We start from the raw sequence: 55,464 nt of genomic DNA on the forward strand, positions 1-55,464 counted from the left end.
CGACGGCAGACGCCGGTAGGACTGCCTCACCAGCCGGCGAATTCTGAAAGCACCGCGTCTGAAACCCGGCCGGCTACGACATCGCCAAAGGCGCGGTCGAGAATGTCGAGCGCCTGGTCGATGTCCGCGTCCGAGATCGTCAGCGGCGGGGTCATCTCCAAAACGTTCGAATTCATGCCGACATAATAGACGACGAGGCCGAGCTCATAGGCGCGGTAGATCAGCTTGGCCGTTTCTCTTGCTGCCGGTGAACGGCTGTCGCGGTCGGCAATCAGCTCCACGCCGCAGGCAAGGCCGCGTCCGCGCACATCGCCGATCAGCGTGTGACGCCCGGAAAGCTGCCGCAGGCCCTGGCGCAAACGTTCGCCCTTTCGGTGGGCAGCTTCGGCCAGTCCCTCGCGCTCGATGGTTTCGAGCACGGCAAGGCCGGCAGCTGTCGACACCGGGTTGCCATGTAGCGTCTGCATCGCAAAGGCCGTGGCGCAATCCATGATCTCGGCCGGGCCGATCGCTGCCGAAAGCGGCAGGCCGCCGCCGAGCCCTTTGCCGACCGTCAGGATATCGGGCACAAAATCCTCATGCTCGAAGCAGTGCATCCTGCCGCTGCGGCCGAGCCCGACCTTGACTTCGTCGCAGACGACGAGGATGCCGTGCCGTTGGCAGAGATCGGCAAATTTTTCGAAGAACCCCATCGGCGGCACGATCAGCCCGCCGTCGGACTGGATCGGCTCGATGAAGGCGCAGCCGATCCGCTCCGGCGGTGCCGAGGTCGCAAACTGCTGTTTCAGGAGGTCGAGGATTGCCTCGCCTGTAACGTCGCCTTGATAAGGCCGGTAGGGATCGGGGTAGGGCAGCAGGATCAGCCCCTCCGCCTTGGTCGCACCCGCCTGGACGCTGTGGCCGGAAAAGGCCATCGAGCCGGTGGTGCAGCCGTGATAGGCGCCAATGAAAGAGATGACGCCGGTGCGGCCGGTGGTTTTGGCGATCGCCCGGAAGACTGCTTCGTTGGCGTCGGAGCCGGAATGGCCGAACCACACCTTGTTGCGTCCCTTGCCGGGGAAAAGGCCGAGCAGTTTTTCCGCAAGGGCGGTCGCCGGTGCGTTGGCGGCGGAGAGAACGCTTGCGCCCGCCGGGTTGGCAACAGCCCGCGACACGGCCTCGACCAGGGCGGGATGGCCATAACCAAGGCTTGCAGCTCCCCAGGCGCCGGAAAGGTCGATCAGCTCGCGGCCGTTCTCCTCGACGAGACGTACACCCTTGCCGCCGGCGATGGCGAGCGGAAAGAAGCGCAGCTTCTGCAGGTTGGCAATCGCGTGTCCGTCCCTGGCGTAAAGGCCTTCGGTCACGGGCGGCACTCCCTGAGGCTCGTCTGGAGACAACGGGTCAGCCGCTCACCCCACGCCTTTACGCCCGCGTCGGTATCGATCAGGTCATGCCTGACTTCGATCAGCACGCCCGGCAGCTGGCGCGCGTCGGCATGCACCGGCACCGTATAATCCTCGTCCGGGTGGATGTTGTAGGGCTCGTTGTCGCCGATCGTCAGTTGCTCTTCCGAACTCAGGTCCCGGATCAGCGACTGCGCGAAAGCCTCGGCATCGCGATAGAGAATGCCCGCCTGCCACGGGCGCTGATTGCCGAAATAGACGGGGGTGAAACTGTGCACGCCAACGACAAACGGCCGTTCACCCCTTGTCTGCAGTAGATCAAGGCGCCGGGAAACGGCATCGGCGAAGGGCCTGAACAGCGTATCGATCCGCTGCTGTCGCTCCATCTCGCTCAGATCCCGGTTGGCCGGGATCTCCGTCGTTTCGCTCACTTCCGGAATGAAGGACGGCGCCGAAAGCGGACGGTTGCAGTCGATCACCAACCTTGAATAGTTGGTGAAGAACAACGGCGCGTCGAGGCTGAGGCTTAGATGCTGGGCGAGTGCCAAGGCCCCGATGTCCCAGGCGATATGGCGCTGGCGCTCGTGTTCGGGCAATCCCATGTCACCGAGTGCACGCGGCATGCGGTTGGACGCATGCTCGCACAAAAGCAGGAACGGCGATTTGCCGTCCGGGTTAAACACCGCATAGGGCGGCGGCTCGTCGATCGCCAGAAGCGGCTGGCGGGCGTCGTGCCTGCCGCGTCGGTCGTCGGGGCTCTTGATGGCCGTTGTCGAAGTCATGGGAGCCTATCCGTATCAGTAGACGGCCGCGTAGCGGGCGCAGAGTTCGTCGGGGGAGAGGCCGTCGACGATCTCGATTTCCTTGCGCTTCATCGCGACGTAGCAACCGAGGAAGTCCTTGGCGAACCAGCCGGTCACCACCTTGTCTTCGGCAAGCGTTTCGAGCGCTTCCGGCAGGCTTGCAGGCAGGCGGCGGATGCCGAGCTTCTTCTGGTCCGCGTCGGAAAAATCGGACGGGTCCGAGTTGATCAGCGGCGGCTGTTCGAGGCCAGCCCGGATACCTTCGAGGCCGGCCTTGAGCAGGACGGCCAGCGACAGATGCGGGCTCGCGCAGGCGTCGGCGGCGCGGTACTCCATGTTGAACTGCTTGGCCGGATTGCTGCCGGGCAGATCCAGCGTCGGGCAGATGCGGAGCGTCGCCTCGCGGTTCTTTTCGCCAAGGCAGGTATAGGCAGCGCTCCAATGGTGCGGAACGAGCCGCATGTAGGAGAGCACCGACGGGGCGGTGAAGGCGGTCAGCGCCGGGAGGTGGCGGATAACGCCGGCGGCGAAAGACCCGGCGACCTTCGACAGGCGACCCGGGCGCGACGCGTCGAAGGTGACAGGATTGCCGTCAAGATCGGTGAAGCTGACATGTAGGTGCACGCCGTTGCCCACGCCGTTGGCGCTCGTCTTCGGTGCGAAGCTTGCGTTCCAGCCGAAGAGGGCGGCCACTTCCTTGGTGATGGCGCGGATCGTGGCGCCACGGTCGGCAGCGGTCAGCGCATCCGCCGGGCGGCAGGTGATCTCGAACTGGTCCTTGCCATATTCGGGCAGGAACATTTCCGGCTCGGCGCCCGCCTCCTGCAGTGCCGTCATCAACAGCGGGCCGAAGGGTTCGGCACGGCGTTGCGCGCGCAGGCCGAAGGACGGCGCGTCGGGCCAGTCGACGCCGAGAAGCTGGAACTCCTGCTCGACGGCGGAGATGACTTTCAGCCCGGCCTCGCGCTCGAATTCCTCAAGCGTGCGCTTGAGCAAGCTGCGAACGCAGCACTCCCACGGGTCGCCTTTGAGGTCGGTGATATCGGAGTGATAGAAATGCAGCGGGGTGACGTCGGGCAGGCAGGTGACGCGCGCCTTGCTGGCGGGGTCGGCCATCAGCCTGAGGTCGCCGGCCGAGCCCCAGGGATTGTTTTCGGCGATCTGGTCGAAGGGTGTCAGCGCCAGATTGGCAGGCACCCAGCCGACGCCCTTGCGCAGATAGTCGTCGATCTGTGCAGCGGCAAAGCTGCGGCCGCGGGTGATGCCGGCGATGTCGGTGGTGACGAAGGTCGCGAGTTCCGTCAGTGCGGAATGAGCCTTGCCGTTGTTGGTCTCGGTCATGAATTCCCCTCTTGTCTCAAGATCTTCGGCAGCGGCTCAGGCTTGGCGCAGGCCCTGAAGGCGGTTGACGACGGTGTCGGTATCGGTGGTCCAGCAGTAGCCGGAATAGGCGCGAAGGGCGCCTTCGTGGCGCTCGGGGCTGTAGGTCGCACAGGCGTCGCTGACGACGGTGACGAGATAGCCGCGGTCGGCGGCGTCGCGCACCGCCATGTCGACGCACTGGTCGGTGATGACGCCGGCGATGATCAGATAGCGGGTGTTGAGGTTGCGCAGGATGTAGTCGATGTTGGTCGAGTTGAAGACGCCGGAAGAGGTTTTCGGCAGCACGATCTCGTTGTCGACAGGCGCCAGTTCGGGAATGACCTGGCCCTCGGGCGAGCCCTTCGGCACATGCATGTCGGAAAGCTTGTGGTCGAGCGAGCGGTCGCGGCCGTCAAGCGTCAGGCTCTCGATGATGGTGTGCAGCACTTCGCAGCCGGAACTGCGGGCCGCCTCGAGGATGCGGACCTGGTTGGGGATCACCGTCTGGCGCAGCCGCTTGTGATAGTAGCTGTCGGCGTCCTGCGGGTGGGTCGGATCGAGATTGGGTTCGCACCAGATGCGCTGCATGTCGACGAACAGCACGGACGTGCGGCCGCGCTCGTAGTCGCTGTCGCGCCTCAGCATGTCGTCACCGACCTTCACTGTAACGGCACTCATTCGGATTCTCCTCGGTTGTGGTCCTGGCCTTTCGGCAGATAGTCAGCGGCCGTCGTCGACGTTCGGGTTGAGAGCGTCTTCGGTGATGGCGTAGCCGCGGCGCAGCTCCTCCATCTTCTCGATGCGGGCGCGCGATTGGGTGGCGAGACGGGCCGTCAGCGCGGCGATCAGCGCTTCCGTCTGGGCGATCGCCGGCACCATCGTGTCGTAGGGCGAGACCGTATCGACCGGCGCCGTCAGCGTGACGGTGGCGAATTCGGCGATCGGCGAAAGCCACCGGTCGGTGAACAGCACGATCCGTGCGCCTTGTGCGGCCGCCTGCTTGGCGAAGCGAATGGTGTCGTTCTGGTAGCGGCGGTAATCGTAGACGAACAGCACGTCGCGTTTGCCGAGATCGACGAGCTGGTCGACCTGGTCGGCCTGGCTGCCGTTGATCCAGCGGGTGTCGCCGCGCAGCTGCTTCATATGCGACCAGAGCAGGCCGGCGAGAAAACCGCTGAACCGACCGCCGAGGCAATGCGCTCGTGCGCTCGTGTCTGCCGCCGCATCGACCGCCGCCTCGAAATCCTCCGACGGCAGCATCTGCATCGAAGCTTCGAGCGCATGGATGCTGGCGCGCAGGAAGTACTGGTAGAAGTTCTCCTGTTCCAGCGACGGCCGCCGCTCGTCGAGCATCGACAGCGGCGAACTCATGCGTTCCTGCACTTCGCCGAGCAGCGCCTTCTGAAACTCCGGATAGCCCTCGAAGCCAAGCTTGTTGGCGAAGCGCACCACGGTCGGATTGCTGACCCCCGCCGACGAAGCCAGATAGGCAACGGTATTCAATCCCGCTGCCGGATAGTTCGACAGGAGCTGCCGCACGATCTTCAGTTCCGATCGTGTGAAAGTAATAGCCCCGTCTGTCAGTCGATCCCGGATTGCCACGATTTCCGCCTCCCAAAAATGATGGCTTGAACCCCGATTTCTAATTTTTGTTACATAATTGCTAGCAGAGAATGTTTTTTGAAACAAGATTGACATTTGATCGCGATGGGATAACTTTCATTACGGGAACTGGCCCGAGCCAAAAACAAAGGCGGGCCGACAATTCGGGGGAATGCAGATGGTCCGCGTCAGGCGAGAAACCGTCGTCGGTATCCTTTTAACGTCGTTGCCGCTGCTGGTGGCCGCTGCCGTCGCTTCGCTGGTTTTTCCGGGGAGCGGTGAGCGCCTCGTGACGCTGTTCATGATCAACGTGATCGCAGTGCTCGGCATCGGCATGTATGCTGGCAATTCGGGCATCGTTTCCTTCGGCCATGTCGGCTTCATGGCGATCGGCGCCTATGCGTCCGGCCTTCTCACCATCAACCCGATCGTCCAGAAGACGGCGCTGCCGCACCTGCCGGAATGGCTCGCCGGCATCGGCATGTCGTTCCTGCCGGCGCTTGCCGTGGCGCTGGTGGTCGTGGCGCTAGTCGCGGTGCTGATCGGAATACCCGTCGCGCGCCTTGCCGGTTCATCGGCTTCGATCGCGACGCTCGGCTTTCTCGTGATCGTCCATGTCGTGTTGGTCGCCTCGACCGATATCACCCGCGGCAGCCAGACCTTCTTCGGCATCCCGCGCGCGGTCAATCTGTGGGTGGCGTTGCCTTTTGCGGTGGCCGCCATCGCCATCGCCCGTCTCTACCGGGATTCGAGCGCGGGGCTGAAGTTGAGGGCCTCACGTGAGGACGAGATCGCCTCGACCGCCGTCGGCGTCAATGTCAGGCTTCATCGGTTTGTCGGCTGGGTCCTCGGCGCCATTCTGGCAGGGGCGGCGGGCGCGTTGCTGGCGCATTTCCTCGGCGCCTTCTCGCCCAAGGACTTCTATTTCAACCTGACCTTCGTGCTGCTCGCCATGCTGATCCTCGGTGGCGTCACCACCGTTTCGGGTGCGGTCGGCGGAACGGCCGTGATCATGCTGATCGTCGAGCTTCTGCGCAAACTCGAAGGCGGTGTCGACCTCGGCTTCGTCACGCTTCCGACCGTCTTCGGTCTCACGGATATCGGCATCGGCGTTGCGATCCTGGTGGTGATGTATCGGCTCCAGGACGGGATCTTCGGGGTCCGCGAGCTGGATGAGCGTCTTGCCTGGTTGAAGCGCTTTGCCGCAAAGCCTGCGACAGCCTCCGACAGCGCGCAAAAAATTGCTCCGGTCCCACCGGGCGGAACACTCAAGGTCGAAAATCTCGGCAAGAAATTCGCCGGACTTGTGGCGCTGGAAAACGCCAATTTCGAGATCAAGCCGGGTCTCGTGACCGGTCTCATCGGCCCGAATGGGGCCGGCAAGTCGACGCTGATCAACAGCGTCTCCGGCGTCGTTCCGCCGTCGAGTGGCCGCGTGCTGATCGACGGCAAAGATATCGCATCGCTGTCGGTTCACGCGGTTCCTGTCGCCGGCCTCGCGCGCACCTTCCAGAACATCCGCCTGTTCAAGAACCTGACCGTGCTCGAAAACGTCACGGTGGCGGCGAGTGCTTTGAAGGGCAATGGCGAGGACCCGATGGAAAGCGCCCGGCTGGTGCTTTCAGAGGTTGGGCTCGACGGCTTTTCCGACCAGCTTGCCGGAACACTTTCCTATGGCGCGCAACGCCGTCTCGAGATCGCCCGCGCACTGGCCTTGAGGCCGCGCTACCTGCTGCTCGACGAGCCGGCGGCCGGCATGAACCCTGCCGAAACGCAGGAACTGATGCACGTGCTCGACCGCATCCGCACGAAGTACCGCCTCGGCCTGCTCGTCGTCGAGCATGACCTGAAGCTGATCATGCGGCTCTGCGATATCGTCGTCGTCCTCAACAAGGGCCAGCAGATCGCCATCGGCACACCGGCGGAGATCCAGGCCAACCCGGCTGTGATCGAAGCCTATATCGGCCGTCGCCGTTCGTCAGCGCAGGCGCAGCATGAGGTTGTCGAGGCCACCGGTCTCCGGCCGGGCACAGGCAGCCTTCACAATCCAGCTTGATCAGCAAACGAAATCAGAAAGAGGGAGCTTACCGATGAAATCGAATCTCAGGGCACTGTGCCTCACCACCATCCTTAGCGGCTTCGCGCTGTCGCCGCTGCCGGCATTTGCCGAAGATTTGGTCATCGGTCTTGCCACCGCCCAAACCGGCGGCCTTGCTCCCTATGACCAGCCGTCGCTGAAGGGCCTGGAAATGGCCGTCGAGGAAATCAACGCGGCTGGCGGCGCTGCCGGCAAGTTCCCGATCAAGCTGGTGGCCAAGGACACGCGCTCGGACGCTGCCCAGACGGCACTGGTGGCGCAGGAACTGGTTGATCAGGGCGTCAAGATCATGATCACGCCTTGCGATGCCGATCCGTCGATCGCCGCCGGCCAGGTGACGCAGGCGGCGCAAATCCCTGCCTTCTCGTTCTGTGCGACCACCCCGACCATGCCGCTTGCTGTCGGCGACTACATGTTCGGCAACTATCCCGCCGACAACGTCCAGGCCGCAGTGCTCGCAGCCTACGCCGTCGAGAAGGGCTACAAGAAGGCTTACATCCTCAAGTCTCCCGATAGCGCCTATACGCTGAAGCTTCCGGAATATTTCGGCGAAGCCTTCAAGGCCAAGGGCGGCGAGCTTCTGGGCGAAGGCACCTTCAGCATGGGCCAGCAGGATTTCGGCGCCGAAGTCACCAAGATCAAGGCGATGAATCCGGCACCCGACGTCATCATGACGGCTGCCTACGAGCCCGATTTTCCGGCCTTCATCCGCCAGCTGCGCGGCGCCGGCGTCACCATTCCGATCCTCGGCAGCGACGGCATCGATTCGCCGACGACATTCGGACTTGGCGCCACCGTCGACGGCGTGGTCTTCACCACGGCCGGGTTTGCCAGTGAGGGCAGCCCGCTCGCCGACTTCAACGTGAAGTACAAGGAGAAGTTCGGTCAGGTGCCGGATACGGTCTACATTGCCAACGGCTACGACCTCGGCAAGGTCATCGACGCTGCCGTGACCGAAGCCAACAGCATCGACCCGGTCGCCATCCGCAACGCCATCGCCTCGCTCGAAAACGTCCAGGGTGTCACCGGCCCGATCAGCTACGCCGGCACGCAAGGCATGCCATTGCGTTCGGTCTCGCTGGTTCGCATCGGAGGTGGCAACCGCGAGCTGATCAGCCAGGGCGTTCCCGCCGCGGCCGACATTCCGGCCCCCTGAGCCGCCACCACTTGCGATCTTCGGCGTCGCGCCGGAGATCGTTCGGCCGCCTGCAGGGCCGTCTCGCAATCCATGGCAAGGACTTTGCCCCGATGATGCACAGTGAAATTCCCGCTCAGAAGCCCCTGCTCGAAGTGAGCGGCCTCAAGGTTGCCTATGGTGCCGTCGAGGCGCTGAAGGGGGTCGATCTCACCGTCAACAAAGGGCAGATCGTCACGCTGCTCGGCGCCAACGGCGCCGGCAAGAGCTCGACGCTGAATGCGCTGATGGGCCTGGCGGCAAAGAAGGCGGGGCGGGTGTCGTTCAATGGCCAGGACATTTCCGGCCTGCCGCCGGAACAGATCGTCAGGCTCGGCATGACGCTGACGCCGGAAGGCCGGCGCATCTTTCCAAGCCTGACGGTGGACGAACACCTGCTGCTTGGCGGCGCCATGCACAAGGCGCGCGGGGTGATATCCGACGTGCGCGAGGACATGCTGTCGCGTTTCCCGATCCTGAAAGAACGTCTTAGCCAGAAAGCCGGTTCGCTGTCCGGTGGCGAGCAGCAGATGCTGGCGATCGCCCGTTCGATGATGTCGTCGCCCGACCTTTTGCTGCTCGACGAGCCTTCGCTCGGGCTGGCGCCGCAGGTGGTCGACCTGATCTTCGACCTGATCGCCGGTCTGCGCCAGAAGGGCCTGACGATCCTGCTCGTCGAGCAGAACGTAGCACTTTCGCTCGAAATCGCCGACGCGGGCTATGTCATGGCGAACGGGCGCATCGTGCTCTCCGGCACTGCCGCCGAACTTCGCAATTCAACTGAAATCCAGGGTGCCTATCTCGGCGCTTGAGGCCGGGGGCAAAGAGGTCACAACGATGGACATGTTCCTGCAGCAGCTGGTCAACGCGCTGAGCCTCGGCGGCACCTATGCGCTTCTCGCGCTTGGGCTCGCGGTCGTCTTCTCGATCATGGGGCTGATCAATTTCGCCCATGGCGAACTGATGACGGCGGCGGGCTACGGGCTGTGCTTCGCCCTTCTGCTGGGCGTGCCCTTTCCGCTCGCCATCTTCGGCGCGCTGATGATCGCGGTGGCGCTTGCCATGTTGATGGAGCGCATCGCCTTTCGGCCGGTGCGGGGCGCGAGCGGCACGACGCTGCTTCTCACCAGCTTTGCCGTCAGCGCCATCCTGCGCGTCATCTTCCAGAACTTCATTTCGGCGCGGCCGAAGCCGGTGCCGATGCCGGAGAGCTTTTCCGGGACGATCGAGATCGGTGGCCTTCACCTCGGCCTGATCCAAGGCACATCGATCCTGGTCACGGTCATCATGCTCGTCGGGCTCAACCTCTTCCTGCGCACCACCGTTCTCGGCCGGGCGATGCGTGCGGCTTCGGAGGATTTCGCCATCGTCCGGCTGATGGGTATTCGCGCCAATGCCGTGGTTGCGACCGCCTTTGCCATTTCGGGACTGCTCGCGGGCGTCGCGGGCATTCTCTGGGTGGCGCAGCGCGGCAGCGTCGATCCGCTGATGGGCTTCCTGCCGGTCTTGAAGGCCTTCATCGCCGCGATCATTGGCGGGCTCGGCAGCCTCTCCGGCGCCGTTGCCGGCGGCTTCCTGCTCGGCTTCATCGAGGTGTTCCTGCAGGCCTATCTGCCGGAAAGCCTGCTCAGCTACCGCGATGCCTTCACCATCCTGCTCGTCATCGGCGTGCTTCTCTTCGCGCCGCAGGGGCTGCTTGCGCGCAAGACGATCGTCAAACTCTGAAGGGTTGCGCCCCACCTGTCGGTTGACCAGAAAAAACGCTCCGGCGTCGGAAATGTCAGACGGTGACAGATCCTGCTGTTTGACGAAAGGGGCATCCCCACGCCCTCATTCCGGCCTTGTGCCGGAATCCAGCGATCCGACGTCGGTCGGGTCAGAGGACTTTTCAGCCCAAGGACTTGGGCTGGCTGGATCCCTGTGACAGGCACAGGGATGAGGGAAGTCTTCGCTGGTGTCGGGATTTCCCGATCTGCTATGACGAGGCCTGACTTGTCGACTGTCCGCTGTCCATCATCGCCGTACGTTTTGTCGGAACCTCCAGATCCCCCTTGGGAAAGCTGCCACAAGCGGCGTTGCGCAACGCCTCGCTCCGAGCAGACAGACAGAATGCAACCGCCCCTTGTCAAACGCCAGAAGCGAAAAACGCCGCGGTGAGGGCCGCGGCGCATGGTTGGTTGGTCTATTTATTGGCGCAATTCCGGAGGGAAGACCTTCTCCGGATTTGCCTGCGATCAGCGCGCCGGCGGCGCGTACATCAGGCCGCCCTGGCTCCACAGCTTGTTGAGGCCGCGGTCGATCTTGAGCGCACTGTCCTTGCCCAGGTGCTTTTCGAAGACCTCGCCATAGTTGCCGACGGCGGAGATCGCCTGGAAGGCCCATGTCGGGCCGAGGCCCAGCGCCTTGCCGGCTTCGTTGTCGATGCCCAGGAACCGCTTCTGGCCGACCGTGCCGCTTTCCTGCATCTTGGCCGCGTTCTCCTTGGTGATACCAAGTTCTTCGGCCTCGATCATCGCGAACAATGTCCAGCGAACGACCTTGAACCACTGCTCGTCGCCCTGGCGCACGGCCGGTCCGAGCGGCTCCTTGGAGATGACTTCCGGCAACACGACGAAGCGGTCCGGGTCGTTCAGCGTCAGGCGCTGGGCGTAGAGCGCCGAGGCGTCGGTCGAATAGACGTCGCAGCGCGCCGTGTTGAAGGCCTGGATCGTCTGGTCGGGCTTTTCGAAAGCGATGACCTGGTACTGGATGTTGTTGGAGCTGAAGTAGTCGGCCATGTTCTGCTCGGTGGTCGTGCCGGTTTCCGTGCAGACGGAGGCGCCCGAGAGTTCCTTGACGCTCTTCACGCCGAGGTCGTTGCGCACCATGAAGGCCTGGCCGTCATAGTAGTTGACGCCGACGAAGCTCATGCCGAGATCGCTGTCGCGCGACAGCGTCCAGGTGGTCTGGCGCGAAAGCAGATCGACTTCGCCCGACTGCAGCGCGGTGAAGCGCTCCTTGGTCGAGAGCGGCACGTATTTCACCTTGTCCGGGTTGCCGAGCGTGGCCGCAGCGACCGCGCGGCAGAAGTCGATGTCGAAGCCGCTCCACTCGCCCTTGTCGTTCGGCGCGGAAAAGCCGAGCACGCCCTGGCTGACGCCGCAGCGAAGTTCGCCGCGTTCCTTGACGACATCAAGCGTGGCGGCGCTGGCTGCCGTTCCGGCGAGAAACGCCGCACTCGCAAGTGCTAGAATTCCAAGTTTCATTGTCCTGTTCTCCTCTTGTTATGCAGTTTTAAAGGCACGCGTCTTCGCTGCCGGGGCACGTGCGCGTCCCGGCCAACTGGCTATCGTTTCGGCGGTATCGAGCCCGGTCTTAACCGAGCTTCCTGCTCACATCCGCAAAGGTCTCTTCGAGGACGGCGAGCAGATGATCGGCGTCGCGTTTCGAGAAGATCATCGGCGGACGCATCTTCAAGACGTTGTCATGTGGCCCTTCGGTGCCCATCAACACGCCGCGCTGGCGGGCGCCGTTGGAAACGGCCCGGGCAAATTCGGTGGCGGGTGCCTTGGTATTGCGGTCGCTGACCAGTTCGATGCCAAGGAACAGCCCCATGCCGCGGACGTCGCCGATCACCTCGTAACGCGCCTGCATCGCCCGGAAGGAGCCGATGAGGTAGTTGCCGATAGCAAGTGCGTTGCCGCGCAGGTCCTGCCCCTCGATGACGTCGAGCACGGCAAGGCCGACGGCGCAGGAAACCGGGTTTCCGCCGAAGGTGTTGAAGTACTCCATGCCGTTGTTGAAGCTGTCGGTGACCTCGCGGGTGGTGACGACGGCGGCCAGCGGATGGCCGTCGCCGATCGGCTTGCCCATGGTGACGATGTCGGGAACGATCCCTTGAGTCTCGAACGCCCACCAGTGGCTGCCGACACGGCCGAAGCCGACCTGAACCTCATCGGCGACGCAGACGCCGCCGGCTTCGCGCACCAGGCGATAGACTTCCTTCAAGTAGCCTTCGGGCAGGAACACCTGGCCGGCAACGCTCGGGATCGATTCCGCGATGAAGAAGCCGAGGCCTTCGCCCTTTGCCTGCATGGCCGCGATCTGCTCTGCGACGCTTTCGGCAAAGCGCTTGCCGTGTTCTTCTGCCGGCCAATCGGCGGGCGCGCGATAGCTGTCGGGAACGGCAGCGACATGGACATGCGGTTTCGGGCCCTTGCCGCCTTTGCGACGGAATTTGTAGGGGCTGATGTCGATCAGCTCCTGCGTGGTGCCGTGATAGGACCAGTCGAGCGTGATGGCGTTTTCACGGCCCGTATGCGCGCGCATCATGCGCAGCGCCAGGCTGTTTGCCTCCGAGCCGCTGTTGACGAAACCGGCGACTGTCAGTTCTTTCGGCAGCGTCGCGGTCAGCCGTTCCGCATAGGCGACAATATTGTCGTGCAGATAGCGCGTGTTGGTGTTGAGGATCGCCGCCTGCTTCGTCATCGCCTCGACGACCGCGGGATGGGCGTGGCCGATGTGGCAGACATTGTTGAAGCAGTCGAGATAGGCGCGGCCACTGTCGTCGATCAGCCAGACGCCTTCGCCGCGCACGAACTTGATCGGCTTTTCGTAGGAGATCGACAGGTTCGGCAGCAGCAGTTCCTTGCGCAGCTTGACGATCTCGTCATGCGCACGACCGCTCTTTGCGTAAAACTCCTCGGCAATGCCGGCGAAGGTGCGCGCATCGGGGAAGAGCTCGGCCCAGACGTCGAGATATTGCGGTTCGCCGACGCCGAGGATTTCGGTCGCCGAAAGGTTTGCGTCGATGGAAAGCTGCAAATGCAGGTGCGGCGCCCAGCCGCCGTTTTCCATCGGAGCACCCATTTCGCCGACGAGCGCACCGGCTTCGAGCCGGTCGCCAGCCTTGATCCGGCCCATTGTCTCGTGCGCCAGATGACCCCAGAGCGACACGAAGGGCGGGCAGCCCTCGGGTTCGTGGCGAAGCGCAATCAGGCAGCCGTAACCAAGCGGGTCCGCCTCGATCTCGACGCTGACGACGGTGGCGGCGATCGGTGTGAACACCTTGGTGCCGGCTGCCATGAACAGGTCGAGCCCGAGATGGCAGGTGCGGCGGGTGTTCTCGACCAGCCGTGAGACGAACATTTCGCCGGCATAGACGGTGCGCGCCTCACCCCAGGGGCCGATGCCGAGATCGACGCCGTTTTCGCGGCAATAGTCTTCCCAGATCGCCTGGGCCTCATCCGGCTGTTCACCGGCGGATTTCACCGTCATCGGATGATCAGGGTCGCCGTAGGGCACGAGCGCTGCTGGGTAGGTCGCGGCCGGGCGTTCGAGCAGCGGCGCGAGCGCCTTGCGGTTTTCGCTAATCCAGGCGGTAACGCCGCGCGTTCCCGGAGCTGCCTCGAAGCCGCAGGCCTTGCGCAGGATCGCGGTGGCAAAGCGCGGGTTCATCCGGTCGAGTTTGCGCAAGAGCGTCCAGGCTGGCCTTTCGCTGATGGCAAGGTAAGGATTGTCGGTCGTGTGGGCGCGGCGCGAGGCCGAGATCGTCACCGAGGTGACGAGCCGCATGGCGATGAGGTCGAAGAGAAGATCGACTTCCTCTTCGAGCAGCGGATATTCCGCGTGGAAGCCGCGGGCGATGGCGGCGGTGGCGCCGATCGGGTCGGGATGGTCGAGACCGGCATAGGCGGCGGCAATGGCGACTTCGGCAATGACGGGCGCATAGAGTGCGTCGCCGAAATCGATCAGCCCGGAGATGCGGTCATGATCTGATTTGTCGACCAGTACGTTCCAGTCGTTGGCGTCGTTGTGGATGACAGCCGACCGCAGTGTCGCCAGCCTCGGCTCCACCGACTTTGCAAAGCGGACAAGGAAACGCTCCAGCAATGCGCGGTCATCCGGCTCGGTTACATGGTTCAGCCTGTCCCTGGAACGGCCGGCCTTGCGAATGTCCCAGTCGAGGTCGCGCAACGCACCCGGATGCATGAAGCCTTTCAGCGAGGCGTCGAAGCGGCCGAGCATCTGGCCGAGCGACTGGAGCGCACTGGTGCTGCGGCCGGTTTCGGCGAGCGGGTTGCCCGAGACCCAGCTGACGAGGCGCAGCCTGTGGCTGACGCCGTGCTGGCTGGTGGTTCCGGCAAGGCTGGTGCCGGCCAATGTCGGCTTGATGTGCGGCACCGGCAATTCGGCGGCAAAGGTTCCGACATGGCTGAGCAGCGCCGTCTGGAAGTCGCTCTCGACCTCGGGCTCGGCGGCATTGACGACCTTCAGGATATAGGTGGCGCCGTCGGCGGCCTCGACCTTGAAGTTCTGGTCGCGTTCGCTGGCCAGCAGCGACAGCGTGCCGGAAAGGCCGTAATGCTGCTTCAGCAGTGCTGACGCAGCGTCGATAGAAAAGTCTGGTGTCGTCTTCAGCATGTCGTTCATGGGAACCCTCGTCTTGAGAGGCAGAGTTGCACGAGCGGCCGACGCATGCATCCGGCATTATGCCGGTTGCACCGACATTATGTTTATAATAACCGTCATCTTGTCGGCGCGCTCGGAGGCGGAAATCATGCAGGACATCGACGCGATCGACCGGACGATCCTCAGCATCCTGTCGCGGGAGGCGCGCATCCCGATGAAGTCGCTGGCGGGCAGGATCGGGCTTTCCCGAAGTGCGACGACGGAGCGCGTCACCCGCCTGGAAAAGGCGGGCATCATTCGCGGCTACCGCGCCGATATCGGCCAGCTGGAGGAGGGGCAGATCCAGGCCTTCCTGCTCGTCACGCTGCAGCGTACGCCGTCGATCGGCGTGCTTGACCGGCTCGCCGGCTTTTCTTCCGTGCGCAAGGTTTCCTCCGTCAGCGGCCAGCTCGATCTGGTCGTCGAGGTCGAGGTCGGCTCCATCAACGCGCTGAATGAACTGCGCAACGAAGTGGCGACCATGGACAACGTCGAGGATCTGACGACGTCGATCGTGCTCAGGCGGGATATCGAGCGTAGCTGATATTCCCGGGGATATCGAAAGAACCTGAGGCGTATCACCCCTCGCTCAGCATCTCCGCCTCGCCGGAGAAGCGCTCGACCAACGTACGGCGCACGCGGCCGATGTCGCGCAACGGCGGCTCGCCGAAGTGGCGGGCATATTCGCGACTGAATTGCGACTGGCTCTCGTAGCCGACCTGATGGCCGGCATCTCCGGCATCGAGACTTTCTTCCAGCATCAGCCGCCGCGCCTCCTGCAGCCGCAACTGCTTCTGGTACTGCAGCGGGCTCATTGCGGTGATCGCCTTGAAATGGTGGTGCAGCGACGAAACGCTCATCGAGACCCGGCTCGCTAGGTCGTCGATGCGCAGCGGCCGGGAATAGTGCTCCTTCAGCCAGGCGACGGCGCGGCCGACCTGATGCGGCTGGCTTTCGACTGTTGCCATCTGGCGAAGCCGGTGGCCGTGCGGGCCGGTCACCAGGCGATACAGAATTTCCTGCTCGACCAGCGGCAGCAGTGCGGGAATATCGTCGGGCCGGTCGAGTAGCCGCAAGAGCCTGAGTGCTGCATCTTCGAGGTCAGGTGTGATCTTGCTGACCGTCATGCCGCGCGGCGAGGCGGAGGCCGGCATATGCCCCTGCGCCAGAAAGTCGAGCAATGCCGGAATCTTGGCCGTATCGATCTGGAAGGCGAAGCTGAGATAAGGCTCGTCGGCCGAAGCCTTGCAGACCTGCGACAACACCGGCAGGTCGATCGACGTCAGCAGATAATCGGAAGCGCCATAGATCAGCGTCTCGTCGCCGAGTACCACGCGCTTGGCGCCCTGGACGATGATCGCAAGGCTCGGCTTGTAGGCCGCGCAATTGACGGGTGCGTCGCCGGAATGGCGATGAATGCTCAAACCTGGGATTGCGGTCTGGTGGTCGCCGTCCTTCCCGGTGATCCGGGCAATGACGTCGATCATGTCCTGTCTGGCAGTCTGTCGCGTGGCTGTCATATTCTGTGGTCTTTCCAGCGGCTTAGCATTGTGTGCGGCAATGCTCAGATAAGGCTTCGAAGCGCTATTGCCATCATATATTTTTCATTCTTGCAGGATCGGGCAAAAACTTTGCAGGATCGCGATAACGCTTTTGCCGATCGCGAACGCATAGTCCCTGCCTGCGATCTGCCGGTAACGCTCCGGTCATTTCGCATCTCCCAAAATTGAAGGACAGACTGATGGCCATTGCAAGAGGATATGCGGCGACCGACGCGTCGAAACCGCTGACGCCCTTCACCTTCGAACGTCGCGAGCCGCGCGACAACGACGTGGTGATCGACATCAAATATTGCGGCGTCTGCCACTCCGACATTCACCAGGCACGCAACGAATGGGGCAACTCGGCCTTCCCGATGGTCCCCGGCCACGAGATCGTCGGCATCGTCACCGCCGTCGGCTCCAAGGTCACCAAATTCAAGGTGGGTGACCGCGCCGGCGTCGGCTGCTTCGTCGATTCGTGCACCACCTGCGCGACACGCGACGTCGATCTGGAGCATTACATGCCAGGTCTGGTGGTGACCTATAACGGCGTCGAGGCCGACGGCAAGACAGCGACGCAGGGTGGCTACTCCGACAGCATCGTCGTCAAGGAAGGCTATGTCCTGTCGATCCCGGAAAACCTGCCGCTCGACGCGGCGGCACCGCTTTTGTGTGCCGGCATCACGCTCTATTCGCCGCTTCGTCACTGGAAGGCCGGTCCCGGCAAGAAGGTCGCGATCGTCGGCATGGGCGGTCTCGGCCATATGGGCGTCAAGATCGCCCACGCCATGGGCGCGGAGGTGACGGTGCTCAGCCAAAGCCTGTCGAAGAAGGAAGACGGGCTGAAGCTCGGTGCCGACCACTACTTCGCCACCAACGATCCGGAAACCTTCAAGACGCTTCAGGGCCAGTTCGACCTGATCATCTGCACGGTCGCAGCCGAGATCGACTGGAACGCCTATCTCAACCTGTTGAAGGTCGACGGCGATTTCGTGCTGGTCGGTATTCCGGAAAATGCCGTGCCGGTCCATGCCTTCGCGCTGGTTCCGGCCCGCCGCAGCATTTCCGGCTCGATGATCGGTTCGATCAAGGAAACCCAGGAAATGCTCGACTTCTGCGGCGCCCACAACATCGTCTCGGAGATCGAAACGATCAAGATCCAGGAGATCAACGAAGCCTACGAGCGTGTCGTCAAGAGCGACGTCCGCTACCGCTTCGTCATCGACATGGCGTCGCTCGACGCGGCGTAAGCGCGGGTTCAGGGGTGCCGTACTAAAGTGCTTGCCCCGGGATCCCATCGGCTCCCGGGGTCATTCTTATTTGGTCTCAGACGAGCGGCAGTGGCCCGTCGTTCTTGATCTCTTCCATGACAGCATAGGTGCGGGTTTCCTTGACGCCCGGCAGCGTCCACAGCACCTGGCCAAGGAAATTGCGGTAGGCCGCCATGTCCTCGAAGCGGGTCTTGACGAGATAGTCGAAGCCGCCGGCGACCATGTGACATTCGAGAACCGCCGGCGCCTGCTTGATCGCGATCGCGAACTGATCGAACACGTCGGGCGTCGTCTTGTCGAGCATGACCTCGATGAAGACGAGCAGGCCGAAGCCGAGCTTCTGCGGATCGAGACGGGCGCCGAAGCCCGAAACATACCCTTCCTTCAACAGCCGGCGCAGTCTTTCGCTTGTTGCCGTCGGTGACAGGCCGATGCGATCGGCAAGCTCCAGATTGGTGATCCGGCCATCCGCCTGCAGGATGTTGAGAATTCTACGGTCTATCTTGTCGATCTGATGCATCGTGCCGCCTCCCGCTCGCGCCTCAGGCGGCAAGTCGCGTTTCCGCGAGTTTCACCCAATAGGAAATCCCGTGCGGGATCGCTTCGTCGTTGAAGTCATAGCCCGGGTGGTGCAGCCCGGCGGTGTCGCCGTTGCCCATGAAAATGAAGGCCCCCGGGCGGGCGAGCAGCATGTAGGAGAAATCCTCGCCGCCCATCATCGGATCGAGCGACGGCCTGATATTGCCTTCGCCGGCAATTTCCGCCGCTGCCTTCAGCGCGTAGCCCGTCTCGTCCTCATGGTTGACGGTCACCGGATAGTTGCGGCTGTACCAGACATCGACGGTTGCGCCATAGACGTCGGCGATGCCTTCGGCGATCAGCCGGATGCGGGTCTCGCCGATATCGCGCACTTCGGGCTTCAGGGTGCGCACGGTGCCGCCGAGCACCGCCTCCTCCGGGATGACGTTGTGGGCAAAGCCGGCGTTGAATTTGGTGACCGAGACCACGACGGAAGCGAGCGGATCGACCGTTCTCGACGCGATTGTCTGCAATGCAGTGACGATCTGCGTGCCGATGACGATCGGGTCGATCGTCTTGTGCGGCTGGGCCGCATGGCCGCCACGGCCCTTGATGGTGATGGTGAACTCGTCGGTCGAGGCCATGATCGCGCCGACGCGGCTGCCGAAATGCCCGACGGGCATGCCAGGCATATTGTGCATGCCGTAGACTTCGGCGATGTCGAAGCGCTCCATCATGCCGTCCTTGACCATCTCGTTGCCGCCGCCGCCGCCTTCTTCTGCCGGCTGGAAGATGACCGCGACGCTGCCAGCGAAGTTGCGGGTCTCGGCCAGATATTTGGCCGCGCCGAGCAGCATGGCGGTGTGGCCGTCATGGCCGCAGGCGTGCATCTTGCCGGAAGTTTCCGACGCCCAGGACTTGCCTGATGTCTCGGTGATCGGCAGCGCATCCATGTCGGCGCGCAGGCCGATGGTGCGGCCAGCACCGAGATTGCCCTTGATCAGGCCGACGACGCCGGTCCGACCAAGGCCGGTCACGATTTCGTCAACGCCGAACTCCTTCAGTTTCATTTCGACGAAGGCTGCCGTATTTTCCACCGCGAACAGGAGCTCGGGGTTCTTGTGCAGATGACGCCGCCATTCGGTGACTTCGTTTTGCAGTTCGGCGGCGCGGTTGAGAATCGGCATGAGTTGAGTCCTGTCGGTCTGTTCGATCACATCTATCTGCGGTGGATTGGCGCAGCAGCCAACGAATGGGCTTTGCCATCTCCTCGCCATATAGGCTAAATAGCCGGACGAGACGAGGCAACAGCGGAATTTCGAGGACTATGGTGGTGACAGCAGGATTTTTCATGCGAGGCAAGGCAAGAGCAGTGGGTATCGTGGCCGGTGCCTGCGCGAGCCTTCTCATGGCTATGCCGGCGGTTGCCAATCCGCGGCTCGTCGTCGACGTCAATACGTTGAAGGTTTACGAGCATCAGGACATCTTCCAGAAATGGTATCCGGCGTCGCTGACCAAGCTGATGACGGCCTATACCACCTTCCGGGCGATCAAGTCGGGACAGTTGGCGCTGACAAGCCCTGTGGTGATGACCAAGAACGCCGCTTCGGAGCCGCCGAGCAAGATGTTCTACAAGCCCGGCCAGGCGATGACGCTCGACAGCGCGCTGAAGATGATGCTGGTGAAGTCGGCGAACGACGTGGCCGTGGCGATCGCCGAAACCGTTGGCGGTTCCGAGCCCGCCTTCATCGACAGGATGAATTCCGAAGCGCGCCGCATCGGCATGACGTCGTCGCATTTCATCAATGCCAACGGCCTGCCGGGGCCCGGCCAGTACACCACCGCGCGCGACCTTGCCGTGCTGGCGATCACGCTGAAGCGCGAGTTTCCCGAATACGCGTCCTATTTCTCGCTGGAAGGGTTCACCACCGGCAAGAAGGACTATGCGAACTACAACATGCTGATCGGCCGGTTCGAAGGCGCTGACGGCATGAAGACCGGTTTCATCTGCGCGTCCGGTTTCAACCAGGTCTCCTCGGCGACGCGTGATGGCCGCAGCGTCGTTTCCGTCGTGCTTGGCGAAGACAGCCTCGGCGCCCGTGCCGACGAATCCGCGCGCCTGCTGCAGACGGCGCTGACGACATCGGGAACAGCCAAGCCGTCGCTGGTACAGATCGCGCCTTATGGTGAAACGCGCGACCTGGTTGCCGATGTCAGCAAGCAGATCTGCTCGAAAGCGGCAGCCAAGGTGCGCAGCGAAGGGCGTGACGAAGCCGGGCGGCAGAAGCTGCTCTCGCCGTTCATCCACGAGATCGGCCGTCCGCTGAAGCTGGCCTTTGCCGGCCTCATCCCCGGCAGCGGCGACAAGCTGGCCAAGGTGGGCGCCGATCCGGCTGGCCAGGGCGATGTCGCCAATGTGCCGATCCCGGTGCCGCGGCCGAGCCTCTGATCGGAGTTTCCAATGGTTAGCCCACTGCCGGCCGTGCCGGTTTCGATCCTGACCGGTTTTCTCGGTGCGGGCAAAACGACGCTGCTGAACCGGCTTCTGAAGGACCCGGATCTCTCGGATACGGCCGTCATCATCAACGAATTCGGCGATGTCTCCATCGACCACCTGTTGGTGGAAGCCTCAAGCGACGGCGTCATCGAGCTTTCCGACGGCTGCCTGTGCTGCACGGTGCGCGGCGAGCTGGTGGATACGCTTGCCGACCTCATGGACCGGATGCAGACCGGCCGGATCAAGCCGCTGAAGCGCGTCGTCATCGAGACGACCGGACTTGCCGACCCGGCGCCGGTGCTGCAATCGGTGATCGGCAACCCGGTGATTGCCCAGAGTTTTCGTCTCGATGGCGTGGTGACTGTGGTGGATGCGGTCAACGGGCTGCAGACGCTTGCCAACCACGAGGAAGCTCTGAAGCAGGTCGCGGTCGCCGATCGCATCGTCATCAGCAAGGCGGACCTTGCCGACCAGGCACAATTGGACGAGTTACGGTTGCGACTGCGGGCGCTCAATCCGCGCGCGCCGTTCATTGATGGCGACAGTCCCGAAGCAGGGCGGGGCGCGCTCTTTGCCTGCGGCCTTTACGACCCGGCGTCGAAGATCGCCGATGTCGGCCGCTGGCTGCAGGACGAAGCCGATCATGGGCATCATCTCCACGATCAGCATCATCATGACGGCGACCACGGCCACCATCGCGATCATGATCACCACCACCACCACCACCACCACCATCATCACGATGCGACGCGCCACGGGGCGGACATCCGTTCGTTCAGCATCGTGCATGACAGGCCGATCGAGCCGATGGCGCTCGACATGTTCATCGATCTATTGCGCTCGGCCCATGGCGAGAAGCTGTTGCGGATGAAGGCGATTGTCGCAGTCTCCGACAATCCGGAGCGGCCGTTGGTCCTGCATGGCGTGCAGAATGTCTTTCACACGCCGGAGCGGCTGTCCGTCTGGCCGGATCCGGCTGATCGGCGCACGCGTATGGTGCTGATCACCAAGGGGTTGAGCGAAGCATTCGTGCGCGACCTTTTCGATGCCTTTACGGGCAAGCCACGCATTGATCGTCCCGACGCGCAGGCGCTTTCCGATAATCCTCTCGTGGTGCCTGGAATGAAATTCTAGAATTGTTTGCGTGACGCCGGCCGTCTTTTGCTGCAAATGGCGCGGGAAACGGTTAAAATCTGTAGTACTTTCGGGTGATGTTTCAGCAGGCGCATAAACATTTTTGGGCTAATATTTTGGCTTTACTTCTAACTTGCCGAAACCGCTCTGAGAATGGCGATGTTTGTGCCATGGACGCGTGGATTCACCAATCAACACGCGGTGTCAGATCTATAACTGCCTGTAAAGATTGAAGTCAACGAACCTTTGTCCGGTTTTTCCCATACGGTGCTTGTCGGCCTCTTAAATCAAAAAGGGCGAGTATTTGCGCGGTATTGTCGATGTTTAGTCCGCGGCTTTCGCCACGTCGGACCGATATTTCTGTGCTTGCCAAATTAACTAGAAGTTAGTGTCTTCTTTAAAACACTGATCTGATGAACTAGCATGTTTGTTGCGGAGGGAGAGCAACGACCATGTCGATATCAGTTGCATTTGTTGACGACCATCCGATCCTCCTGGAAGGACTGGTCAGCTTATATTCTGGAAAAAGTGACCTCGAGATCGTCGCGAAGGGCGAAAACGCGGTCGATGCTTTGAAAATAGTTGAAGAATTTTCACCTGAAGTTCTCGTGCTCGATTTGAGCATGCCCGGCGATGCCATTGCGGCTATCGAGCTGGTTACGCAAAAATACAAAGACACGCGGATCATCGTCTTCACCGCAAATTCAAGCATTGAAACCGCGATACAAGTCCTGAACTACGGGGTCTCTGGCTATGTGCTGAAGGGCAGCAGCGCCAGCGACCTGCACGAGGCCATACGCACGGTCTATGACGGTGAAACGTTCATCACGGCGGGGTTCGCGACCAAGGTCATCATGGCCATGAAGACAGCGGAAATCCGTCGGCGATCCCAGGCACAACGACGCCTGAGCCTGCGCGAAGAGCAGATCGTTCGCCATCTCATGCGTGGTAGCACCAACCGCGAAATAGCGGCCTGCCTCGATATCAGCGAAAAGACCGTCAAGCATTACATGACGGTGTTGATGCAGAAACTCGACGTCAGGAACCGTGTGGAAGTGGTGCTGGCGGCGCAGCGCCTGGATGTGTTGCCGGACGGCTCTGCCGAACGCAGCGCATCACGGCGCATCAACTAGCGCATGTCGCGCAAAGCGGTTTTGCGGTGACGACATGCTCTAGTGACGATCGAACGAGCCGCCGCTGTGATCGAGTGGCAGAACCGCTGTTACCACCGTTCCGCTCGCCCGGCGGATGGTACGCATGCGACCGCCAAATGCGCGAATGCGGCGCTTCTGCGTGATGGTGCCGAGCCCTGTGCGGCCGGTGCTGCGCACGGACACAGTCGTCGATGGTGCGGTGCCCACATCGGCCACGGTGATGAAGAGGCGGTTATGGCGCGTGCCGTAGCGCAGGTGCTGGCGGTTGCCCGGCGCATGTCGCTCGCTGTTCATCAGGGCTTCCTGGATGAAACGATAGACGCAGATGTTGAGGTGTGGATCGACCGTCTGCGAGGCGATCAGTCCGACAACATCGATCTCGCGGCCGATGACATCCACGTGCCGCCTTACCGCAAGCTGGATCGTGTCGCTGAGCGACATGTCGTCGAGCTCCGGCAGCACGAGATCGGTCGAAATGTTCCTCAGCTCCTCAAGTGCCGTCGTAACCGTACTGACCAGCTTGTCGATATCCTGCCGCCTTACCGGATCCGCTGACTGGCCGCCGATCGGTTGCGTGGCCATATCGCTCAGCCTCAGCTTCAGCAAGGTCAACAGCTGGACCGGACCATCGTGCAGATCCGTACCGATCTGGTCGAGGATCATCTCATTGAGCTTGCCGGCCTCGAGCCGCGCCGTTTCCGCAGCCCCACGCAGCCGTCGGTTCTGGTTGGAGAGTTCCAGCGCGCGTCGCAGGCTGTGGCGGATGGCGGCGTGTTGGCGATCGATGAGCAGGCTGCCGCTACGAACGATCAGGAAGAGGAGCGCCAGCATCGGGACCGAGACGAGAAGCACGATGCTGATCGTCTCCCGCCAGGCCGTCGACAGTTCGCCCACCAGGAAATCGGGGCGCTCGTAGAATTCACCGACCAACAGCACCTTGCCGGCTTCGTTTCGCACGAGCGGGGCGTAGACCTCGATGTACATGCCGCGCTGCTCGTCACCGGTGTATTCGTGTTTCTCGATCATCGTACGCGAAACGACGATCTCGCCCGCCAAGGCGCGCTGTAGCTCTTCGAAGACAACCTCCTCGTCGATCTCCTTGCCCGAAGTCGAATACATCAGGCTTCCGTCTGGCCCCCAGATCTTCAGCTCGTGGACATGCTGGCCGAGCGCGCTGGTGCCCAGCAGCTGCTTGAGTTTGTCTTCGACGAATGGCGGCAGCACGCCGCGTTTGATGTCCTCCTCGGAGATCAGCGGCGCAACAAATGTCTGGAGATAGGCAGCGCCGAGCGAGCCGACGCTATTGAAGACGGTCTTTTCCAGACGGTTCGTCGTCCAGACCGCGAGTGCGATCATCAACGCCACAACGACGAAGGAGGCAATGATGATGAACTGCACCTCAAGCCGCAGTCGCTGGAATGTCGACAGCAGGTTTCTCAAGGTTGCTGCCTGGCGCAGGTTCAGCAGGAAGGTTTGCTTGGCGGTTTCTGTGTCGTTCCCAACGGAGTCCATGAAATTTGCCCGATCACCTGCTAGTGTTTTTATGTTCCCTGTTCTTTAAAAATGCGACCGCCAATTCCGGCATCACAGGCAAAAAACGCGATAAATCGGATTTCGCACGCTGGTTGTCAGTTTGGCAGACATTCACTCTGTACGATCCTGCAAAATCTAGCGGCGACTAAGGTCCGACTCTAGGGGACCTTAGTCGGTGGTCGAACGGGCCTTTGGTCGCGAAAATCACACGACGTTATTCGTCGCGCTGACGACGGCTTCGCTGCGCGTCCAATTCTTCCACCATGGTCTCACCTGATCACCGGGGGTGGCGATAGCACCGTTCCGCTCGAGAATGACGATCCGTTGCTCATAGGGGTGGCTGGCCAGTTCGCAACCGCGGACGATATTCCGATCCATTTTGCGCTTCATCGCCCTCATCCGCTCCACTGAGGACCGCGACGACGATTGCCCTATCAACACGGCCACGCCTTTCGTCAAGGAAACCCGACCCACGGGCGCATGCGTCGCATCAGGTCTGCCAGCGCGAACGCATTACACAAGGGACGCGGTGCGGACGGTTCAAGACCAAGGACGCTGCTGTTTGGCTTCAAGCGCCCTTGCGGATCAGAAAGCGATAACCGCCGTCGGCCGGCGAGGCCGCTTCGAGGCTGTGGCCGTCTTCCCGGCAGAAATGCGGGATATCGATCACCGCCATCGGATCGGTCGTCTCGATCTCGAGCAGCGCGCCTGCAGCCATGGAGGCGATGCGTTTGCGCGCCTTCAAAACGGGAAGGGGGCACTTAAGCCCCCTGAGGTCGTAAATCGTCTTCTCTTCGCCAGGCATCAATTGCCCCAGATCTTCCAGAACGGCCGCTTCTTCGGTGGCTGCTCCACGGCAACAGGCGCTTCGGCTGCAGGCTCGACGGCGCCTTCGGCATTTGCCGATGCCACGGCGGTCGTCTCGGGCTGAACCTTTTGCTGGGCTCCAGCCGACCGTGTCTGCTTTGCCGCTGTGCCTGCCGGTTGTGTCTGCGGCTGAACGGCAGCCTGTTGCTCCGGAGCTTCGGCGACGGGTGCCGGTGCCTGTTCTGCGGGTTCGCTCCTGGAGAACAGGCTCCAGAAGGATTTCTTGGCCGGCTGCTCGACGGCTGCCTGCAGCACGGGCTGGGGGATCGGGTTGGCGGCCGGAACCGGCACATGGGTGCCACCCTGTGTCGCCTTTTCCAGTTCCTTCTTCTGGATCTCGACAGCCAGCTTGGTTTCTTCGGCTTCCTTCTGCGCGGCTAGCTTCTTTTCGAGGTCGCTTGCCTTCATCAGCTTGCCGGCATCGATCGAATTGCCGGTCGGCGCGTAGGCAAGCTCGCGGCCGGTGCGCTGCTTGGCGACGATCGCCTTGCGCTCGGCCTCGCTCGGCTCATACCAGACCATGCCGTCATACTTCTTCATGGCCTTGTCGTAGTCGAGCTTATAGCCCTTTTCGAAAGTCGACATGGCCATCTGCAAGGCAGGTGGGGTCGACATCGCCGGGCACGTGCCGCCCGGGTTGAAGGCGGCGCTGCCCTGCTGGTTGAAGACGTATTTCTTCTCGCAGACATTGATTTCCGGAGGACGCTTGGTGACTTCGAACTGATCGTAGCCGACCTTCAACATGTTCCAGAAATCGATGTTGGGATTGTTGCGATGACGCGCCATGTTCTCGGCGGTCATGCGGAAAGGAAATGCCTGCAGCTGGACGCTCTGCTGTCCGCCCTTGAAGGCGTCGCGCGCCATGGCGAAAATCTCGATCATCTGCTCGTCGGTCATCGAGTAGCAGCCGGATGACGAACAGGCGCCGTGGATCATCAGATGCGTACCCTGACGGCCGTTGGCGCGGTCATAGGTGTTGGGGTAGCCGGTGTTGATCGCCAGATAGTATTTCGAGTTGGGATTCAGCTGCTGCGGGAACAGCGGATAGAAGCCCTCCGGCGCCTGACGGTCGCCTTCTTTCACCTTCGGACCAAGTTTGCCCGACCAGGCGCAAATCTTGTAGCTCTTCAAGAGCTGGAAGCGGTTGGACGTGTTGGCCTTCCAGACTTCGAGCGTGCCTTCTTCCTTGAAGATGCGCAGCGCGATCGGGGATGTCTTCTGCATCCCGAGCTCGCTCATCTTGGCGCTCATCTTGCTCGAGAGCTGATATTCGGTCTTGTTCTTGACAGTCGAAAGATCGACCGTCGCCGTATCCAGGGCATCGTTGGTGCAGCCGGCAAGCAGCGCGGCGACAGCGGCGGTGGCTACAAGGTTTCTCAAGCGCATCGGCGAAAGCCCGTTCAAACCAAAATTCGTCAGTGAGAGCCGCGTTCGCAGAAGGGCCCTTAGGGAATCAGTAAGCCATTATACTTCACGAATTCTTAACCCTGCAGGGCACGCTGCGCACGCCGTTGTTCATGACCGTACGAATATGGCCAAGATTTGGCCACAGTCCGATTTGTGGTTGCGAATTTTCGGCGAACAATCGCGTCGGATCAGAGGTTCCGGCCGATATTCAGGTACTTCTGTCGGCGATCGGTGCGCAATTCGTCGCCGTTGCGTCCGGACAATTCCTTCAGAGCGTCGGCAATCACCGTTCCGGTGCGGGCGATCACCGATTGCGGATCGCGGTGCGCGCCACCGACAGGCTCGGGAATGATGCCGTCGATCACGCCGAGCGCCTTCAGGTCCTCTGAGGTGATCTTCATGTTGCTGGCGGCTTCCTTGGCGCGGGTCGAATCGCGCCAGAGGATCGAGGCTGCGCCTTCCGGCGAGATGACGCTGTAGATCGCATGCTCGAGCATATAGACGCGGTTGCCGGTGGCGATCGCGATTGCGCCGCCGGAGCCGCCTTCGCCGATGACGACGGTGACGATCGGCACGCGCACGTTCAGGCACATTTCCGTCGAGCGGGCGATGGCTTCCGCCTGGCCGCGTTCTTCCGCGCCGACGCCGGGATAGGCACCGGCGGTGTCGATCAGCGTGATCAGCGGCAGGCCGAAGCGGTCGGCCATTTCCATGACCCGGATCGCCTTGCGGTAGCCTTCAGGGCGCGGGCTGCCGAAGTTGTGCTTGATGCGCGACTTGGTATCGCTGCCTTTTTCCTGACCGAGGACGGCGACAGGCATGCCGCGAAAACGCGCAAGCCCGGCCTGGATGGCCTCGTCATTGCCATAGTTGCGGTCGCCGGCAAGCGACGTGAACTCGGTGAACAGTTCCGAGGCGTAATCGAGGAAATGCGGACGCGAGGGGTGGCGGGCGACCTGGGTCTTCTGCCACGGCGTCAGCTTCGAATAGATCTCGGCCATCGCATCGCGGACCCGTGTCTCGAGCCGTTCGACCTCATCCGAAGTGTTCACACTCTCGTCTTCGCCAGCGAGCTTCTTCAGTTCGAGAATCTTGCCTTCGAGGTCGGAGATAGGTTTTTCGAAATCGAGATAGTTGTGCATGAGATGCGTTTCCGATCGTTTTGCCACAAGGATCTGCCGGCCGAAACCAGCCTGCCCGGCGGTCCTAATCCTGTTTTTTCGCCTGTTTGGCAAGAGGGTGATGGTTTTGCACGAGGTCGTGCAGCCGTTCTTCCAGAACATGTGTATAGATTTGTGTCGTCGAAATGTCCGAGTGACCCAACAGTTCCTGGACGGCACGAAGGTCGGCGCCGTTGGCAAGCAGGTGGCTGGCGAAGGCATGACGCAGCACATGCGGCGAGATCGTCGCCACGCGGATGCCGGCACGCGCCGCCAGTGATTTCAGGTCGCGGGCAAAGACCTGGCGGGGGAGAAAACCTGCCTTTGCCGTTGACGGAAACAGCCACGGGCTTTCGCGCTCGCCCCTGTCGGCTTTTGCCGTTTCTTCTTCGAGGGCTGCCCCATAAAGACGCATCGCGCGGATCGCGGCCTGGGAGAGCGGCACCAGCCGCTCCTTGTTGCCCTTGCCACGGACGACGAGAAAGCGCCCGTTCTGGGCGAGCACGCTTGCGGGCAGCGACACCAGTTCGCTGACACGCATGCCGGTGGCATAAAGAAGCTCCATCAAAGCGTGCATGCGCAGCTTGGAAAGCCGCTCCGGTCCGCCTGCCGTCGCCTCGGCTTCGGTCTCGGCCCGGCCGATCAGTCGTGACACGTCGTCGATGCTCAGCGTCTTCGGCAGGCTTCTACCCTTTTTGGGCGCATCGAGTATGCCTGTCGGGTCGTCGGTGCGCAGGCCTTCTGCATAGAGGAATTTGTAGAACTGCCTGAGCGCCGACAGCCTGCGCGCCTGCGAGGACGGCTTGAAGCCTTGGCCCGCCAGATGGGCGAGATAATGCCGGAGATCGTCGGTCGCCGCACTCGTCAGCCCCGTTCCGCGGCCGCGCATGTGGGACAAGGCGTCTTCCAGATCGCGCTCGTAGGATTGCAGCGTATTGACGGCGGCGCCGCGTTCGGCGCTCATCATTTCGAGGAAGGCCTCGACGTGTGCCGCGGAAAGATCGCTCATTGTGTCTTGTTGACCCGTTCGGATGGGATCTTCACGGTCACGTTGCGCTCGACCGGCTCGACGAAGGTGACGAGCGCGATCATCGTGCCGTAGATCAGCCCGGCGATGACGCCGCAGAAGAACAGGAACCGGAAGAGGGTGGGCATTTCAGTTTCCTCCGCAGGATCCCTTAAACCGGAACGAATTTAAGGATAAAATCATGCAGCCGTTGAATGTGCTGGGGCAACCGTGTGCGCGCTGGACCGGACGCGCCGCACTTTGGTAGATGCCCGATCTATATGAACGCCCCTTTCGCCAAGTTCAAGAAGCATGCACGGACGCGCGCGACGGCTTGACGCTCCACCCCGATTTGTCGATACCGGAAGGGAATGGGGAATAAGAAGTCCAATGAACGACGTGATCGAACCGGTTTCCGCGACGCTTGCCGAACGGGCGAAGCTTGCGCTCGGTAAACGCAATCTCGTTTTCATCGGCCTGATGGGCGCCGGAAAATCCGCGATCGGCCGGTTGGCGGCGCAGGCGCTCGGCATTCCCTTCGTCGATTCCGACCACGAGATCGAGCGCGTCTCGCGCATGACGATCAGCGATCTCTTTGCCCGCTACGGCGAGGACGAATTTCGGGCGCTGGAAGCACGTGTGTTGAAACGCCTGCTGCGCACCGGCCCCCGTGTCGTTTCCACCGGCGGCGGCGCCTATATCAACGAGCGATCGCGCCGCCAGATCAAGCGCGGCGGCTTGACGATCTGGCTCAATGCCGAATTGGACGTGCTCTGGGAGCGGGTCAACAAGCGCGACACACGTCCTCTGTTGAAGACCGAGAACCCCAAGCAGACGCTCGAAAACCTGATGCGCGCCCGCTACCCGATCTACGCCGAAGCCGATCTGACGGTGATGTCGCGCGATGTGAGCAAGGAGACGATGGTGGAGGACGTTCTCACCGCCGTCATAGATTTCCGGAAAGTGCCAAATGATGAATAGCCATGTGATGCCTGCTGCCGAGCGCAAGGTTCGCGTCGATCTCGGTGATCGTTCCTATGACATTCTGATCGGTCCGGGGCTGATCGCTGCTGCCGGCAACGAGATCGCCTCGCGCCTCAAGGGGCGCAAGGTGGCCGTCATCACCGACGAAAACGTCGGTCCGCGCTATCTCGAACCGCTGATGGCGAGCCTGAAGCAGAGAGACATCGAAGCCGTGTCGCTGGTGTTGCCGGCGGGCGAAAAGACCAAGAGTTTCGAGCATCTCATTCCCGCCTGCGAAGCCATACTCGGTGCACGGATCGAGCGCAACGACGCGGTGATCGCGCTTGGCGGCGGTGTCATCGGCGACCTGACCGGCTTTGCGGCCGGTATCGTGCGTCGCGGCTCGCGCTTCATCCAGATCCCGACATCGCTGCTGGCGCAGGTCGATTCCTCGGTCGGCGGCAAGACCGGTATCAATTCGCCGCACGGCAAGAACCTGATCGGCGTTTTCCACCAGCCGGATCTGGTGCTTGCCGACACGGATGTGCTCGACACGCTGAGCCCGCGCGAATTCCGCGCCGGCTATGCCGAGGTTGCGAAATACGGGCTGATCGACAAGCCGGACTTCTTCGCCTGGCTGGAGAAAAACTGGCAGGCGGTGTTTTCCGGCGGGGCTGCGCGCATCGAGGCAATCGCAGTGAGCTGCCAGGCCAAGGCCGATGTCGTGGCGGCGGACGAGCGCGAGAACGGTTTGCGTGCACTGCTCAACCTCGGCCACACCTTCGGCCACGCGCTGGAAGCCGCCACCGAATACGACAGCGCCCGCCTGGTGCATGGCGAGGGCGTGGCGATCGGCATGGTGCTGGCGCATCAATTCTCGACGCGCATGAACCTTGCGAGCGCCGATGATGCGAGCCGGGTCGAAACGCACTTGAGAGCCGTCGGCCTGCCGACGCGCATGACCGAAATCCCCGGTAGCCTGCCGCCGGCTGAAAAGCTGATGGACGCGATTGCCCAGGACAAGAAGGTCAAGGGCGGCAAGCTCACCTTCATCCTGACCCGGGGCATCGGCCAGTCCTTCGTCGCCGACGATGTGCCGGCCTCCGAGGTCCTGAGCTTCCTGAGGGAAAAGCACCCGCAATGACCGGCGAAGCATTCCTGGCATTTCTCGGCGAATACTGGCTGTCGATTGCCGCGGTCTTCTGCCTGCTATTGTTTTCCGCTTTCTTTTCGGGCTCCGAAACGGCTCTGACTGCGGCTTCGCGCTCGCGCATGCATTCGCTTGAGAACAATGGCGACGAGCGGGCGGGTATCGTCAATCGCCTGATCGAGCGCCGCGATCGGCTGATCGGCGCGCTTTTGATCGGCAACAACCTCGTCAACATTCTCGCCTCGTCCTTGACGACGAGCCTGTTGATCGGCCTGCTCGGCAATTCGGGCGTGGCGATCGCCACGGTCGTCATGACCGTGCTGTTGGTAATTTTTTCCGAAGTGCTGCCGAAGAGTTGGGCGATTGCGTCGCCGGATCGCTTTGCACTTGCCGTCGCGCCGCTGGTTCGCCCCTTCGTCGCCGTGGCCGGGCCGCTGTCGAGCCTTGTCAACGGCATCGTGCGGCGCATCCTGTTTCTCTTCGGCGTCAACCTTTCGTCCGACATGTCGATGCTTTCGGCGCATGACGAGCTGCGCGGCGCAGTCGACCTGCTGCACCGCGAAGGCTCGGTCATCAAGGCCGACCGGGATCGGCTCGGCGGCGTGCTCGATCTCGGGGAACTCGAGATTTCCGACATCATGATCCACCGCACCAATATGCGGGCGATCAACGCCGACGATCCGCCTGAAATCTGCGTGCGCGATATCCTGCAGAGCCCGTTCACGCGCCTGCCGCTGTGGCGGAGCTCCACCGACAACATCATCGGGGTGGTGCATTCGAAAGATCTGCTGCGCGCGCTTGCCGAGCCGGATGTCGAGCCGGAAAACCTCGACATCGTCAAGATCGCGCAGAAACCCTGGTTCGTCCCCGACACGACCAACCTCAAGGACCAGCTCAACGCCTTCCTGCGCCGCAAGCTGCATCTTGCTATCGTCGTCGACGAATACGGTCAGGTTCAGGGACTGGTGACGCTGGAGGATATTCTGGAGGAGATCGTCGGTGATATCGCCGACGAGCACGATCTCGATATCCAGGGTGTTCGCCAGGAGGCAGACGGGTCCATCGTGGTCGACGGCTCGGTGCCGATCCGTGACCTCAACCGTGCGCTCGACTGGTCACTGCCGGATGAGGAAGCGACGACGGTCGCCGGTTTGGTGATCCACGAGTCGAAAAGCATCCCGGAGGAGCGCCAGGCCTTCACCTTCCATGGCAAGCGCTTCATCGTGATGAAGCGGGTGAAGAACCGGATCACGAAACTCAGGATCCGCCCGGCCGAGGACCAGACGCCGATCGGCTGATGCCTACCAGCGCGTCGGCTCACCGGGGGCTGCAGGCTCGACGGCCAGCGCGTGCAGGCCGGCGTCGAGTTCGGGCTTCAACAGGTCGTTGATGGCGCGATGGCGCGCCACTCGGCTCATGCCGGCAAAGGCGTCGGCAACGATGCGGACCCGCATGTGGGTTTCGCCGCCGCCGTCGAAATCAGGTTGATGACCCGCATGCAGGTGGCTCTCGTTGATCACGGCCAGCCGTTCGGGGTGGAAGGCTTCGGTCAATTTCTGTTCGATCGTGTCCCGCAGCGACATTCTTCCGTCCCATTTCCTTGGTTGCTGGATGCCCTTATGTTGGTCGGGTCCGGCAGCGCGGCCTAGGCGGCGCAAAATGCCCGCACAAAGCCAGCAACATTCCGCTTTGTCAATTCTTGTTGTGGCCCCGGCCAACCCCCATAATGAGCGCCATGAGACTCGATTCAAAATACTTCGATCGCATTCGGACACGGCGCAAGGTCGAGCCGCGCGCAGAGCCGGCCGCCCCCACCTGTCAGTGGGACGGCTGCGACAAGAAGGGCGTTCATCGCGCACCCGTCGGCCGCAACGCCGAGGGGCAGTATTTCATGTTCTGCTTCGAGCATGTGAAGGAATACAACAAGGGCTACAACTACTTCTCCGGTCTGTCCGACAGCGAAGTCGCGCGCTATCAGAAGGAAGCGGTGACCGGGCATCGTCCGACTTGGACGGTCGGCGTCAACAAGAATGCCAAGAATAGTCCGACCCAATCGCAGACCCGTTCGGGCTCTGCCGGGGCGCAGGCGCGCATGCGCGATCCCTTCGGGTTCGTCAGTGAGGCAAAAGCGCGCGCCGGCCGTCCTGAGCCGCGCCAGCGCAAGCTGAAGACGCTCGAAGCCAAGGCCTATGAAACGCTCGGCCTTAGCGCTTCGGCGACAGCCAGCGATATCAAGGCGGCCTACAAGGATCTGGTCAAGAAACACCACCCTGATGCCAATGGCGGGGACAGGGGATCGGAGGAGCGTTTTCGCGCAGTAATTCAAGCCTACCAATTGTTAAAACAGGCTGGTTTCTGCTAACAACGCGGATTATTACAGAAGCACTTTTGCAGGCGAATGCGCGGGTGCCGTCCGGTGGCCGCTCTGGAGACATGATGAGCAAGATTGACCTCGACATTTCCAACCTTCCCGACACAACCGTCTCGGTTCGGGACGTTTTCGGCATTGACACGGATTTGCGCGTTCCCGCCTACTCGAAGGCCGACGCCTACGTGCCGGATCTCGATCCGGACTACCTCTTCGACCGCGAAACCACGCTCGCCATTCTCGCAGGCTTTGCCCATAACCGACGCGTGATGGTCTCGGGTTATCACGGAACCGGTAAGTCCACCCACATCGAGCAGGTCGCAGCGCGCCTCAACTGGCCGTGCGTGCGCGTCAACCTCGACAGCCATGTCAGCCGTATCGACCTCGTCGGCAAGGACGCGATCGTCGTCAAGGACGGCCTGCAGGTCACCGAGTTCAAGGACGGCATCCTTCCCTGGGCCTACCAGCACAACGTCGCGCTCGTCTTCGACGAATACGATGCCGGCCGCCCGGACGTGATGTTCGTCATTCAGCGCGTGCTGGAATCCTCCGGCCGCCTGACGCTGCTCGACCAGAGCCGCGTCATTCGTCCGCACCCGGCATTCCGCCTGTTTGCAACCGCCAACACGGTCGGTCTCGGCGATACCACCGGCCTCTACCATGGCACGCAGCAGATCAACCAGGCGCAGATGGACCGTTGGTCGATCGTGACGACGCTCAACTACCTGCCGCATGACAAGGAAGTCGATATCGTCGCCGCCAAGGTCAAGGGCTTTACCGCCGACAAGGGCCGCGAGACGGTATCGAAGATGGTGCGCGTTGCCGATCTTACCCGCGCCGCCTTCATCAATGGCGACCTGTCGACGGTCATGAGCCCGCGTACGGTCATCACCTGGGCCGAGAACGCCTATATCTTCGGCGATATCGCCTTTGCCTTCCGCGTGACCTTCCTCAACAAGTGCGACGAGCTGGAGCGGGCGCTTGTCGCCGAGCATTATCAGCGCGCTTTCGGCATCGAGCTGAAGGAAAGCGCTGCCAACATCGTGCTTGAAGCCACCGCCTGATCCATCGTCCGTCTTTCCCCGGGAAAGGCGGACTTGTGACCCTGTGGCAAACTCGATGATGCCCCACCAGGCATCATCGCATCTGGCTGAAGAAGGAACTGTCGTGAGCTCGAACTCCAAGGCAAAGCCGACCACGCGCGAAAATGCAGCCGAACCGTTCAAGCGGGCGCTTTCCGGCTGCATCCGATCGATCGCGGGCGATGCCGAGGTCGAGGTGGCTTTTGCCAACGAGCGACCGGGCATAACAGGCGAACGCATCCGTCTGCCCGAAATCTCCAAGCGGCCGACGCGGCAGGAACTTGCCGTGACGCGCGGTCTCGGCGACAGCATGGCGCTGCGCAAGGCCTGTCATGACGCACGCGTCCACGCGACGATGTCGCCGCAGGGCGCCGACGCGCGGGTGATCTTCGATGCCGTCGAGCAAGCTCGTGTCGAGGCGATCGGCTCGCTGCGCATGGAAGGCGTTGCCAAGAACCTGAGCTCGATGCTCGAAGAGAAATATTCCAAGGCCAATTTCGGCGCGATCAGCAAGCAGGCCGATGCACCGCTCGGCGAGGCTGTTGCTTTGCTGGTGCGCGAGAAGCTGACCGGCGAGAAGCCGCCGGCATCCGCCGGTAAGGTGCTCGATCTCTGGCGCGACTTCATCGAGGAGAAGGCTGCCGGCGACATCAAGAATCTGTCGTCGACGCTCAACGACCAGCAGGCTTTCGCCCGCGTCGTGCGCGATATGCTGACATCGATGGATGTTGCCGAGAAATACGGCGACGACGACATCGAGCCGGACGAGCAGGAAAGCGAGACCGACGAGGATCAGCCGCGCAGCCAGGAGCAGGACGAAAACGCCAGCGACGAGGAAGCCGGCGACGATGCGGCCCCTGCCGACGAAAACCAGGCTGCTGAAGAGCAGATGGAAGAAGGCGAGATGGACGGCGCGGAGATCTCCGACGACGACCTGCAGGACGAGGGTGACGAGGACAGCGAGACGCCCGGCGAGGTCAAGCGCCCGAACCAGCCGTTTGCCGACTTCAACGAGAAAGTCGACTACACCGTCTTCACCCGCGAGTTCGACGAGACCATCGCCTCGGAAGAGCTCTGCGACGAGGCGGAACTCGACCGGCTGCGCGCGTTCCTCGACAAGCAGCTCTCGCACCTTCAAGGTGCCGTCGGGCGGCTTGCAAACCGGCTACAGCGCCGCCTGATGGCGCAGCAGAACCGCTCTTGGGAGTTCGACCTGGAAGAGGGCTATCTCGACACTGCGCGCCTGCAGCGCATCGTCATCGATCCGATGCAGCCGCTGTCGTTCAAGCGCGAGAAGGATACCAATTTCCGCGATACGGTCGTGACCCTCCTGATCGACAATTCCGGCTCCATGCGCGGCCGGCCGATCACGGTTGCCGCGACCTGCGCCGACATCCTTGCGCGCACGCTGGAGCGCTGCGGCGTCAAGGTCGAGATCCTTGGCTTTACCACCAAGGCGTGGAAGGGCGGGCAATCGCGTGAGAAGTGGCTGGCCGGTGGCAAGCCACAATCGCCGGGCCGCCTCAACGATCTGCGCCATATCATCTACAAGTCGGCCGATGCGCCGTGGCGGCGTGCACGCCGCAATCTCGGCCTGATGATGCGCGAGGGCTTGCTCAAGGAAAACATCGACGGCGAGGCGCTGATCTGGGCGCATGAGCGCCTGATGGCGCGGCGCGAGCAGCGCCGCATCCTGATGATGATTTCCGATGGCGCGCCGGTCGACGACTCGACGCTGTCGGTCAATCCGGGCAACTATCTCGAACGGCACCTGCGTGCCGTGATCGAGCAGATCGAGACGCGCTCGCCGGTCGAGCTTTTGGCAATCGGCATCGGTCACGACGTAACGCGCTATTATCGCCGCGCCGTGACCATCGTCGATGCGGATGAACTGGCCGGCGCGATGACCGAGCAGCTCGCCGATCTGTTCGAAGACGAAAGCATGCGCCGCCGTCCGGGGCGCATGCGCCGCGCTAGCTAATCTTTCGCGAAACCGGGGCGACCGTCTGTCGCCCCGTTCATCCCCTAGGCCGCTGCCGCGGTTGCCATCTCCTCCCCGCCTATTCTGCCCGCCCGAAGGAACTCCCCCAGATGCTTGGCCGCGGTCTCCTCGTTCTTTCCCTGTTGGCCTCGACCGGCGTGGCTTTGGCCGCCGGCGGCAGCGAGACGCTGCCCATTCGCAGCCGGCAGATAGACCCATTCAAGGTCGGCTCCAACCAGACGCGGTTCGGTCAGCTGGAATTCATCGGCGGCCTGGAGATGACGTCTTCCAATGCGCTGTTCGGCGCCGTATCCGCGATCCGATTCCGGCCGGATGGCACCTCCTTCGTCGCCGTCATGGATACGGGGCATTGGCTCGAAGGGGCGGTGATCCGTGATGCGAACGGCAGGCTTTCCGGTCTCACGGACCTGACGGCAACACCGATGGCGGACAGGAGCGGCGCGGTCGGGCTGGAGAAATGGAAGGTGGATTCCGAAGGTCTGGCACTGCGCGAGGGCGAGGTGATCGTCAGCTACGAGCAGGCCCACCGCATCGATATCTACCCGGATCCGGGTTTCTCGACTTCGGGGCCGGTCGGCAGCATGCCGCTGCCATTTCCAACAACCGAGCTGCGCAACAATGGCGGGCTTGAGACCGTGGCGATTTCGCCGAAGGATGGCCCGCTCGGCGGCGCTGCCGTCACCGTGTCCGAGCGCAGCGTCGACAAGGCGGACAATCTTCTGGCAGGCATTCTCGATGGCCCGATGAAGGGCGCCTTTGCCGTTACCCGTACCGATCCCTACGCCGTTACCGACGGCGCTTTCCTGCCCGATGGCGACCTTCTGCTGCTGGAACGTCGGTTCAACTTCGCCTCCGGTCTCGGCATGCGCATCCGCCGCATTCCGGGAGCCAGCATTCGGCCTGGCGCCGTGGTCGACGGCGACGTCATTCTCGAAGCCGACATGGGCTATCAGATCGACAACATGGAGGGCCTCGACGTGGTCGCTGGCGCCAGTGGCGATGTCCGCGTCATCGTCATCTCCGATGACAACCACTCGATCCTCGAGCGCAATCTGATGCTGGAATTCCGCCTGATCAAATGAAAACGGGGCCATTCGGCCCCGTCATCAATCACTTGTTCTGCTGCTGCATGTTTCCTGAAATCGTATTCGATTTAAGGATCAAAACATGCAGCAATTCAAAGTGCTACAGCGACCTTTGCGCGTCTATAAGACGCGCGGCGCTGTAGTATCAGGCTGTCGCCTTGCCTGATGGCATCGGCTTGATCACGCTCATCAGCGCGCCGTAGGGCAAAAGCATGATGATGCCGCAGAGGATCTTCACCGTCAGGTCGCCGAGCGCCCAGGAGATCCAGCGCGGAGCCTCGGTCGCAAGGATGCCGAGCAGCGGTGCTGTCTCCAGCGCAAAGCTGTCATTCGGCCCAAAGAACACGAAGAACGGCGCAAAGGCGAAGGAGAAGAACATGGCCGTGTCGAGCGCCGAGCCGATCAGCGAGCCTGCCAGCGGCGCATGCCACCAGCTCTGGCGGCGGAGCTTGTTGAACACGGAGATATCAAGCAGCTGGCCGAACAGGAAGGCGGAGCCGGAAGCGATGGCGATGCGCGGCGTCGCTGCGAAGAAGGACAGAACGATCGCCACGAGGAAGCCGACAACGACGACACGACGCGCAATGCGCGGGCCGAAATGGCGGTTGGTCAGGTCGGTGACGAGGAACGCGAAGGGATAGCTGAAGGCACCCCAGGTCAGGAGGTCGCCGAGCTGCATGCCGGCGATCGAGCCCGGCAGCGGATACTGAACGAGGAAGTTTGAGGCCACGACCACCAAGGTCATGAACGCGACATAGATGAAGAACGTGCGGTTGATCAGCATTTTTTTATCCTGGGAGATGCCACCAGTTGAGCGGAAGCCAGGCTTGAACGCCGGGCCGATGAAAATCTGCAAATTAAACACGAGAAAAAGGCTTGCCGGATAAACCCGCAAGCCTTTTTAAAGTCGTGTCGAAGACAGACGCTGGCGCTGATTAAGCGGCAGCGGCTTCAGCGTTCTTCTTGACGATCTGACGGCGCAGCAGGCGAGCGCGCATGCTCAGCTCGTTCTCGTCGGCCTTCACGAGGAAAGCGTCAAGACCACCGCGGTGTTCAACCGAGCGGAGAGCCGCTGCGGAAACGCGCAGGCGGAAGCGCTGGCCGAGAGCATCGGAAATCAGCGTGACGTTGCACAGGTTCGGAAGGAACTTGCGCTTGGTCTTGTTGTTGGCGTGGCTGACATTGTTGCCCGACTGGACGCCCTTGCCGGTCAATTCGCAACTACGGGACATGGTACACCTATTCTCTTTATCGCCGCCGGACGATGCGGTAGCGGGCCCAGAGCCCAGGCCGCGTTCCTGTTGGCCATTATTGGAAAGTTGCGGTTCTATAGTCAGAGACAGCCCGCCCGTCAAGCCAAACCTCTTGCATTCTCGGAAAACCGCCGTTTCTCCCGGCTGTTTCTGCATCAGGCAAGCTCGATCGCGGCCACAATAATGCTTCACGCGAGTCATTCCAAGCTGATTTACGATGCGCTATCTGTTGTCCTGCGGATGCAGCAGAGGTCCATGATGCGGTAGCGTTCCGGCCGCCGGATCTGTCGGAAAAGGCGTAGAAAAGCCGTAAACGACCTGCATTCCAAGGCATGGCGACGGCATTCGAGTAATGGATCTCTCAGGGCATGAAGTTGCGCATCGGTTCTCGCGCGGTAGCGCTGTTGTCAGTGGCAATGTTTTCCACAGCATCGCTTGCTGCAGATATCGAACATCAGACGGATTACAGCATCTCGCTTGCCGGTTTGCCGCTCGCGAGAGCGTCGTTCCATACGGCGCTTGTAAAGAATCGCTACACGATATCAGGAACGCTGCATTCGGCCGGCCTCGTCGACATTTTCAGCCGGACTTCGGGGCAGACCCGTGTTTCCGGCGTCATCGGCCGCGACTATCTGCGCGCAAACGAATATTCGATGTCCTATCGCAGCGGCAAGAAGGGCCGGGCGATCAGCGTCACCTACAGCAACGGCAACGTCGTGCATGCCAGCATGAATCCGAAGCGCACGCCGCTGCCGAAGAACTGGGTGCCGGTGACCTCGCGCGACATGCGCAACGTGCTCGATCCCTTGTCCGGCCTTATCATTCCCGGTAATGCCCGCGTCTGCCCCAATACCCTTCCGATCTTCGACGGCGAATCGCGTCTCGACATCAAGCTGTCGGCGAGGGGGACCAGGCCGTTCAAGACCAAGGGATTCGAAGGCGAGGTGATCGTCTGCGGCATCCGCTTTGTTCCGAAGGCGGGCTACAAGAAGGGGCGCGAAGACGTCGAATATCTCAGGCAGCTGCAGACCATGGAAATCTGGTTTGCCAAATCTGATGTCGTCGATGTCTATGCGCCCGTCTATGTGCGCATCCCGACCAAGCTTGGCCCCGTGACGGTTTCCGCGACGCGATTCGGCGGTTGATCCACCGAATGGTGGAGATTATCACTAACATTTCACGCCGAGTACTAACATTTCGCGCCGAGTCGTGATTTTATCCGCGCCGGTTTCCGCTACAGCGCAGCGCGTCAAACGTGACGTGCTGCGCTGTAGCGCTTGAAGCTTGCTGCATAATTTTCTCCTTAAATCGATTCCGATCTAAGGAATTATGCAGTTGGAGGCTGCACGAGGGGATAAGACATGAAATTCAAGGCAACGTTGATCGGTGCAACCGCCATTTTGATGTGGTCGCTCCTGGCGCTGTTTACCGCTGCATCCGGCAAGATGCCGCCGTTCCAGTTGTCAGCCATCTGTTTCCTCATCGGCAGCATTCCGGGGGTCGTCGTTCTCGCGCTGAAGCCGGAGCGGCTGGCGCTGTTGAAGCAGCCGGCGAAGGTCTGGATCACCGGCATCGCCGGTCTTTTCGGTTATCACTTTCTCTACTTTACCGCACTTCGCAACGCGCCGGCTGTCGAAGCCGGTCTGATCGCCTATCTCTGGCCGCTGCTGATCGTCGTCGGCTCTGCCCTATTGCCGGGCGAGCGGCTGCGCTGGTACCACGTTGCCGGCGCTTTTGCCGGCCTGATGGGAACGATCATGATCATCGCCCGCAACGGTATCGCCTTTGACGACGCCTATCTGATGGGGTACGGCGCAGCCCTGCTGTGCGCCTTCACCTGGTCCGGTTATTCGCTGCTGACGCGCCGCTTCGAGGCGGTCTCGACCGACGTCGTCACCGGCTTCTGCCTGGCGACATCGCTTCTCTCGTTCGTCTGCCATCTTGGTCTCGAGACGACCGTCTGGCCGGAAACGACGTTCGAGTGGCTGGCGGTTGCGGGCCTCGGCCTGCTGCCGGTCGGTGCCGCCTTCTATGCCTGGGACTTCGGCGTCAAGAACGGCAATATCCAGCTGCTCGGCGTTGCCAGCTACGCCGCACCGGTTCTGTCGACGCTGATCCTCATCCTGTTCGGTTTTGCCGAGCCGTCATGGCGTATCGCCGCCGCATGCCTTTTCGTGACGGGCGGCGCGGTGCTGGCGGCCAAGGACATGATCTTTCGTAAGGCGCGCACGGCGGTGCAGCCGGCAGAGTAACCTTCCGGGCGGAAAACCGCTTCACACTTTTCCTGAAAATGCTCTATTTCTCAGGCGGCGCCCAGTCGGGGGCCGCCATCTCGAAGACTGAGAAATCGAAGCCCGGCGCCACCGTGCAGCCGACAAGCGTCCAGTCGCCGAGCGAGACGGCGGATTGCCACCAGTTGGGCGGCACGAGCCCCTGTGGGCGCTCGCCGCCGAGAATGCCGGGGCCGAGGCGCAGAACCGTTGCAGGCTCGCTGTCGGCGGCAATGCTGAGCTCCAGCGGCGCGCCAGCATAGTGATGCCAGACCTCGGCGGCGTCACGTACCCGATGCCAGTGCGAGCGCTCGCCGCGCTCCAGCAGATAGTAGATCGCCGTCGAGTGGCCGCGCGGCCCGCCGTTGGCGTCGCGGAAGGTCTGCACATACCAGCCCCCTTCGGGGTGGCGCGTCAGCCCAAGGATCTCGATGATGGCGCCCGGCGTCAGTTCCTGATCGGCCGTCATCAGAAATTATCCTTGCGCTTGCGGATTTCGGCAAAGACAGCCGCATCGGTCGCCCCTTCCATGCCGAGATGCGCGCGGATCTTCGGGTCGGCGGCGCGCAGGAACGGGTTGGTGCGCCTTTCGAGGCCGATGGTCGTCGGCGCCGTAAAGCCGCCATCGCAGCGGGTTTCTTCGATCTCGGCCGCACGCTCCCTCAATGCATCATTGTCCGGGTCGATCGTCACGGCGAAATGGGCGTTCGACAGCGTGTATTCGTGGCCGAAATAAACAGTAGTGTCGTCGGGCAGGGCGAGAAGTCGGCTGAGCGACTGCCACATCGTTTCCGGCGTTCCCTCGAACAGGCGGCCGCAGCCGAGCGCAAACAGGGTGTCGGCGGCAAAGAGCAGCTTATCCTCAGGAAGGTGGAAACAGATATGGCCGGCGGTGTGGCCGGGCGTCTCGATGACGTCGACCGGGTGGCCGGCAAAATCGAAGCGTTCAGCGTGACGCACGCTCCTGTCGATGCCGGGGATATTGGCCGCCTCTGCCGCCGGCCCGATGATGGTGGCGCCGAAACGATCCTTGAGCGCGACGTTGGCCGCGACATGGTCTCCGTGGTGATGGGTGGTGAGGATATGGGTGAGCGTCCAGCCACGCCGCTCCAGGGCCTCCAGGATCGGCTGCTCCTCGGGCGCGTCGATCGAGGCGGTGGCGCCGCTTACCGGATCGTGCAGCAGCACGCCGAAATTGTCGGTGCGGCAAAGAAAGAGGTCAAGTTCGAGCGCGGCCATGGCGTGTCTTCCGATCGGGCTTCTGCTGCAGGCGCCTTCGATCGCGGTCGATCAAAGGACAAATCATGCGGCGAGTTTAACGCTACAGCGCCCCTTTGCACGCTCTATGAGCATGCGGTGCTGTGGTGACTGCCGCCGAATGTAGCGAGGCTTGCCTTGAAGTCTACCGCTTCAAGGCTAACATGTTGCGCATGCACACCGATATCGTCGACCTCCGAGAATTCTATCACTCCGAACTGGGCCGCATGGCCGAACAGTCCGTCACCATTGCGCTGTCTTCGGTCTGGGCGCGCCTGCCCGAGGAGCGGCTTGTCGGGCTCGGCTATGCCGTGCCCTATCTCGAGCGTTTCCGGAAGGACACGGAGCGGACCTTTGCTTTCATGCCGGCGGGGCAGGGGGCGGTGAACTGGCCGGTTGCCGAGTTGTCGTCGACCGCGCTGGTGTTCGACGAGGAATTGCCGCTGCCCGATTCTTCCATCGACCGGGTTTTGATGGTGCATTCGCTGGAATTTGCCGAAAGCCCGCGCGAGACGATGAAGGAGATCTGGCGGGTGCTGGCGCCGGGCGGCCGGCTGGTGATCGTCGTGCCCAATCGTCGTGGTGTCTGGGCGCGCATGGAGCATACGCCGTTCGGCTCGGGGCGGCCCTATTCGCGCGGTCAGCTGACGGCGCTTCTGCGCGAGACGAACTTCACACCCGGCGCCTCGTCGGAGGCACTGTTCTTCCCGCCGTCGAAGCTGAAGATGATCCTGCGCCTGCGCCGGGGCTTCGAGCGGCTTGGCCGCTCGCTCTGGCCGGTCTTCTCGGGCGTGATCGTGGTGGAGGCGCAGAAGCGGCTTTATCAGGGCCTGCCGGTTGCCGCGCGTGCGTCGCGGCGCGTGTTCGTGCCGGTGCTGGCGCCACAGGGTATCCCGAGCACCCGGGAGCGCCCGCGCGCCCAGCCTTGATCGCCACTCTGCCGGGCTTGCCGACCCTCGACAAATGCCGATTGCGCCGGTATTGGCTTGGCCTCATTTCCTGCCTTGAAAGCTGATCCGATGAGCCTTGCCTCGAAGAGCCCGCAGCCGCGTCCCGGCATTCTGGACATTGCCGCCTATGTGCCCGGCAAGGAGCATGCCCCCGGTGTCGCCAAGGTCCACAAGCTCTCGTCCAACGAGACGCCACTCGGCGCCAGCCCCAGGGCGATCGAGGCCTTCCAGGCCGCGGCCTTCAACCTGGAGCGCTACCCCGACGGCCAGGCCCAGGCGCTGCGCGCGGCGATCGGTGCTGTGCACGGGCTCAACCCGGCAAACATCCTGTGCGGCAACGGCTCGGACGAACTGCTCGGTCTCCTGTGCCACACCTATCTGGCGCCCGGCGACGAAGGCATCATCACGGAGCACGGGTTCGTGGTCTACAAGATCCAGATCATGGCCGCCGGCGGTACGCCGGTCATGGTCAAGGAGCGCAACGCGACCGTCGACGTCGATGCCATTCTCGCGGCGGTCACCGAGCGCACGAAGATCGTCTTCATCGCCAATCCGGCGAACCCGACTGGAACCTATATTCCCGTCGACGAAGTTCGCCGTCTGCATGCGGGCCTGCCCGAGGGCGTGCTTCTGGTGCTCGATGCCGCCTATGCCGAATATGTTCGGCGCAACGATTATGCGGCCGGGCTCGAACTGGTGTCGGCCAACCGCAACGTCGTCATGACCCGGACGTTCTCCAAGATCTACGGTCTTGCCGGTCTGCGTATCGGCTGGATGTACGCTCCGCCGCAAGTGATCGACGCGGTCGATCGCGTGCGCGGGCCGTTCAACCTCAGTGCGGCGGCGATTGCAGCCGGTGCCGCGGCCGTGCGCGATCAGGCCTTCGTCGCTGAGGCGGTCGACCATAACCTCGTCTGGCTGGAGCGTGTCAGCCGCGCGGTGGAATCGATCGGTCTCACGATCACGCTATCGGTTACCAACTTCGTGCTCATCCATTTCCCGGACGAGGACGGCATGCGTGCGAACGACGCGGATACGTTCCTCACTCATCGCGGCTACATCCTGCGTGCGATTGCGGCCTACGGCTTTCCCAATGCCCTGCGCATGACCATCGGCTCGCAGGAAGCCAATGAGGGCGTGATCGCGGCACTGACAGAATTCATGGGACGGAAATGATGACACAGCAGTTTGAAACGATCGCACTTATCGGCATCGGCCTCATCGGCTCATCGATCGCCCGGGAAATCCGAGACAAGCAGCTCGCCCAAACCCTGGTGATCTCGACCCGCAGCGAAGCGACGCTTTCGCGCGCCGAGGAGCTTGGCCTTGGCGATCGCTATACGCTGTCGGCTGCCGATGCGGTGCGCGGTGCCGATCTCGTCATCGTGTCGGTGCCTGTCGGTGCGTCCGGTGCGGTGGCCGCGGAAATCGCCGCCCACCTGAAGCCTGGCGCGATCGTCACCGATGTCGGCTCGACCAAGGGCTCGGTCATCGCCCAGATGGCGCCGCATCTGCCCGCCACGGTTCATTTCGTGCCAGGGCATCCGATCGCCGGTACCGAGCATTCCGGTCCGGACGCCGGCTTCGTCGGCCTCTTCCGCGGTCGCTGGTGCATCCTGACGCCGCCGGACGGCCAGGACGAGGAAGCGATCGCGCGGCTGCGGCTGTTCTGGGAAACGCTTGGTTCTATGGTCGAGCAAATGGATGCCGAGCATCACGACAAGGTGCTGGCGATCGTCTCGCACCTACCGCACATCATCGCCTACAACATCGTCGGCACGGCGGACGATCTGGAAGCGGTGACCGAATCCGAAGTCATCAAATATTCCGCGTCCGGTTTCCGCGACTTCACCCGCCTGGCCGCGTCCGACCCAACCATGTGGCGCGACGTCTGCCTGCACAACAAGGACGCGATCCTCGAAATGCTGTCGCGGTTTTCCGAGGACCTCGCCTATCTGCAGCGGGCAATCCGCTGGGGCGACGGCGACAAGCTGTTCGATCTCTTCACCCGCACCCGCGCGATCCGGCGGTCGATCATCCAGGCAGGTCAGGACACGGCCATGCCGGACTTCGGCCGTCACGCGATGGATCAGAAGTAGCCGATAAACGAAAGAGCCCGGGGCGTGGATCATCCACGCCCCGGGCTCTTTGTATTCTCGCGAAGGCCGCCAGAGCGAGCGGCTTTTCGCTGCACCGGGATCAGAGCGTCGGCAGCACGCCGATCGGGATGAAGGCGAGGAAGGCGGTGCCGTCGCGCACGTTGAGCTTGACTGTCGCCTCGTTCTTGCCGTTGGCCAGCGCCTTCAGCATGTTGGCCGTGTTGTTGACCAGGTTCGCATCGTCGGGGATCAGCGTGACCAGGTTTGTGCGCCAGGCGTCGATATTGGTCATCGTCAGCGAAAACTCGCCGGAGATCAGCCCCTGGTCGTTGACCGAGAAGGGGCCCGACAGCTTGGCGTTCATGCCCGAGCCAAGGTCGACTGTCATCTGGCGCAGTTCGCCCTTGCTCCCGCGCAGCATCGCCGGCGTCGGGATGCCGGAGCCCATCCAGCTCGCCTTGTCGACAAAGGTGAGGTCGGCGGCAAGATTGGCGGGTGGCGCGAAGCTTGCGCCGTTCTCAGGACGAAGATCGAGCTTGTCGACGCTCAAGGCCGCATCGAGATCGTTGCCGTTCTGACGCAGGTGCATTTCGCCGTGGCTGGCGCCGAAGCCGAAGCTGTCGCCGGTCAGCGGCAGGCGCACGGTGCCGGTCAGGTTGTCATAGGTCAGCGAACTGCGGTCGAGCCCGGAAAGGGTCGCCCTGACGCTTGCATGCAGCAGCGTCCAGTCGGCCGAGACATTGAGGTCGGGCGAAACGCGCAGTTCGGCCGGACCATCGAGCTCGATGATCGCATGGCTGGGCTGGTAGACTTGTGCCGCGGTCCGAAGCGCGCCGAAGGAGGCGGAGGCACCGCGGCGGGTGTCGTCGAGATTGACCTTGTCGCAGAACAGGCCGATGCGGAACGGGAAGCCGCGCACGTCCATGTTCGTGCACTCGCCGCCGAGCCCGTTTGCCCGGCCGTCCGCGAGCTGGGTCGTCAGGCGCTTCTCGACCTGGTCGGCGACGGCATACCAGCCGGCCGAATAGGCGGCACAGACGATCACTATGCCGGCGATAAGCCAGCGAAACTTCCGGCTGACCGGCGAGGGATTGGCGACTGCGGTTGCGGTCATGGTAACGCGTACTCCACCAAACTCAGATCGCGGCCGCCTTTCGGGTGGCGCCGCCGATCCTGCTTATTATCTTTCATTCTATGCACGGGAACGACTTGTCTCTTCCGTGCCGAGATGCTGTGCCGTAGAAAAACCGACATGGCTGGCCACCGATGAGCCGACGATTCGGCGATGAGCAGACAGCGCGGATTGAATGACAGTGGATATGGACGAATTTTGGGTCTTTGGCTACGGGTCGCTGATGTGGAACCCGGGCTTCCGGTTCGAGGAAAGATCGACGGCGCGGGCATTTGGCTATCGTCGGTCGCTTTGCGTGCGCTCTTGGGTGCATCGCGGTACTCAGCAGCGGCCGGGCCTGGTGCTCGGGCTCGACTATGGCGGCTCGTGCATCGGCGCGGCTTTTCGCATCGACAACGGCGAGAGGGCGGCGGTGATCGACTATTTGCGGGAACGCGAGCTTGTCACGCATGTCTACAAGGAAAAGACGATGCCGGTGCAGCTTGCCGACGGGCGGCGGGTTCCGGCGCTGACCTATGTGATCGACCGCGCCCATGTGCAGTATGCCGGAGCGCTGAGCGCTCCGGAGGCTGCGGCGATCGTCGCCGTCTCGTCGGGAAAGTCGGGTCCGAACAGCGAATACGTGTTCAACACGCTTGCCCACCTCAAGGAGATGGGCATTCGCGACCATTGGCTGGAAGAGGTCGTGGCGACCCTTAACGCATAATGTCCGGGATCAGGCTCGGTTTAGCCGCGGCCCATCGCCTTCAGTTCGGCAAGGCGCTGCTTTGCCGTCGGCGGCAGCGGCAGATGCGGGTTGTTTCTGACCGTCTCGATCAGAAGCTCGTCGCTTGCCGTCTCGGTCACCTCGATCAGCCTGGCGAGGAACTCGTCCGGATCGAGGCCCGCCTCGATCGGCGGCAGCACGCGAACCTTGAAATGGCCGGGGAAACGCAGAAACTTGCGGCGCGGCCAGAACAGGCCTGGATGCATGGCGACGGGCACAACAGGCACGTTGAGGTCACGGTAAAGTCGGGCGATGCCATATTTATAGTGCGGCGGTGCGCCGGGCGGCCTGCGGGTGCCTTCGGGATAGATGATCAGTTCTCGGCCGGACGCCATTTCCTGCTTGGTCCGATCCATGACTTCGGTCATGGCCCGGCCACGCGCGGCACGGTTCACCGGCACCATGCGCTGCTTGCGGACGTACCAGCCGAAGAGCGGGATCCAGGTCAGTTCGCGCTTGAGAATGAAGAAGGGATCGTTGAGCCAGGGCAGGAGCGCATAGACATCCCAGAACGACTGGTGCTTGGGCGCGAAGATGTAGCCGCTCTTGGGGATGTTCTCCAAGCCCTCGATCTCGAAGGTCGTGCCGACAATCTTTTTGAACAGCCAATGATTGCTGCGCGCCCAGTTCTTCGGAACGAACCAGGCCTTCTTCCGCGACACCAGAAAATAGGCCGGCGTGAAGACAATCATCTGCAGGATCAGATTGACGTAGAAGACCAGATTGAAAAGGACCGAACGCAGGACGATCATCAGCAGGCTCTCGAGGCGAGTTCAGGGATATCCAGCCCGTGGGCCGATGGATCGCTGCGTACACGAATAAACGCCGAAGGAAAACCGCCCGTCGTCACTTTGCTGATTAAGGGGTGGCAGCGATTATTCTTCGGCCGGTGTCGCACGCGAGGGAACGGTGCGCAATCCGCTCGCCGGGCGGGCACCGGCCATATCGCGCACGGAGGCGACGGAATACTTGCCGAACTCCAGCAGGATCGATTTCAGCACCATCGGATTGCGCAGCCAGTTCGTCGTCTTGAGGTCGGAGTTGACGACAGGATAGGCGATGAATTCGGTCTCCGGGCGGGCGCGACGCAACTCGAGCAGGCTTCGCGGCATATGGTAGTTGTTGGTCACAACAAGTACGCGCTTGTAGCCGTGATCGCTGATCCATTGGCTCGCCTCGGTCGCATTGCCGATCGTGTCGATCGCCTCGTGGCCGATGTCGACGCAGCATTTGAAGAGATCGGCCGAGCTTTGGGTGTTGCGCCGGATCTGGCTGCCGGTGGTCGCCGGGTGGACGCCCGAAATCAGCAGCCTTTTGCCGGCCCCGGATTTCAAGAGGTCGACCGCCTGATCGATGCGCTGGAAGCCGCCGGTCAAGACGACGATCGCTTCCGCCTTCGGGTCTTCCGGCGGTTGCATGGACGCGACGGTATCGGCGAAATTGAGGAAGGCCGCGACCACGATCGCGAACGGCACAAGCAGAATGAAAAAGGTCCGGCGGAGAATTTTGCGCAAGGGACTACGGGGTCGGCGTTCCTGCTCGGCCCCGCCTTGCCATTTGCCTCCTCCGGCCATCCCGCTCCCGCGAAGTCCTTGCGCCATCATGATTCTCTTCAGATAGCGCCAGATTGCGGCAAGGAATGGATCGAATAAAGGTGAAACATCTGGGCGTCAGCTTTGGTAGGTATCCGTACGTCCGGGATCAGAGCGGATCAGGTCGATCTCGTAGATCGTGCGCGTTACCGTGAGCCGAGCCGTCAGCGTCGTCAACACCGCAATGACGATCATGATGGCAAGAATACCGAGATAACCACTGTAACCGATGGTGAACGTGCCGAAGAGGGCGGTGGCCTGGTCCGTTTCCGGCGTCGCCAATGTGCGCGATTGCCAGTAGCCAGCAAGCGCGAAGAACAGCGCCGCCAGCAGCCCGCCGGCGCCGGCCCCCTTGAGGCTTATTCTGAGGAAATGCTTCTGGAACTCCGATGCCACGAATCCTGCCTCGGCGCCGACGAAATGCAGCACTTCGACGATATGGCGGTTTCCGGACAGTGCGCCGCGCGTGGCGAAGATGACGGTCAGCACCATGGTCGAGAAAACGAGGATCAGCACGCCGGTCCCGATCATTGCCGTGGTGTTTGCCATCGCCACCAGGCGGTCGACCCAGGTACGGTGATCGTCGAGGAAGGCCTGCGGGATGATCTCGGTCAGCGCCTTGCGCATGGCTGCGAAATCGGGCGGATTGTTTTCATCGATGGTGATGATGACGAGGCGGGGAACGGGCAATTCGTCGAGATCGAGGCCTTCGCCGAGCCAGGGCTCAAGCAGGCGGGCCGTTGCTGCGCGGTCGACGATGTTGCCACCTGTCGCTCCGCTGAAGGTCAGGGCCAGATCTCGCGCATCGGCAAGCGCCTTTTCCATATCGAGACCGTCGTCCGGTTTGATCTGGATGGTGATCTCGCGGGAAATCTGGCTCTGCCAGCTTTGGGCCGTGGCGCGCACCATGCTGACACCGCCGAGCGTGAGGCAGGCGAGGAACGACATGATCGCGATCACGCACATCAGCGCGTGACCGGACACGTTCGTCGACGGCACGATCGGCCCCATCGGGCGCACGCGCATCTCCGTGCGGCGCGGCTGCTGCTGCGGTTCCGGTTGCTGCTCCGGCACCTCATGGGTGCGTTTGGTGCGGCCCTCACTCATAGATATCGAGCCGCCCTTGCGAAAGGATCATGCGCCGCGCCTCGACCTGATCCATCAGCGACAGATCGTGGGTGGCAATGACGACGGCGGTGCCGAGCCGGTTGAGTTCGAGGAAGAGGTTCAGCAAGCGGCGGGCCATCGGCGGGTCGACGTTGCCGGTCGGCTCGTCCGCAAGCAGGATTTCGGGGCGGTCAATCAGCGCGCGGGCGATTGCCGCGCGTTGCTTCTCGCCGCCGGAAAGTACGGGCGGCAGCACATTGATGCGCTCGCCAAGCCCAACCCATTTCAACAGTTCGAGCACGTCGGCGCGGTAGCTCGATTCGTCCTTGCCGCGCACGCGCAGCGGAAGCGCAACGTTCTCATAGGTGGTCAGATGATCGAGCAGGCGGAAGTCCTGGAAAACGATGCCGACGCGCCGGCGCAGCATGGGGAACTCTTCGCGCGGGATCGACGAAATGTTGCGGTCGAACATGCGGATCAGACCGCGCGTCGGCTGCAGCGAGAGGAAGAGCAGGCGCAACAGCGTCGTCTTGCCGGCGCCGGAGGGGCCGGTGAGGAATTGGAACGACCGGCGCGGAATGTCGAAGGTCAGGTCCCGGAGAATTTCCGGCCCCATGCCATAACGCAATCCGACGTTCTCAAAATGAATCAATGGGTACCCATCTCTCTCACGACCCGTGCGGTTCTGCTTGGGGACGGCTATCTGCGCATAGGACGCCAAGCGCCGAAAGGCAAAACCGCCAGCGGAATCATGGTTAAGCAGCGGTTAATTTTTCATGAAAAGACGCCGCTTTCACGGCCTCTTTCCGAAGCATTAACCATTTCGGTTTACGTGTCGGAAAGATTTGATGCAATGCCCTGATTCTTGCACCGCCAGGGATCGGCGCATTGCCCGATGGTTTCGCATGGATGGCAGGTCCGTCCGCGATCCAGGAGGAAAAGGCGATGCAGGCATTCCGCACGAAATCGGCTGGAGCCGCGGCCTATGCCGATCTGCTGCCACCGGACCGCGGTCCACGCGAAGCTGCACCCGCGCCGCGCCGCGTCGACTATGTCGACGCCGAATTCGAGACCGTTTCGGCGACGGCCCGCCGCAATCCCTATCCCGTTTTCAATGACAATCGGCGGCACACTCGACGCCACGGCCCGACATTGACGGTCGTTCGCGACGAGAAGGCCGCCCTCAGGCGCCTGTTGTCTCTCGCCGAGACTTGGTTGCGCGCCATGCCGGCACGTCGGTTCGCCGCGCTTGTCGCAGCTTTCGCCCTTGCGGCGTTTGCGGCTATCATCGTCCTTTCGACCGGTGACGGGGTCGAAAGCGAGCCATTGGCGATCACCGACGTCACTGCGTCGCTCGATTATTCCGGCGGCATGCGGGTACTTTCGGTCTACGGCTCCATCGACAATTCCTCTTCCGCCCTGCAGCGACTGCCGTTGGTCGTGGTGGATGTGGTCAGCAATGGCCGCAAGGTTACGGCGACGCGATTGATGCCGGAGGGTGCCGCCATCGCACCCGGCGAGAGCCGCCGCTTCGTGACCAGGCTCCCATATGCAGGTGGAAAAATGCCCGAGGTGAAGGTTTCCTTCGCCGAAAACGGTGTCTCCGTGCGCTGATTGTGCTAAGCGGGCGCAAAAGGGAAGGCGTTTGTCTTCCGGATGAAACGCTGGAGAAACCGCATGCCCGTCGTTCGCGGAAAGAATATCGAGCCCCTTTATACGGCAGAGACGATCGCCGCACGCAACACCGAGCTTGCCGACATGATCGTCGAGGGTCCGCACAAGGACCTTCTGGTGATCGCGGTGCTCAAGGGCTCGTTCATCTTTGCCGCGGACCTGATCCGCGCCATGCACAACACCGGCCTGGCACCGGAAGTCGAGTTCATCACGCTGTCGAGCTACGGGCTCGGCACGGTCTCCCAGGGCGTAAAGATCATCAAGGACATCGATAGCGACGTGCATGGCCGCGACGTGCTCCTGATCGACGATATCCTGGAATCCGGGCGCACCCTGCGTTTTGCGAAGGAACTGATGTACGAGCGCGGCGCGCGCAACGTCACCATTGCGGTGCTGCTCGACAAGCGCGTCAAGCGCAAGGTCGAGCTCGAGGCCGACTATGTTGGCTTCGAATGCCCTGATCATTTCGTCGTCGGCTACGGCATGGACGTGGCTTACGCGTTCCGAGAACTGCCCTTCGTTGGCGTCGTCACCGGCGACGCCGAGTAGAGACGAGAATGTGCAGCGCTGCGGCGTTTGAGATCGCGGCGCTGTAATGACCTCCAGGCCGCGTTCAGCGCTCGAAGCAGGGCCGCTGTAAAACGCGCATTCCGAAATCCAGCCGCCCGGCGTTTACCGAACACAAAGAAAAAGCTGGTTGTTTGGGGTCGTGTCGCGTTTCGCCCCCTGGGATGCCACGTGCCGCTGCGGACTGCCTCACGATTCTTGTGAGTGTTGCCGTATCCATTGGAATGGGCCGGCCTCTTCGCGAGAGAGCCGTGCCGTTGCAGCGAACGCGGGAGGCCATGATGGCGAAGATCCTGATTACCGAGGACGAGGATGCATTGCGCTCCTTCGTCGCCCGGGCCTTGAGGCTCGATGGACATGAGACCGTGGAGGCTGGAGACGGCGCAGATGGGCTTGCCTGCCTGCAGACCGAGAATTTCGATCTGCTGCTGTCAGATATCCGCATGCCCGTCATGGACGGCATCGAATTGACGCATCAGGCGTCCGCAGCCTTTCCGGCGATGAAGATCCTGCTGATGACCGGTTACGCCGAACAGCGCGAGCGGGCCGACGATCTCGCCGACAAGATCGTCGACGTCATCTCCAAGCCCTTTTCCCTGCCTGACATCCGCAAGGCGGTGGCCCTGGCGCTCGCTGCCTGACGGGTCCCCCTCCATCGCCCGATCGTGGGCGAGGCATTGATTGTTTGGCGATCTGACAAATTGAATACGGCCCTGGCGCGTTTCCGCTCCAGGGCCGTCGTCGTTTCCGGCTCTTTTGGCCGAGGGTCAGCGCATGTCGAGCAGGCGTTCGAGATACTGGCGCTCGGCCTCGGGCGACAGCGTGTTGCCAAGGCGGCGGCGGATTTCGTCGAGAATCTCACGCGCCCGCTGGGTGTCGATTTCATCGGGAACTTTCACCTGGTCGCCGAAGTCCGGACCGGCATTCTGCTGGCGTCGACCGAGCGGGTCGCGACCATTCTGGCCGTATTGCGGGACGCCCTGACCGGGTCCTTGTCCCTGGGCCTGCATCTGGTTCATCATGTCCTGGGCGCCGTCACGCAGCGCCTGCAGTGCGCGGCCCTGGCTGCCGACGGCCGGTTCGCCCTGGCCCTTGCCAAGGGAGCCGGAGGCGCCTTCCATTTCGCGCTTGGCGTCGCCGAACCCCTTGCCGGGCTTGATGCCAAGGCTCTCCAGACCCTTCTGCAGTTCGCCGAGTTGCTTGCCCAACGCATCCTGCTGCTGCTTCAGCTGCTTCAGCGCTTCCTTCAGTTGCTCGGCGGTCATGTCGTCGAGCGGGCCGTTCTCGTCACCACGCTGGCCCGGATCCTGCGGCATGTCCTGACCATAAAGCTCGTTGTCCTCGCCCTGCAGCGGGTCGCCGCGCTGCATGCGGTCTCGCTGCGCCTGGTCGAGCTTGAACGTCTCGTCCATCAGCTTTTGCTGCTCCTGCATCAGCTGGCCGAGCTTGTCCATCTGCTCGCGCATGGCGTTGTTCTGTTCGCCCATCTGTTGCTGGCCGCGGTTGGCCTGCAGGTTGTTCATCAGACGCTGAAGCTCCGACAGCATCTGACGGGCCTGGTCGCGCGCACCCGATCGCGCCAGGTTCTCGATCTGGTTCATCATCCTGTCCAGATCCTGTTGGCGCAGAACATTGTTCTGATCCGGATTGGCGGCCATGCGCGGGTTTTTCGCGGCCTCCTTGGCCAGCGCCTGCATATATTCCTGCATGGCCTCGCGCAGTTCCTTCATCAGCTTGGCGATTTCCTCGTCGGGCGCATTGCGATCAAGCGCATCCGACAACGCCTGTTGCGCATCGCGCAGACGTCGGTCGGCGAGCGACAGATCGCCATCCTCGATGCCTAGCGCGATTTCCCAGAGATGCTTGGCGGCGTCGCGCAGCATGTCGTCGTTGCGCGCCAGCGCCATGCGCGAACGTGCCGATTTCAGGAGCAGGAAATGGGTGAGGTTGGGGATCGTTTCCTCGGCGAAGCTGGCGATCGCGTCATTGAGGTCGATCGCCCGCGGCAGGTCGTTGGCGTTGAGTGCAAAGACCTGTCGCTGTTCGGCAACGGCGCCCGCCAGCGGATTGAAGAATTGCCGCGCCGGAAGGATCATGTCCTGCGGCACGCTTCTCCCCTCCTGACCGGCGGCATCGCGGGCAACGAGGGTGACGCGAACGCGCTTGCCGGCCAGCGGATGTTCGCTGAGGTTGCGGCTGGTCGTGCCCTTGGCCTCGCGGGCGTTGCGGCGCGGCAGGTCGAGACGATACTCGGGAAGCGGATAGAGCGGCCGTGCGTCCTTCGCCTGTTCGTCCAAAGGCTTGATCTCAGCCCAGGCCTGAGCGATGCCGTAGTCGTCGCTCGCCAGGAAGGCGATGTCGAGCGAGGCATTTGGGGTGGGCTTTGGCAGGCCGTCAAAGGCGATCTGAGGCACGCTGTCGGGGGTGATCTTGAACGTCCACTTCTGGCCACCGACGGAGAGTTCGCCGTCCTTTACGATCTTGTAGAGGTGATTGCGCACGGCATTGTCGGGCGCCTTCTGGGCGGCCGGTTCCGCTGACGCAGTCTTTTCGTCCGGCTTTTCCCCGGCGGTCGGGATGACGATCGCGTCGGCCGATCCGTGTTCCGAATAGCGGACGGCTTCTTCCGTGCCGGCGCCAGTGACGCGCACGGTCAGATCGCTGAACTGCGGAATGGTAATCGCCGCCGTTTCGTCAGATGGGGACGCGACGCCCTGGCGGCCCGTGAGGAAGACGGGCGCACGCCCGGTATAGGCGGGCGGTGTCACCCAGGCATCGACCCGGATGTCGGCGACTTCGCTTGCTGGCTGCGGCAGGTGGAAGGCGTCCGAGAGAAGCCCCGCCCGGTTGGAATAGGAATAGGCGAAAGCGACGCAGGCGATCAGAACCGGCAGCGCCCGCAGCGCGAAAGGGTCGTGGCGGGCAATGTCGGGACGCGGCAGGCCCGTGTCGAGGGCACGGATCATCCCCGCCATGCGCGTCTGATGTTCGCGCCACAGCGCCTCGCCGAAGGCGCCGCCGGTTGCCGGAATGTCGTCCTGAACACGGATCGCCTGGTGGGGAAGGGCGTTGCGCTCTTCCAGCATCCGATCGGCATCGACGTTCCCAGGTAATCTCAACCGGGTCAGCGGAACGAGGGAGGCGATGAAGGCGACGAGAAAGCCCAGAAGCAGGGCGGCATGCAGCCAAAGCGGAGCAATGCGGA

53 protein-coding genes (1 of these 53 cut by a window edge) are annotated in these 55,464 nt (G+C 62.4%); 25 read left to right on the plus strand and 28 right to left on the minus strand.

The window, feature by feature from the left end; all coding sequences use genetic code 11:
• Positions 1 to 26 precede the first annotated feature (26 nt).
• Genes IB264_RS29020 through IB264_RS29040 form a run of 5 tightly spaced genes read right to left on the minus strand, consistent with a single transcriptional unit; the run spans position 27 to position 5,152 of the window.
• Positions 27 to 1,346 carry an aspartate aminotransferase family protein gene (locus tag IB264_RS29020; RefSeq protein ID WP_025424688.1) on the minus strand — a complete coding sequence of 440 codons (1,320 nt, stop codon included), beginning with the start codon at positions 1,344 to 1,346 and terminating at the stop codon, positions 27 to 29.
• The gene (locus IB264_RS29025) at positions 1,343 to 2,167 is read right to left on the minus strand and encodes an N-formylglutamate amidohydrolase (protein ID WP_082557443.1); all 825 of its coding nucleotides are present in this window, start codon (positions 2,165 to 2,167) and stop codon (positions 1,343 to 1,345) included. The genes IB264_RS29020 and IB264_RS29025 overlap by 4 nt, the downstream gene beginning before the upstream one ends.
• A 15-nt stretch (positions 2,168 to 2,182) precedes the next feature.
• Complete coding sequence (locus tag IB264_RS29030) at positions 2,183 to 3,529, minus strand: glutamine synthetase family protein (RefSeq protein ID WP_057217897.1); 1,347 nt, start codon at positions 3,527 to 3,529, stop codon at positions 2,183 to 2,185.
• A gap of 36 nt (positions 3,530 to 3,565) precedes the next feature.
• On the minus strand, positions 3,566 to 4,228 hold the full coding sequence (locus tag IB264_RS29035) for an isochorismatase family cysteine hydrolase (RefSeq protein WP_025424685.1): 663 nt from the start codon (positions 4,226 to 4,228) through the stop codon (positions 3,566 to 3,568).
• Positions 4,229 to 4,270: 42 nt separating this feature from the next.
• Positions 4,271 to 5,152, minus strand: coding sequence for a MurR/RpiR family transcriptional regulator (locus IB264_RS29040; protein ID WP_025424684.1), 882 nt, complete (start codon positions 5,150 to 5,152; stop codon positions 4,271 to 4,273).
• A 178-nt stretch (positions 5,153 to 5,330) separates the two neighbouring features.
• On the opposite strand from IB264_RS29040, the gene IB264_RS29045 reads away from it, so the two are divergent.
• The 4 genes from IB264_RS29045 (at position 5,331) to IB264_RS29060 (ending at position 10,149) form a co-directional block, all read left to right on the plus strand.
• On the plus strand, positions 5,331 to 7,208 hold the full coding sequence (locus tag IB264_RS29045; protein WP_025424683.1) for an ATP-binding cassette domain-containing protein: 1,878 nt from the start codon (positions 5,331 to 5,333) through the stop codon (positions 7,206 to 7,208).
• Positions 7,209 to 7,242: 34 nt separating this feature from the next.
• Entirely contained in the window at positions 7,243 to 8,406 is a 1,164-nt protein-coding gene (locus IB264_RS29050; RefSeq protein ID WP_025424682.1) for an ABC transporter substrate-binding protein, read from the plus strand.
• A gap of 92 nt (positions 8,407 to 8,498) precedes the next feature.
• Positions 8,499 to 9,236 (plus strand): ABC transporter ATP-binding protein, encoded by a 738-nt coding sequence (locus IB264_RS29055; RefSeq protein ID WP_107028043.1) that lies wholly within the window; start codon positions 8,499 to 8,501, stop codon positions 9,234 to 9,236.
• Between the two features lie 25 nt (positions 9,237 to 9,261).
• Positions 9,262 to 10,149 carry a branched-chain amino acid ABC transporter permease gene (locus IB264_RS29060; protein WP_025424680.1) on the plus strand — a complete coding sequence of 296 codons (888 nt, stop codon included), beginning with the start codon at positions 9,262 to 9,264 and terminating at the stop codon, positions 10,147 to 10,149.
• Positions 10,150 to 10,658: 509 nt separating this feature from the next.
• Here IB264_RS29060 and IB264_RS29065 read toward each other — a convergent pair.
• Entirely contained in the window at positions 10,659 to 11,669 is a 1,011-nt protein-coding gene (locus IB264_RS29065; protein WP_025424679.1) for an amino acid ABC transporter substrate-binding protein, read from the minus strand.
• 109 nt (positions 11,670 to 11,778) lie between these two features.
• Entirely contained in the window at positions 11,779 to 14,835 is a 3,057-nt protein-coding gene (locus IB264_RS29070; RefSeq protein ID WP_057217892.1) for an aminotransferase class III-fold pyridoxal phosphate-dependent enzyme, read from the minus strand.
• Between the two features lie 79 nt (positions 14,836 to 14,914).
• Here IB264_RS29070 and IB264_RS29075 point away from each other — a divergent pair, with 79 nt between their 5' ends.
• Positions 14,915 to 15,397, plus strand: a complete 483-nt coding sequence (locus IB264_RS29075) for an Lrp/AsnC family transcriptional regulator (protein ID WP_051509126.1) — start codon at positions 14,915 to 14,917, stop codon at positions 15,395 to 15,397.
• A gap of 34 nt (positions 15,398 to 15,431) precedes the next feature.
• On the opposite strand, the gene IB264_RS29080 is transcribed toward IB264_RS29075, so the two are convergent.
• Positions 15,432 to 16,373 carry an AraC family transcriptional regulator gene (locus IB264_RS29080; RefSeq protein ID WP_025424676.1) on the minus strand — a complete coding sequence of 314 codons (942 nt, stop codon included), beginning with the start codon at positions 16,371 to 16,373 and terminating at the stop codon, positions 15,432 to 15,434.
• A gap of 221 nt (positions 16,374 to 16,594) precedes the next feature.
• Here IB264_RS29080 and IB264_RS29085 point away from each other — a divergent pair, with 221 nt between their 5' ends.
• On the plus strand, positions 16,595 to 17,644 hold the full coding sequence (locus IB264_RS29085; RefSeq protein WP_025424675.1) for an NAD(P)-dependent alcohol dehydrogenase: 1,050 nt from the start codon (positions 16,595 to 16,597) through the stop codon (positions 17,642 to 17,644).
• A 76-nt stretch (positions 17,645 to 17,720) separates the two neighbouring features.
• Here the strand turns inward: IB264_RS29085 and IB264_RS29090 are convergent, their stop codons facing one another.
• Together IB264_RS29090 and IB264_RS29095 are read right to left on the minus strand one after the other, a co-directional pair.
• Positions 17,721 to 18,185 (minus strand): Lrp/AsnC ligand binding domain-containing protein, encoded by a 465-nt coding sequence (locus IB264_RS29090; protein ID WP_025424674.1) that lies wholly within the window; start codon positions 18,183 to 18,185, stop codon positions 17,721 to 17,723.
• Between the two features lie 22 nt (positions 18,186 to 18,207).
• Positions 18,208 to 19,371: a M20 aminoacylase family protein gene (locus IB264_RS29095; protein ID WP_025424673.1), complete on the minus strand. Its 1,164-nt coding sequence runs from the start codon at positions 19,369 to 19,371 to the stop codon at positions 18,208 to 18,210.
• A 191-nt stretch (positions 19,372 to 19,562) separates the two neighbouring features.
• On the opposite strand from IB264_RS29095, the gene IB264_RS29100 reads away from it, so the two are divergent.
• The 3 genes from IB264_RS29100 (at position 19,563) to IB264_RS29110 (ending at position 22,948) form a co-directional block, all read left to right on the plus strand.
• Positions 19,563 to 20,633: a D-alanyl-D-alanine carboxypeptidase family protein gene (locus tag IB264_RS29100; protein ID WP_025424672.1), complete on the plus strand. Its 1,071-nt coding sequence runs from the start codon at positions 19,563 to 19,565 to the stop codon at positions 20,631 to 20,633.
• A 12-nt stretch (positions 20,634 to 20,645) separates the two neighbouring features.
• Positions 20,646 to 21,815 (plus strand): GTP-binding protein, encoded by a 1,170-nt coding sequence (locus IB264_RS29105; protein WP_057217891.1) that lies wholly within the window; start codon positions 20,646 to 20,648, stop codon positions 21,813 to 21,815.
• Between the two features lie 452 nt (positions 21,816 to 22,267).
• Positions 22,268 to 22,948 (plus strand): response regulator transcription factor, encoded by a 681-nt coding sequence (locus IB264_RS29110; RefSeq protein ID WP_025424670.1) that lies wholly within the window; start codon positions 22,268 to 22,270, stop codon positions 22,946 to 22,948.
• Between the two features lie 39 nt (positions 22,949 to 22,987).
• Here the strand turns inward: IB264_RS29110 and IB264_RS29115 are convergent, their stop codons facing one another.
• The 7 genes from IB264_RS29115 to IB264_RS29145 all read right to left on the minus strand — a co-directional run bounded on the left by IB264_RS29115 (position 22,988) and on the right by IB264_RS29145 (position 29,091).
• Positions 22,988 to 24,481, minus strand: a complete 1,494-nt coding sequence (locus IB264_RS29115) for a sensor histidine kinase (RefSeq protein WP_025424669.1) — start codon at positions 24,479 to 24,481, stop codon at positions 22,988 to 22,990.
• A 225-nt stretch (positions 24,482 to 24,706) separates the two neighbouring features.
• Entirely contained in the window at positions 24,707 to 24,892 is a 186-nt protein-coding gene (locus IB264_RS29120) for a hypothetical protein (RefSeq protein ID WP_025424668.1), read from the minus strand.
• A 178-nt stretch (positions 24,893 to 25,070) separates the two neighbouring features.
• Positions 25,071 to 25,307, minus strand: coding sequence for a sulfurtransferase TusA family protein (locus tag IB264_RS29125; RefSeq protein ID WP_025424667.1), 237 nt, complete (start codon positions 25,305 to 25,307; stop codon positions 25,071 to 25,073).
• Complete coding sequence (locus IB264_RS29130; RefSeq protein ID WP_025424666.1) at positions 25,307 to 26,755, minus strand: murein L,D-transpeptidase family protein; 1,449 nt, start codon at positions 26,753 to 26,755, stop codon at positions 25,307 to 25,309. The genes IB264_RS29125 and IB264_RS29130 overlap by 1 nt, the downstream gene beginning before the upstream one ends.
• A gap of 209 nt (positions 26,756 to 26,964) precedes the next feature.
• Complete coding sequence (locus IB264_RS29135; protein ID WP_025424665.1) at positions 26,965 to 27,918, minus strand: acetyl-CoA carboxylase carboxyltransferase subunit alpha; 954 nt, start codon at positions 27,916 to 27,918, stop codon at positions 26,965 to 26,967.
• Positions 27,919 to 27,982: 64 nt separating this feature from the next.
• Positions 27,983 to 28,945, minus strand: a complete 963-nt coding sequence (xerD, locus tag IB264_RS29140) for a site-specific tyrosine recombinase XerD (protein ID WP_025424664.1) — start codon at positions 28,943 to 28,945, stop codon at positions 27,983 to 27,985.
• Positions 28,942 to 29,091 carry a hypothetical protein gene (locus tag IB264_RS29145; RefSeq protein ID WP_025424663.1) on the minus strand — a complete coding sequence of 50 codons (150 nt, stop codon included), beginning with the start codon at positions 29,089 to 29,091 and terminating at the stop codon, positions 28,942 to 28,944. The genes xerD and IB264_RS29145 overlap by 4 nt, the downstream gene beginning before the upstream one ends.
• Before the next feature lie 241 nt (positions 29,092 to 29,332).
• On the opposite strand from IB264_RS29145, the gene IB264_RS29150 reads away from it, so the two are divergent.
• The 3 genes from IB264_RS29150 to IB264_RS29160 are packed head-to-tail and all read left to right on the plus strand — an operon-like array spanning position 29,333 to position 32,353.
• Positions 29,333 to 29,923 carry a shikimate kinase gene (locus IB264_RS29150; protein ID WP_025424662.1) on the plus strand — a complete coding sequence of 197 codons (591 nt, stop codon included), beginning with the start codon at positions 29,333 to 29,335 and terminating at the stop codon, positions 29,921 to 29,923.
• Positions 29,916 to 31,049: a 3-dehydroquinate synthase gene (gene aroB / locus IB264_RS29155; RefSeq protein ID WP_025424661.1), complete on the plus strand. Its 1,134-nt coding sequence runs from the start codon at positions 29,916 to 29,918 to the stop codon at positions 31,047 to 31,049. Before IB264_RS29150 ends, aroB begins: the two co-directional genes overlap by 8 nt.
• Positions 31,046 to 32,353 carry an HlyC/CorC family transporter gene (locus IB264_RS29160; protein WP_025424660.1) on the plus strand — a complete coding sequence of 436 codons (1,308 nt, stop codon included), beginning with the start codon at positions 31,046 to 31,048 and terminating at the stop codon, positions 32,351 to 32,353. The genes aroB and IB264_RS29160 overlap by 4 nt, the downstream gene beginning before the upstream one ends.
• Before the next feature lie 3 nt (positions 32,354 to 32,356).
• On the opposite strand, the gene IB264_RS29165 is transcribed toward IB264_RS29160, so the two are convergent.
• Complete coding sequence (locus IB264_RS29165) at positions 32,357 to 32,638, minus strand: BolA family transcriptional regulator (protein WP_025424659.1); 282 nt, start codon at positions 32,636 to 32,638, stop codon at positions 32,357 to 32,359.
• A gap of 143 nt (positions 32,639 to 32,781) precedes the next feature.
• On the opposite strand from IB264_RS29165, the gene IB264_RS29170 reads away from it, so the two are divergent.
• From IB264_RS29170 to IB264_RS29185, 4 genes are all read left to right on the plus strand, one after another.
• Positions 32,782 to 33,417 (plus strand): J domain-containing protein, encoded by a 636-nt coding sequence (locus IB264_RS29170; protein ID WP_025424658.1) that lies wholly within the window; start codon positions 32,782 to 32,784, stop codon positions 33,415 to 33,417.
• 74 nt (positions 33,418 to 33,491) lie between these two features.
• Entirely contained in the window at positions 33,492 to 34,487 is a 996-nt protein-coding gene (gene cobS, locus IB264_RS29175) for a cobaltochelatase subunit CobS (protein ID WP_025424657.1), read from the plus strand.
• A gap of 103 nt (positions 34,488 to 34,590) precedes the next feature.
• On the plus strand, positions 34,591 to 36,486 hold the full coding sequence (gene cobT, locus IB264_RS29180) for a cobaltochelatase subunit CobT (RefSeq protein WP_025424656.1): 1,896 nt from the start codon (positions 34,591 to 34,593) through the stop codon (positions 36,484 to 36,486).
• Between the two features lie 110 nt (positions 36,487 to 36,596).
• Positions 36,597 to 37,589, plus strand: coding sequence for an esterase-like activity of phytase family protein (locus tag IB264_RS29185; RefSeq protein WP_025424655.1), 993 nt, complete (start codon positions 36,597 to 36,599; stop codon positions 37,587 to 37,589).
• A 148-nt stretch (positions 37,590 to 37,737) separates the two neighbouring features.
• On the opposite strand, the gene IB264_RS29190 is transcribed toward IB264_RS29185, so the two are convergent.
• Both IB264_RS29190 and rpmB read right to left on the minus strand, forming a co-directional pair.
• Positions 37,738 to 38,376 carry a queuosine precursor transporter gene (locus IB264_RS29190; protein WP_025424654.1) on the minus strand — a complete coding sequence of 213 codons (639 nt, stop codon included), beginning with the start codon at positions 38,374 to 38,376 and terminating at the stop codon, positions 37,738 to 37,740.
• A 151-nt stretch (positions 38,377 to 38,527) separates the two neighbouring features.
• On the minus strand, positions 38,528 to 38,824 hold the full coding sequence (rpmB, locus tag IB264_RS29195; RefSeq protein WP_025424653.1) for a 50S ribosomal protein L28: 297 nt from the start codon (positions 38,822 to 38,824) through the stop codon (positions 38,528 to 38,530).
• 389 nt (positions 38,825 to 39,213) lie between these two features.
• Between rpmB and IB264_RS29200 the strand changes: the two genes are divergently transcribed.
• Together IB264_RS29200 and IB264_RS29205 are read left to right on the plus strand one after the other, a co-directional pair.
• Positions 39,214 to 39,990 (plus strand): DUF3108 domain-containing protein, encoded by a 777-nt coding sequence (locus tag IB264_RS29200; protein WP_025424652.1) that lies wholly within the window; start codon positions 39,214 to 39,216, stop codon positions 39,988 to 39,990.
• A gap of 216 nt (positions 39,991 to 40,206) precedes the next feature.
• A complete protein-coding gene (locus tag IB264_RS29205; protein WP_025424651.1) occupies positions 40,207 to 41,097 on the plus strand; it encodes a DMT family transporter in 891 nt (296 codons plus the stop codon).
• 43 nt (positions 41,098 to 41,140) lie between these two features.
• Here IB264_RS29205 and IB264_RS29210 read toward each other — a convergent pair whose 3' ends face one another.
• Both IB264_RS29210 and gloB read right to left on the minus strand, forming a co-directional pair.
• The gene (locus IB264_RS29210) at positions 41,141 to 41,584 is read right to left on the minus strand and encodes a cupin domain-containing protein (RefSeq protein ID WP_057217889.1); all 444 of its coding nucleotides are present in this window, start codon (positions 41,582 to 41,584) and stop codon (positions 41,141 to 41,143) included.
• Positions 41,584 to 42,354, minus strand: coding sequence for a hydroxyacylglutathione hydrolase (gloB, locus tag IB264_RS29215; protein ID WP_025424649.1), 771 nt, complete (start codon positions 42,352 to 42,354; stop codon positions 41,584 to 41,586). The genes IB264_RS29210 and gloB overlap by 1 nt, the downstream gene beginning before the upstream one ends.
• A gap of 182 nt (positions 42,355 to 42,536) precedes the next feature.
• Between gloB and IB264_RS29220 the strand changes: the two genes are divergently transcribed.
• The 3 genes from IB264_RS29220 (at position 42,537) to IB264_RS29230 (ending at position 45,421) form a co-directional block, all read left to right on the plus strand.
• Positions 42,537 to 43,301 (plus strand): class I SAM-dependent methyltransferase, encoded by a 765-nt coding sequence (locus IB264_RS29220; RefSeq protein WP_025424648.1) that lies wholly within the window; start codon positions 42,537 to 42,539, stop codon positions 43,299 to 43,301.
• A gap of 90 nt (positions 43,302 to 43,391) precedes the next feature.
• Positions 43,392 to 44,498: a histidinol-phosphate transaminase gene (gene hisC, locus IB264_RS29225; protein ID WP_025424647.1), complete on the plus strand. Its 1,107-nt coding sequence runs from the start codon at positions 43,392 to 43,394 to the stop codon at positions 44,496 to 44,498.
• Positions 44,495 to 45,421 carry a prephenate/arogenate dehydrogenase family protein gene (locus IB264_RS29230; RefSeq protein ID WP_025424646.1) on the plus strand — a complete coding sequence of 309 codons (927 nt, stop codon included), beginning with the start codon at positions 44,495 to 44,497 and terminating at the stop codon, positions 45,419 to 45,421. Before hisC ends, IB264_RS29230 begins: the two co-directional genes overlap by 4 nt.
• Before the next feature lie 100 nt (positions 45,422 to 45,521).
• On the opposite strand, the gene IB264_RS29235 is transcribed toward IB264_RS29230, so the two are convergent.
• Positions 45,522 to 46,535 carry a DUF2125 domain-containing protein gene (locus IB264_RS29235; protein ID WP_025424645.1) on the minus strand — a complete coding sequence of 338 codons (1,014 nt, stop codon included), beginning with the start codon at positions 46,533 to 46,535 and terminating at the stop codon, positions 45,522 to 45,524.
• Positions 46,536 to 46,728: 193 nt separating this feature from the next.
• Between IB264_RS29235 and IB264_RS29240 the strand changes: the two genes are divergently transcribed.
• Entirely contained in the window at positions 46,729 to 47,259 is a 531-nt protein-coding gene (locus tag IB264_RS29240; protein ID WP_038575656.1) for a gamma-glutamylcyclotransferase, read from the plus strand.
• 20 nt (positions 47,260 to 47,279) lie between these two features.
• Here the strand turns inward: IB264_RS29240 and IB264_RS29245 are convergent, their stop codons facing one another.
• The 4 genes from IB264_RS29245 to ftsE all read right to left on the minus strand — a co-directional run bounded on the left by IB264_RS29245 (position 47,280) and on the right by ftsE (position 50,670).
• A complete protein-coding gene (locus tag IB264_RS29245; protein ID WP_057206564.1) occupies positions 47,280 to 48,071 on the minus strand; it encodes a 1-acyl-sn-glycerol-3-phosphate acyltransferase in 792 nt (263 codons plus the stop codon).
• A gap of 123 nt (positions 48,072 to 48,194) precedes the next feature.
• Entirely contained in the window at positions 48,195 to 48,893 is a 699-nt protein-coding gene (locus tag IB264_RS29250; RefSeq protein ID WP_025424643.1) for a YdcF family protein, read from the minus strand.
• 96 nt (positions 48,894 to 48,989) lie between these two features.
• Positions 48,990 to 49,937 (minus strand): ABC transporter permease, encoded by a 948-nt coding sequence (locus IB264_RS29255; protein ID WP_107028041.1) that lies wholly within the window; start codon positions 49,935 to 49,937, stop codon positions 48,990 to 48,992.
• Positions 49,938 to 50,010: 73 nt separating this feature from the next.
• Positions 50,011 to 50,670, minus strand: a complete 660-nt coding sequence (gene ftsE / locus IB264_RS29260) for a cell division ATP-binding protein FtsE (RefSeq protein ID WP_063934108.1) — start codon at positions 50,668 to 50,670, stop codon at positions 50,011 to 50,013.
• 257 nt (positions 50,671 to 50,927) lie between these two features.
• Here ftsE and IB264_RS29265 point away from each other — a divergent pair, with 257 nt between their 5' ends.
• From IB264_RS29265 to IB264_RS29275, 3 genes are all read left to right on the plus strand, one after another.
• Complete coding sequence (locus IB264_RS29265; protein ID WP_225906529.1) at positions 50,928 to 51,632, plus strand: hypothetical protein; 705 nt, start codon at positions 50,928 to 50,930, stop codon at positions 51,630 to 51,632.
• Positions 51,633 to 51,695: 63 nt separating this feature from the next.
• Positions 51,696 to 52,241 (plus strand): hypoxanthine phosphoribosyltransferase, encoded by a 546-nt coding sequence (hpt, locus tag IB264_RS29270; protein WP_025424639.1) that lies wholly within the window; start codon positions 51,696 to 51,698, stop codon positions 52,239 to 52,241.
• A 299-nt stretch (positions 52,242 to 52,540) separates the two neighbouring features.
• On the plus strand, positions 52,541 to 52,900 hold the full coding sequence (locus IB264_RS29275; protein WP_025424638.1) for a response regulator: 360 nt from the start codon (positions 52,541 to 52,543) through the stop codon (positions 52,898 to 52,900).
• Positions 52,901 to 53,026: 126 nt separating this feature from the next.
• Here IB264_RS29275 and IB264_RS29280 read toward each other — a convergent pair whose 3' ends face one another.
• Positions 53,027 to 55,464: the 3' portion of a TIGR02302 family protein gene (locus IB264_RS29280; RefSeq protein ID WP_057217887.1), read on the minus strand. The gene runs 172 nt beyond the window's last position; only the last 2,438 of its 2,610 coding nucleotides appear in the window; its start codon lies beyond the right edge, outside the window; it ends in the stop codon at positions 53,027 to 53,029.

It is taken from the genome of Ensifer sp. ENS11 (genome assembly GCF_014851895.1).
GTDB classification, from domain to species: domain Bacteria; phylum Pseudomonadota; class Alphaproteobacteria; order Rhizobiales; family Rhizobiaceae; genus Ensifer; species Ensifer canadensis.

Excerpts from the sequence above, each read along its gene's own strand:
- rpmB (WP_025424653.1), bottom strand. The coding sequence starts at position 38,824 with ATGTCCCGTAGTTGCGAATTGACCGGCAAGGGCGTCCAGTCGGGCAAC.
- IB264_RS29055 (WP_107028043.1), top strand. The coding sequence starts at position 8,499 with ATGATGCACAGTGAAATTCCCGCTCAGAAGCCCCTGCTCGAAGTGAGC.
- IB264_RS29050 (WP_025424682.1), top strand. The coding sequence starts at position 7,243 with ATGAAATCGAATCTCAGGGCACTGTGCCTCACCACCATCCTTAGCGGC.
- IB264_RS29265 (WP_225906529.1), top strand. The coding sequence starts at position 50,928 with ATGGCAGGTCCGTCCGCGATCCAGGAGGAAAAGGCGATGCAGGCATTC.
- IB264_RS29250 (WP_025424643.1), bottom strand. The coding sequence starts at position 48,893 with ATGGCCGGAGGAGGCAAATGGCAAGGCGGGGCCGAGCAGGAACGCCGA.
- IB264_RS29150 (WP_025424662.1), top strand. The coding sequence starts at position 29,333 with ATGAACGACGTGATCGAACCGGTTTCCGCGACGCTTGCCGAACGGGCG.
- IB264_RS29245 (WP_057206564.1), bottom strand. The coding sequence starts at position 48,071 with ATGATCGTCCTGCGTTCGGTCCTTTTCAATCTGGTCTTCTACGTCAAT.
- IB264_RS29210 (WP_057217889.1), bottom strand. The coding sequence starts at position 41,584 with ATGACGGCCGATCAGGAACTGACGCCGGGCGCCATCATCGAGATCCTT.
- IB264_RS29125 (WP_025424667.1), bottom strand. The coding sequence starts at position 25,307 with ATGCCTGGCGAAGAGAAGACGATTTACGACCTCAGGGGGCTTAAGTGC.
- IB264_RS29025 (WP_082557443.1), bottom strand. The coding sequence starts at position 2,167 with ATGACTTCGACAACGGCCATCAAGAGCCCCGACGACCGACGCGGCAGG.
- cobS (WP_025424657.1), top strand. The coding sequence starts at position 33,492 with ATGAGCAAGATTGACCTCGACATTTCCAACCTTCCCGACACAACCGTC.
- IB264_RS29255 (WP_107028041.1), bottom strand. The coding sequence starts at position 49,937 with ATGCGCGTGCGCCCGATGGGGCCGATCGTGCCGTCGACGAACGTGTCC.
- IB264_RS29135 (WP_025424665.1), bottom strand. The coding sequence starts at position 27,918 with ATGCACAACTATCTCGATTTCGAAAAACCTATCTCCGACCTCGAAGGC.
- IB264_RS29185 (WP_025424655.1), top strand. The coding sequence starts at position 36,597 with ATGCTTGGCCGCGGTCTCCTCGTTCTTTCCCTGTTGGCCTCGACCGGC.
- IB264_RS29120 (WP_025424668.1), bottom strand. The coding sequence starts at position 24,892 with ATGAAGCGCAAAATGGATCGGAATATCGTCCGCGGTTGCGAACTGGCC.
- IB264_RS29035 (WP_025424685.1), bottom strand. The coding sequence starts at position 4,228 with ATGAGTGCCGTTACAGTGAAGGTCGGTGACGACATGCTGAGGCGCGAC.
- IB264_RS29160 (WP_025424660.1), top strand. The coding sequence starts at position 31,046 with ATGACCGGCGAAGCATTCCTGGCATTTCTCGGCGAATACTGGCTGTCG.
- IB264_RS29240 (WP_038575656.1), top strand. The coding sequence starts at position 46,729 with ATGACAGTGGATATGGACGAATTTTGGGTCTTTGGCTACGGGTCGCTG.
- IB264_RS29060 (WP_025424680.1), top strand. The coding sequence starts at position 9,262 with ATGGACATGTTCCTGCAGCAGCTGGTCAACGCGCTGAGCCTCGGCGGC.
- hisC (WP_025424647.1), top strand. The coding sequence starts at position 43,392 with ATGAGCCTTGCCTCGAAGAGCCCGCAGCCGCGTCCCGGCATTCTGGAC.
- IB264_RS29145 (WP_025424663.1), bottom strand. The coding sequence starts at position 29,091 with ATGCCCACCCTCTTCCGGTTCCTGTTCTTCTGCGGCGTCATCGCCGGG.
- IB264_RS29070 (WP_057217892.1), bottom strand. The coding sequence starts at position 14,835 with ATGAACGACATGCTGAAGACGACACCAGACTTTTCTATCGACGCTGCG.
- IB264_RS29200 (WP_025424652.1), top strand. The coding sequence starts at position 39,214 with ATGAAGTTGCGCATCGGTTCTCGCGCGGTAGCGCTGTTGTCAGTGGCA.
- hpt (WP_025424639.1), top strand. The coding sequence starts at position 51,696 with ATGCCCGTCGTTCGCGGAAAGAATATCGAGCCCCTTTATACGGCAGAG.
- xerD (WP_025424664.1), bottom strand. The coding sequence starts at position 28,945 with ATGAGCGATCTTTCCGCGGCACACGTCGAGGCCTTCCTCGAAATGATG.
- IB264_RS29190 (WP_025424654.1), bottom strand. The coding sequence starts at position 38,376 with ATGCTGATCAACCGCACGTTCTTCATCTATGTCGCGTTCATGACCTTG.
- IB264_RS29030 (WP_057217897.1), bottom strand. The coding sequence starts at position 3,529 with ATGACCGAGACCAACAACGGCAAGGCTCATTCCGCACTGACGGAACTC.
- IB264_RS29085 (WP_025424675.1), top strand. The coding sequence starts at position 16,595 with ATGGCCATTGCAAGAGGATATGCGGCGACCGACGCGTCGAAACCGCTG.
- IB264_RS29080 (WP_025424676.1), bottom strand. The coding sequence starts at position 16,373 with ATGACAGCCACGCGACAGACTGCCAGACAGGACATGATCGACGTCATT.
- IB264_RS29170 (WP_025424658.1), top strand. The coding sequence starts at position 32,782 with ATGAGCGCCATGAGACTCGATTCAAAATACTTCGATCGCATTCGGACA.
- IB264_RS29090 (WP_025424674.1), bottom strand. The coding sequence starts at position 18,185 with ATGCATCAGATCGACAAGATAGACCGTAGAATTCTCAACATCCTGCAG.
- IB264_RS29105 (WP_057217891.1), top strand. The coding sequence starts at position 20,646 with ATGGTTAGCCCACTGCCGGCCGTGCCGGTTTCGATCCTGACCGGTTTT.
- IB264_RS29110 (WP_025424670.1), top strand. The coding sequence starts at position 22,268 with ATGTCGATATCAGTTGCATTTGTTGACGACCATCCGATCCTCCTGGAA.
- IB264_RS29045 (WP_025424683.1), top strand. The coding sequence starts at position 5,331 with ATGGTCCGCGTCAGGCGAGAAACCGTCGTCGGTATCCTTTTAACGTCG.
- IB264_RS29205 (WP_025424651.1), top strand. The coding sequence starts at position 40,207 with ATGAAATTCAAGGCAACGTTGATCGGTGCAACCGCCATTTTGATGTGG.
- IB264_RS29065 (WP_025424679.1), bottom strand. The coding sequence starts at position 11,669 with ATGAAACTTGGAATTCTAGCACTTGCGAGTGCGGCGTTTCTCGCCGGA.
- IB264_RS29095 (WP_025424673.1), bottom strand. The coding sequence starts at position 19,371 with ATGCCGATTCTCAACCGCGCCGCCGAACTGCAAAACGAAGTCACCGAA.
- IB264_RS29230 (WP_025424646.1), top strand. The coding sequence starts at position 44,495 with ATGATGACACAGCAGTTTGAAACGATCGCACTTATCGGCATCGGCCTC.
- IB264_RS29075 (WP_051509126.1), top strand. The coding sequence starts at position 14,915 with ATGTTTATAATAACCGTCATCTTGTCGGCGCGCTCGGAGGCGGAAATC.
- IB264_RS29220 (WP_025424648.1), top strand. The coding sequence starts at position 42,537 with ATGTTGCGCATGCACACCGATATCGTCGACCTCCGAGAATTCTATCAC.
- IB264_RS29275 (WP_025424638.1), top strand. The coding sequence starts at position 52,541 with ATGGCGAAGATCCTGATTACCGAGGACGAGGATGCATTGCGCTCCTTC.
- IB264_RS29165 (WP_025424659.1), bottom strand. The coding sequence starts at position 32,638 with ATGTCGCTGCGGGACACGATCGAACAGAAATTGACCGAAGCCTTCCAC.
- IB264_RS29130 (WP_025424666.1), bottom strand. The coding sequence starts at position 26,755 with ATGCGCTTGAGAAACCTTGTAGCCACCGCCGCTGTCGCCGCGCTGCTT.
- gloB (WP_025424649.1), bottom strand. The coding sequence starts at position 42,354 with ATGGCCGCGCTCGAACTTGACCTCTTTCTTTGCCGCACCGACAATTTC.
- IB264_RS29115 (WP_025424669.1), bottom strand. The coding sequence starts at position 24,481 with ATGGACTCCGTTGGGAACGACACAGAAACCGCCAAGCAAACCTTCCTG.
- IB264_RS29235 (WP_025424645.1), bottom strand. The coding sequence starts at position 46,535 with ATGACCGCAACCGCAGTCGCCAATCCCTCGCCGGTCAGCCGGAAGTTT.
- aroB (WP_025424661.1), top strand. The coding sequence starts at position 29,916 with ATGAATAGCCATGTGATGCCTGCTGCCGAGCGCAAGGTTCGCGTCGAT.